We start from the raw sequence: 57,117 nt of genomic DNA on the forward strand, positions 1-57,117 counted from the left end.
GTCCGACGCCCAGGCCAAGGCCAAACCGTCGATGGTGGCGTTCATTGGCCCATTGTCGGAATTCCGCGTGTACTTGAGCGGCCAAGGCAGCGCACTGGTCAAGGCGGTAACCGCGTTGCAACAGGCCATCGACCGTGGCGACCTGGCCCAGGCCCAAGCACTCTACCTACCGGCTCGGGAGGCTTACCAGCGCCTGGCTCCGGCATCGCAACGCCTCGCGCAACTGGACAACGCGATCAACGCTCGTGCCGACTATTTTGAAAAACGCGAACAGGACCCGGCCTTCAGCGGCTTCCACCGCCTGGAATACAGCCTGTTCCAGCAACGCAGCCTTGACGGCCTGGCGCCGGTTGCCCAGCGCCTGCTGACCGACGTCAGCGCCCTCAAACAACAACTGCTGACCCAGTCCCTGCCACCGGAGCAACTGGTCAGCATCGTGGTGCGCAACCTCAACAGCCTTGCCGATGTACGCGCCATCAGCGGTGAAGAAGAACGCTACAGCCATGTCGACCTGAATGGTTTCGCCGCCAACCTGGAAGCCGCCCACAAGGTGGTGGAGCTGATGCGCCCGCTGCTGACCAAGTCCGCCGCCGACCTGTTGCCTGAAATCGACAGCGCCCTCGCCGCCTTCGATGGCGAACTGCAAGGCTTCAAGGTCGACAAGGGCTACGCCACCTACGACACCGTAACCGCCGATCAGCGCAAGCAGATCGCCGACAAGGCCAAGGCTCTGGCCGTTGCACTCGATGGAATCGACCCCGCCCTTGGCCTTTCCGGCCTGCAGTGAAGACGACCGCACACATGAGTGATTCAGAACACACCAACCTTCAGCGTCGCCGTGTCCTGCTGGGCATGGCCGCCACCGGTGCCGCGATTGCCGGCAGCGCCCTGACCTGCCCGGCCATGGCCGCTGCGACGGAGCAAGTCACCACCGCACCGCGCAGTGACAAGACCCAGGACCACCACGACTTCTTCGGCAAACACCAGAGCGGTATCGTCACCCCACGCCCGGCCTGCGGCATGATCGTGGCGTTCGACGTGCTGGCCAGCGACCGTGACGACCTGGAGCGCCTGTTCCGTACCCTGAGCGAACGCATCGCCTTCCTGATGACCGGCGGCACCGTGCCGCAAGTCGATCCGAAACTGCCGCCCACCGACTCCGGCATCCTCGGCCCGGTAGTCACGCCGGATAACCTGACCATCACCGTTTCTGTCGGCGAGTCACTGTTCGATGAGCGCTTCGGGCTCGCCAAAGCCAAACCCAAGCGCCTGACTCGCATGGTCGGTTTCCCCAACGATGCGCTCGAGCCGGCGCAGTGCCATGGCGACCTGAGCCTGCAGTTCAGCTCCAACACCCCGGACACCAATATCCACGCCCTGCGCGACATCGTGAAAAACCTGCCCGACCTGCTGCTGGTGCGCTGGAAACAGGAAGGCAGCGTACCGCCCCAGGCGCCTGCCAAGCCCGGCGAGCCGGCCCAGAGCGCGCGTAACTTCCTCGGTTTCCGTGACGGTTCGGCCAACCCGAACTCCAACGACGACAAGGCGATGAACCAGATTGTGTGGGTACAGCCCGGCAGCGACGAACCGGCATGGGCGGCCAACGGCAGCTATCAGGCCGTGCGCATCATCCGCAACTTCGTCGAGCGCTGGGACCGCACCCCATTGCAGGAGCAGGAAAGCATCATCGGCCGGGTAAAGCCCACCGGTGCGCCGATGGATGGCCACAACGAAACCCAGGTGCCCGACTACAGCAAGGACCCGGAAGGCAAACTGACCAAGCTCGACGCACACATCCGCCTGGCCAACCCGCGCACGCCGCAGACCCAGGCCAACCTGATCCTGCGTCGGCCGTTCAACTACTCCAACGGCGTCAACAAGAACGGTCAGCTGGACATGGGGCTGTTGTTCATCTGCTACCAGGCTGACCTGGAGAAAGGCTTTATCAGCGTGCAAACCCGGCTCAACGGCGAACCCCTGGAGGAATACCTCAAGCCGGTCGGCGGCGGGTACTTCTTCACCTTGCCAGGCGTCACCGGGGCCCAGGATTTCCTCGGGCGCACGCTGCTCGCTGCAACGCACCCTCAAACCACTGCCAATACCTGAAAAACACACTCAGAGCGGATACCGTCCCATGAAAAAGTCGACTATTGCGTTGTCGTTGTTATTGACCCTTTCGCCGCTGGCAGCCTTCGCTGCCGCCGCACCGCTGGACCTGGTAGGGCCGGTGTCGGACTACAAGATCTACGTCACCGAGGAAATCGGTGAGCTGGTCACCCAGACCCAGGCGTTCACCGACGCCATCAACCAGGGCGACCTGGCCACCGCCAAGAAGCTCTATGCGCCGACCCGCGTGCACTATGAGTCCATCGAGCCGATCGCCGAGCTGTTCAGCGACCTCGATGCGTCCATCGACTCCCGCGTCGACGACCACGAAAAAGGCGTGACCGCCGAAGACTTCACCGGCTTCCACCGTATCGAATACGCGCTGTTCTCGCAGAACACCACCAAGGGCCTGGAAGCGCTGACCGCCAAGCTCAACCACGACGTCAACGACCTCAAGACCCGCGTCGACGGCCTGACCTTCCCACCCGAGAAAGTCGTAGGCGGCGCCGCAGCGCTGCTGGAAGAAGTCGCCGCCACCAAGATCTCCGGCGAAGAAGACCGCTACAGCCACACCGACCTGTATGACTTCCAGGGCAACATCGACGGAGCGAAGAAAATCGTCGACCTGTTCCGTGGCCAGATCGAGAAGCAAGACAAGGCCTTCCTGGCCAAAGTCGACAAGAACTTCGCCAGCGTGGACAAGATCCTGGCCAAGTACAAGACCAAGGACGGCGGCTTCGAGACCTATGACAAGGTCAAGGAAAACGACCGCAAGGCCCTGGTCGGCCCGGTCAATACCCTGGCGGAAGACCTGTCCACGTTGCGTGGCAAGTTGGGTTTGAACTGACCCAGGGGCCCGGCGACCGCTCAGCCATCAGCGGCGCAGCGGTCGCTATGCTCAAGCAGCTTGCGATCCGGGCGGTTTGGTAGGGTCTACCTGGCCCATACCGACCAGGAAATAACAGCGCATTTTTTCGTCTACCGTCATCAGGTGAGGCATTGCCTTGCTCAAGCCCGCACTGACAGCGCCCCGGCTGGACAACTTGGACAGGCCTTTGGACGCGGCACTGATCAGGCGCGGATAACCATCCACCGGATTGAAGACCGCGTTCAAGAACAGTGCTGTCTGCTTGGAAAAATCAAATGCGGCGTCGCTGAAGCGCACCTTGGGTTCATTCCAGGACCAGGCAACCTTTGGGGTGCTCGGGGCGACGCGAGCGCTGAATCTGCCGATGGACGGCCGGCTGGTGTTTTTTGCCAGGGTCTTGAGCGAACGGATCAGCGACCGTGCCTGGCCTCCCGCACCGATCATCAAACCTGCGCCGTCCAACGCCAGACTTTGCAGGCCTTTGCCAAAATTACCATCGCGAAAGTCCTGATAGGCACCGACGAAGGGAACCAGCGATAGCAGCAGGTTGACATCCCGCGCATGGGCCTCGCGGCTTTTTTCCACGGGTAACTGGCCCTTTGCCCGTGCAAGCATGTCCTCGGCACTTTCGTAGAAATTGCGTTCGGTGATTTCAACGGCAATGTCCTCGATACGGTCTGACTGATAGGTATCAGGAACAAACGTTTCCCTGGTCACGTTTTCGGGGAGTGGGCGCGGCCCCCTGGTAACACCGACTTTATCGAAAATGACGTCGGAAGAACTGACGCCTTCGCGTGCCGGTGCACCGCTGGCATACGCATCGAAATCCAGGCCGACGTCATGACCGCGACGGATGTATTTGTCTGCAAGCAATTTGTACTTTGCCAGGTAGCTTCTGTCCGAGGCCACCTTATCCAGGGCATTCGTTACCTCAAGGCTGTCGTGCTTGACGATGTTTGCGCTGTAGAGCACTTCGTAATAGGTGACAGTATTGTCGTGAACTACACGCATCAATATCCCCTGCCGCGCGGTCACCGCCGCTCGGTCCTGGTCCGACTCCCACACCTGCTGCTTGCCAGTGGCCTTGCGCAACGTGAACAGTTCCACACTGCCCAGTTCGATGCGCTGGCGATCGACCAACGGCAACCCCGCGAACATCAGTTTGAGCTTGGTGACGAAGCCCATCTTTTGATCGTTGTGGTGACGGGTGACGGCGCTTTCCAGTAGGGGGTCCAAGGCGGGAAGCCGCTCGATGATTTCGTTGAGCTTTTGTCGAGCCGCTGCCGAATTCGTAGAGGACTCATCAATATGCCGATAGGGGGTATTCGAACGTTTGCCAGCGTTGGACATATCGGTGGTCAAGACCCATCTGTCCTTGGTCAGATCGCCGCTCATGTACGCCTCGATCAGCGAGCGCGTACGCGGTTCGGAGCGCCTCAGGTTGCGGCGTTCGTCGGAGTCGGGGAGATGAACCTTCATCGCCTCCAACTGGCTGAGGCTGGTCTGAGGCATGGCCTTGAGCAACTCTTGGGTCGCCATCTGCCTGCGCGACGGCAAGGCGGTGCTCAAACGGTTGAACGAACGAGCCGACAGTGTCCGTTGCCGCGAGAACACACTCGACGTTTTCTTGAGATCCTCCTGAGTATGCCGGCCTTGAGGCTTGTCCGGTATGACACCATTGAGCACTCCCCAGTCAAGCAATATGCCAAGGGCTTGCTCCTGCATGAGGGTGCGTTGACCATCGGACGTAGGCTCCAGGCCCGTCAGTGCGCAGACCTGCTCCTCATCCATCATCCGGGAGGTGCCTGGCAACATGCGTTCAGCCATCGCACAGCCAAGTCGCAATTCCGTCCACGCCGATGTGCCGATCTTGATGCCCTCGGGTAAGTCCCGGACCAGAAACTCGGGGGCTTTCCTCGCCAGCGCCACATGGGCCACCAGGAACGCAAGGCTTGGGTCCATTGCCTTGTTGTCACACAAATACTGCTCCAGAGCCCGGCGGACTTCACCCAGGGTGCGTCCCGCATTGCTGGGGCTGTAAAGCGCGTAACCGCCTATCGAACCGGCAGGCCCTTGCAGCACCGCAGCAAGGATGTTGCCAAACGCTACAGTGTCCGGGCCCTGGCTCAACCTCCCAAGGTGAGCGTCGGGATCGGCACTCAGTGTTGCCGGGGTGTACATCGCGAGCGTAGCCAGCGGTTTGTAGTCCGGATCGCCCGGTTGTAGCGGGACCAACCCAGAATAATCACCCAAGGGCGGGGCCGGTGGCAGGACTGTGCGCAACCACCGAATGACGTTGCGGGTCGCCGCAGCCGTACGAGGTACGCCCAACCCCTTATGCTCAAGCAATTGGGCAACATCGTAGCTGGAGTGGGGCCCCATACCCTTGGCAGAGGCCGGCGATGGCTGGATCTTCAGTGTTGACCAATCGGTAGCACGGCTATCCGCCAGTGGCTGCACCTGCTCTTCAAGCAAATTCGCCAGGAAAGCGCGCTCATCCAGGTCACTGATCACGCCGCGCACATCGTCGAGCGCGGCCAAAAACCGAGGAGCTACCGTCAAGCCATGCGCCGCCACCTGGCCTTTGAGTGCCCGCTTCTGTTCAGTGGATTCACCGGGATCCAGGCCGTAGGCGTTCAGCACGACGTGCAGGGGCATACGAGGCTCATCAAGACTGACGCAAGGCAAGCCCTTATCGTCGGGGTCAAGCACATTGCGCATCGCCCGTAGATGCCGGCTCGCCTCCCCCCAGCCACTGTCGTCAGTACTGCTGAACGCTACGGGAGTGCGTATGCCCCCCGCGGCGGTGAAACCCTCTACGCGATCCTTGCGCAGTGTCAGGGTGTCCATTGCCAGGCCTTTGAGCGAGAACCAGGACTGAGAAGACGGTTGATCAAGCAACTGGCGGTAGAGGGCCAAGGCCGCACCGAGACTGCTGTCATCAGGGATTGCCACACTATTCTGGCCGCTGTCGAGGGCCTGTGCCAGACGCTCAGCCAAGGTGGAGTCTCCGACAGTGCCGGTGGCACTGGGCGACATAGGTAATGTCCAGGTGGGCGCCGCAATTGCGGGCGTACCGGGGCGTTCAGGGACAGTTTCGCAGGGGTTGGATGGGACAAGGGAAATTGAAGGTTGGGACATGGGCGCCAGGTCAGGCGCCGGAGTGGCTGGCGCGCAGATGACCGAACCGCTTTGGGCAAGAATAGATGGCATGTTGCTATCCTCTTTATGGCAAATCCATTGAGGGAAAAGCCGTGCCTCCTTGAACGGTTGGAAGGCACTGTAAGAGGGGAAAAGGCAGCCGTTCTATAAGCCGACGCCTAAAACCAGCGATGAAATCGGGCAGAGACTCTAGAGAATTCGATACAACAATCGCTCGATTCGTACCCGGCTGACCCGGCGCAGGAACTTGCCGACCGCCTCCGGGTAGTCCGGCAACGCCTGCAAGTCCTGGTAACGCTCGATTCGCGTGGTGTGCTGGAAAATCTGCGCCAACTCGGTACGTCTCGGCTCCAGCCACTCGCTCTTGGGATCATCGATCAGCAAGGCGTTTTCCAGGTCGAGGCGAAACGCGCGCGGATTGAGGTTGTTGCCGGTGAGCAAGGTGTAGCGCTGGTCGACCCACATGCCCTTGAGGTGGTAGGTGTTGTCGTCGTGGTGCCACAGGTGCAGGTTCAACTGGCCGTGGTCGATGTCGCGCTGATGGCGCTTGGCGAAACGGCGCAGGCTGATCTCGTACAGGTACGGCAGCGCGGCGATCACCTTGAACGGCTCGCTGGGCGGGATGTAGAAGTCGTTGGCGGTCTTGTCGCCGACGATGATATCGATCTTCACGCCACGCGCCAGGGCGCGGTTGATTTCGCGGGTCACTGGCAGCGGCAGGTTGAAGTATGGCGTGCAGATGGTCAGTTGATGCTGGGCACTGGCAATCAGCTCCAGGATCACTCGGCTCAACGGATTGTTCTTGCCCACGCCCAACAGCGGGCTGACCGACAGATGGCCGTTGGGCAATTGCCCGGCGGTGGTGTCGTATGCCGCGTGCTTGAGACGGCTACGCAGGTCGCCGATGTCGTTGCGCAGGCTGCGCGTAGTGGGCGGGTTGGGCAAGTCCAGGCGATGCACCGCCTTGGACGCCACCAGGCCGTGCTCCACCAGGTGCTGCATGGAGTCTGCGAGCGGTTGGCTGTGGATCAGGTGGTAGCGGTCGTAGCGGTATTTGTCGAACTTGTGCAGGTACACGTTGTTCAGGCTCGCGCCGCTGTAGAGCACCTTGTCGTCGATCACAAAGCCCTTGAGGTGCAGCACGCCGAACAGCTCGCGGGTTTGCACCGGCACGCCATACACCGGCACTTCACTGCTGTGGCTCTGGGTCATGGCCTGGTACCAGGCACTGTTGCCCGGCTGCTTGCCGGCGCCGATCAAGCCACGCTGGGCGCGCAACCAATCGACCACCACCACGATATCCAACTCCGGGCGCGCCGCCTTGGCGGCGTGCAGGGCGTCGTAGATCTCCTGCCCTGCCTCGTCCTGCTGCAAATACAGCGCGACGATGTAGATACGCCGTGTGGCCTGGGAGATTTTCTCCAGCAGGCAGCGACGATAGGCAGCAGCGCCGGACAGCACGTCAATCGCATCAGGAGTCAGGGGGAAACCGCGCAGTTTGGGCAACAGGGAGCGTTTGAAGAACGACGGCATAAGGCTCGCAATGGGTCGAATCCGAAGAGGCCCCGAGCTTACACCATGGGTGGGCCCAGGTCTTGCTGTGACGCATGGAAAAAATTTAATTGACCAAGAAGAACGATCGTTCTACTGTTCACGACATGAACGATATGACCAGTAATGAAACCCGCGACATCATCCTCGACGTCACCGAAAAGTTGATCTATCGCCATGGCATCGCCGCCACCGGCATGGACTTCCTGGTGAAAACCGCTGGAGTCTCGCGAAAAAGCATTTACCGCTACTTCGCCAATAAAGACGATTTGGTGATTGCCGCCCTGCAGCGTCGCGACGAGCGCTGGATGCAGTGGCTGCGCACAGAGGTGGAGTGTAGCGAAGGCACCGGCCAACGCCTGCTGGCGGTGTTCGATGCACTTAAAACCTGGTTTGGCTCCGCCGATTTCCGCGGCTGCGCCTTCATCAACACCAGCGGCGAAACCGGCGACCCGCAGGATCCGGTACGCCAGTTGGCCAAGGCCCACAAACAGAAACTGTTCGAGTACCTGCTCGAACTGTGTCAAGCACATGGCACCCCCGACCCTGAGCGGCAGGCCGCGCACCTGCTGATCCTGATCGATGGCGCCATTACCGTTGCCCTGGTGATGGGCGATTCAACAGCTGCCGATAATGCGCAATGCATGGCGCAAACCTTGTTGGGACTTTGATCGCACGACGGAGCAACTTTCAACACACCCTGATTGTTTGAGGAACTGCCCCATGTCATCGACTGCAGAAACACGTCCGCCCCTGCCGCCATTTACCCGCGCATCGGCCATCGAAAAAGTGCGTTTGGCCGAAGACGGCTGGAACTCCCGCGACCCCCACCGGGTGTCCCTGGCCTACACCCTCGACACGCAGTGGCGTAACCGCGCCGAGTTCGCCCATAACCGCGAAGAAGCAAAAGGCTTCCTGACCCGTAAATGGGCCAAGGAGCTGGATTATCGGCTGATCAAGGAGCTGTGGGCGTTTACCGATAACCGCATCGCCGTGCGTTATGCCTATGAGTGGCACGACGATTCGGGCAACTGGTTCCGTTCCTATGGTAACGAGAATTGGGAATTCGACGAGAACGGCCTGATGGCCAATCGGTTTGCCTGCATCAACGACATGCCGATCAAGGAAAGCGAGCGCAAGTTCCACTGGCCGCTGGGACGGCGCCCGGATGATCACCCGGGGCTGTCTGACCTGGGTCTGTAAACCGTGGCGGCGATGGCGTTGCTGAAATCGCCATCGCCGCCAGGCCGGGCTCCTACAGGTTGTTGTCGGCTTCAGTCCTGATTGAGGCCGACTCGGTATAGCACGCCATCATCCTCATCTGTCAGCACATACAAAAAGCCATCCGGCCCCTGCCGTACATCGCGAACCCGCGCTTTCAAACCGCCCAGCAAACGCTCCTCGTGAATCACCTTGTCACCGTCGAACTGCAAGCGGATCAGTTCCTGGCTGGCCAGCGCGCCGATGAACACATTGTGCTGCCAAGGCTTGAAGCGGTCTGCATCGTAGAATGCCATGCCGCTGATACCCGGTGATTTTTCCCAGACATGATGGGGCGGCACGGTGCCTTCTGCGGTCTTGCCTTTGGCTTCGGGAATCGGTGCCAGAGAGTAGTTGATGCCGTGGGTCGCCAACGGCCAGCCGTAATTCTTGCCACGCTCGATGATATTGATCTCGTCCCCCCCGCGTGGCCCATGTTCATTTTCCCAGATCGTGCCACTCCAGGGATTCAGCGCCAGGCCCTGGGGGTTGCGCTGGCCGTAGGACCAGATCTCCGGGCGCACGCCTGGCTGGCCGACGAAGGGGTTGTCATCCGGCACGCGGCCGTCGGGGTAGATGCGCACCACCTTGCCCTGCAGTTTGTCGAGGTCCTGGGCGGTCGGGCGGTCGTTGTTTTCGCCCAGGGTCACAAACAAATAACCGTCGCGGTCGAAGGCCAGGCGTGAACCGAAGTGATTGCCGGTGGACAGCTTCGGCTCCTGGCGCAGGATCACTTTGAAGTCGGTCAGGCCACTGAGGTCAGCCGCCAGACGTCCACGCCCTACCGCAGTACCGGCTGTTCCGCCCTTGCCGCCCCCTTCGGCGTAGGAAAGGTAGACCATGCGGTCCTGCTTGAAGTCCGGCGACAGCACCACGTCCAGCAAGCCGCCCTGCCCCTTCGCCCACACTTCAGGCACGCCCGTCAGTGGCGCGGACAATTTACCGTCCGGGCTGACAAAACGCAGGTGGCCAGGCCGTTCGGTGACCAGGAAACCTTGCTTGTCCGGCAGAAAAGCCACGGCCCAGGGATGGTCCAGGCCTTTGGCGATCGGTGTGACGGTGATGCTGCCTTGCTCGCTGGGGAACTGCTGGGCATCGGCTGCGAAACTGGCCGTCAACGGCAGTAGAGAGGTTGCGCACAGCGCGGCTAGCAGGGTTTTGCGTAGAAACATAAGACGGAATCCTTACCGGCGATTGCCGTTGGCATCATAAGTGGGGGCTTTGGTTTCGGTGGCCGGACGGCTGGGCGCAGCGTCGCGCTTGGGATAGCTGTTGCCAATGCCGCCGTTTTCCAGGGTCGGTGTGCGCGTGGTCGGCCCGGTCTGAATCCCGCGAATCGCCGGCGCGTTGGGCTGGGTGCCCTGCATGCTGTTGGGGTTGGCCCGGTGGATCGGGCCGTTGTTGGCGTTGTTGCTGCCGGGCAGGTTTTGCGCCTGGGCCACGGGGATCAGGGCCAGACCCAACAGCAGCGCTGCAACGTGACGCATACAAGTGTTCATTGACAAAGCCTCTCGGGAGTGAGGAGTACGTGCTTTCGATAACACGCTACGCCTTGGGTTCGGCTTTCGACACTAAATAGTTTCTCATCAGGTGTAACACGATCTGTCCGCGCATCTGCCAGGGGAAACTTTTCATATCGGCACCGAGTCACCAGAACACCCCCTCTACTCAAGGAGTCGCACCGATGCCACGAGCTATCTGGAAAGGCGCCATCAGCTTTGGCCTGGTGCACATCCCCGTGTCGCTGGTCTCGGCCACCTCATCGCAGGGCGTTGACTTCGACTGGCTGGACAAGCGCAGCATGGACCCGGTGGGCTACAAGCGCATCAACAAGACCACCGGCAAGGAAGTCACCAAAGACAACATCGTCAAGGGTGTGGCCTTCGAGAAAGGCCGCTACGTGGTACTCAGCGAAGAGGAAATCCGCTCGGCCCACCCCAAGTCGACACAGACCATCGAGATCATCGCGTTTGTCGCCAGTGACCAGATCCCGTTGCAGAACATCGACACGCCCTACTTCCTGGCACCGGACAAGCGCGGTGGCAAGGTTTACGCGCTGCTTCGGGAAACGCTGAGGAAGACCAAAAAAGTCGCGCTGGCCAACGTGGTCCTGCACACCAAGCAGCACCTGGCGGCACTCATGCCGCTGGAGTCGGCGCTGGTATTGGTGATGCTGCGCTGGCCCGCCGAAGTGCGCAGCCTGGACGAACTGGAACTGGGCAGCGACGTGACCAAACCCAGCCTGGCCAAGGGTGAACTGGACATGGCCAAGCGCCTGGTCGACGACATGAGCGCCGACTGGCAGCCCGATGAATATCGCGACAGCTTCCAGGAAAAGATCATGGCGCTGGTGGCCAAGAAGGCCAAGGCCGGCAAGATCGAGGATGTGGAAACCAGCCAGGACAGTGAAGAGCGTAAGTCCGCCGATGTGATCGACCTGACGGAGTTACTCAAGCGCAGCCTGGCCGGCAAACCCGCCAAGAAGCCCGCCGCGAAGAAAACCACCAAGGCGTCGTAAGTCATGCCAAAGCCCCTCAGCGAATACAACCGCAAGCGCGACTTCGGCGCCACCGGCGAACCGGCGGGCAGTGCGCCCGCAGGAACACGCAACGCTTCGGCGCTGTCCTTCGTGATCCAGAAACATGACGCGCGCAACCTGCACTATGACTTCCGCCTGGAACTGGATGGCGTACTGCTCAGTTGGGCAGTGCCCAAAGGGCCCAGCCTGGACCCGACGCAGAAGCGCCTGGCCGTGCATGTCGAAGATCACCCTCTCAGCTACGGCAGTTTCGAAGGCAGTATCCCGGCGGGCCAATACGGCGCCGGGGACGTCATCGTGTGGGACCGCGGTGTGTGGCAACCCCATGACGACCCGCGCAAGGCCTACGCCGCCGGCAAGCTCAAGTTCACCCTGGTCGGCGAAAAGCTGTCCGGCGATTGGACACTGGTCCGCACGCGCCTGAAAGGCAGCGGCGATAAGGAACAATGGCTGCTGATCAAGGAAAAAGACGCGCAGGCGCGACCTGCCCAAGACTACGATATTGTCCAGGCCCAGCCCGACAGCGTGCTCAGCGACGCCTCGCTGAGTAAGCCAAAACCACGCGCAAAAGCCCGAAAAACCAGCGTCGCCCTGCCCGAGCACTTCACCCCGCAATTGGCCACCCTGGTGGATCGCGCCCCCGAGGGCGATTGGCAGTACGAAATCAAGTTCGACGGTTACCGCATGCTTGCGCGCATCCGCGACGGCGAGGTGCGGCTGTTCACGCGCAACGGCCACGACTGGACCGACCGCCTGCCGCGCCAGGCCAAGGCCTTGCAAGCCCTCAAGCTCAAGGACAGTTGGCTCGATGGCGAGGTGGTCAGCCTCAACGGCGATGGCCTTCCGGACTTCCAGGCGCTGCAGAACGCCTTTGATATCGGACGCAGCCTGGACATTGTCTACTACCTGTTCGATGCGCCGTTCCTGGATGGCCAGGATCAGCGCCAGGCCCCCGTCGAAGATCGCCGTGCAGCGCTGAAGACTGCGTTGTCCGGCAGCAGGAGCAAGCTATTACGCTTCTCCGAAGCCTTTACTGCCCATCATCGGGACATCTTTGAAAGCGCCTGTGACCTGGCCCTCGAGGGCGTCATCGGCAAGCGCCTGGGCAGCCCATACGTGTCCAGTCGCAACACCGATTGGGTCAAGCTCAAATGCCGCCTGCGCCAGGAATTCGTGATCGTCGGCTACACCCGTCCGCAGGGCTCGCGCAGTGGTTTCGGTGCACTGCTGCTGGCAGTGAATGACACCTCGGGATTGGTGTACGCCGGACGCGTGGGCACCGGGTTTGATCAAGCGTCACTGAAGGCGATCCATGCGCAACTCAGGCCATTGGAGCGTAAGTCATCGCCGCTTGAAAAAGCCCTGACCAGCGCCCAGGCCCGTGACGTGCACTGGGTGGAACCGACACTGGTCGGCGAAGTGCAGTTTGCCGAATGGACCCGTGAGGGGGTGATCCGCCAGGCGGCGTTTGTCGCGATGCGCACCGACAAACCGGCCGCACAGGTCATTCATGAGCAACCGCGCACGGTCAAATCCATGAAACCTGCGAAAAAAACCACTGACACCGTGAAAATCAGCCACCCGGACCGCGTAATCGATAAGCAGAGCGGCATGCAGAAGGAGCAACTGGCGCAGTTCTACAACAGCATCAGCGAGTGGATCCTGCCTTTTCTGCGTCACCGTCCCGTGTCACTGCTGAGGGCACCCGAAGGCATCGACGGCGAACAGTTCTTCCAGAAACATTCGGAGCGCCTGGCCATTCCCAACATCAAGCAGTTGGAACAGGCACTCGATCCCGGCCATGCGCGCCTGATGGAAGTCGACAGTGCCAAGGCGTTGCTCGGGGCGGTGCAAATGGGCACCGTGGAGTTTCATACCTGGGGCGCCACTGTCGACAAGATCGAAACCCCGGACCTGTTTGTACTCGACCTCGACCCCGACCCCGCGCTGCCGTGGAAAAGCATGCTGGAAGCGGCGCAACTCACCCTCTCGGTCCTGGACGAATTGGGCTTGCAAGCCTTCGTCAAAACCAGTGGCGGCAAAGGCCTGCACCTGGTCGTGCCGCTGGCGCGCCGAGATGACTGGGACACTGTCAAGGCATTCGCCAAAGCGATTGCCCAATTCATGACCGAGCAACTGCCCGAACGCTTCACCGCGACGTCAGGGCCAAAAAACCGGGTGGGCAAGATCTTCATCGACTACCTGCGCAACGCAAGGGGCGCCAGTACCGTGGCCGCTTATTCGGTAAGGGCGCGGCCAGGTTTGCCGGTGTCGGTACCGGTCAGTCGCGAGGAATTGAAGGGATTGCGCGGGGCCCAACAATGGACCGTCGCCAATCTGCAGCAGCGCTTGGACGGCTTGAAGAACGATCCCTGGGACGGCTATACCAATCGACAGAAGATCAGCAAAAAGATGTGGGACAAACTGGACGCCCATCCACCGGAGTGAATGGCGCCCGAAGCACTCAGATCAGCAGGAAAATGGCGGCCAACCCTGCAAAGATCGCCCATTTTTCCAGGTAATAACGCGTACGGTTGCGCTTTTTCAGCTCTTTGCCGCGCAAGCGAATCTTGTACAGCCGGGTGAAGGCGCGGTTGAGCCCGCCCGTCTTGTCACCGGCATCGTTGGGCGAGCCCGCAGCCGCCATTACGTTGCGGCTGAACCAGCGATTGAACGCAGCGGCCCAACGGTATTTCATCGGGCGCTCGATATCGCAGAACAGAATGATGCGGTTCTGCTGCGTGGTGTTTTCCGCGTAGTGGATGTAGGTCTCGTCAAACATTACCGGCTCGCCATCACGCCAGTAGTAGTTCTCACCGTCCACGTTGATGTAGCAGCCCGGGTCGTTCGGCGTGTCCAGGCCCAGGTGATAGCGATACGAGCCGGCATACGGGTCGCGATGGCGCACCAGCCTGGACCCCGGCGGCAGTTCGGCGAACATCGCGGCCTTGATCGAACCGATGCCCTGCACCAGCTCGGTGGTACGCGGGCACAGCTTCATCGCCGACGGGTGGCTGTCGCCATACCATTTCAGATAGAAGCGCTTCCAGCCGGACTTGAAGAACGAATTGAAACCTACGTCGTTGTACTGTTCCGAGCGCTTGATTTCGCCGGCGCGCAGCAGGTTCTGGCCTTCCTCGCGAATCTCCTGCCAATGCTCCTGGAGCGGGCTCAGGTCCGGGAAATCGCTGGGCGACAGATAAGGTCGGCTGGGCAGCCTGGAAAAGAGGTAGAGAAAGCAGTTGATCGGCGCGAGGAAGGTCGAATGATCACTGAGTTGGCGCCCCAGCTTGTGCCGCACCCGCCCACGCAGGTGTACATACGCAATCGAGGCAACGTAGAGAATAACAATGATGAGTTTCAAGGGATTTCGTCACAAGTCAGAAGAGAACAGGCTGCTCCTGCGTGCCTACAACGGACGAGGATGGATAGCAGCACCTGAAATCACAATTCACACAATCGGCACGACCGGCTGAGTGACCACCCGGCGCGTGGCCCTTTGCAGTTATTTAGCCACAGGTTGTAACCAAAAGTTAACTAAGAATTGTGAAAAGCTGTCTTCTGACGGATGTTGCGAAGGCGCACAACCACTGGGCATGAACCGCCGTTGTGCGCGATGCTGTTACAGCAAAGGTTCATCGTCCTTGCGCTCTCGGCGGGAAAAACGCCCCTCTTCCAGCGGCGAGTAAGGTGCCGGTTGTCCACGATTCTGCACAACGTAGCGGATCAACGCGATGACCAGCCCCAGCACCAGCCCTGCAGTCAGGCTCAAGGCAACCACCAGCGCTTTCTTCGGCTTTATCGGCGCCAGCGGCTCCTGGGCGCGACGATCAATGGTCACCAGTTTGAGGTTGCTCATATCGATGTTCAAGTTGCGCAACCGCGCGACTTCGGCACGCAGCGGTTCGACATCCTGCAGGAAAATGTCCTCATTGTCGCGCCTGCGCAGTACCTCGACCTTACGGTTCACCTCTAACATTTGCAATTCTTTGCCGATCTCGGCGACGCGGGCGTTGGTGAAATCGTCGCTGGTGCGTCGCTGGAGTGCGTCGCGCTCCGCTTCAAGCGCATTGGAGCCCATGAAATACAGCGGGATTTTCTGGTTGTTGACTTCAGTACGCATGACCTGCCCGCTTCCACCGCGTGATGCATCCGCCATTGCCGACGGCGTCGTCGGGGTTTTGATTCCCAGGGACTTGGCAATGGCGATGGCCTCGGTCAGTTCTGCCAGCCGATCACTGCGCTCCATCTTCATCTGCAGACGCAGCGCACTGAGCTCATCTTGCAACTGGGCACGCTTGAGCCGGTCGCTTTCCAGCAGTGAGGCGATCTTCGACTCTTTCTCGTTCTCATAATTGGCGCGAGCGGCATCAATCTTGCCCTTGAGCTCGTTCAAGCGGTTATTGACGATCACCTTGAGGTCCGCGCCCACTTGCTCGCGCTCGGCGCCAATAGCGTAATCGACAAACCCGTTGAGAATCGCCACACCATCGACATCGGCGGGGTACTGCAACTCCAGGCGGATGTAACTGCTCAACGAGTCAGCCTTTTTGGGGTCAGGCAGAATGAGGTTGACCGCGTTGCGATTGAAGTCTTCGAAAGACTGCTCCAGGCTTTGGCCTGGTTTCTGAAATGCCTTGAACAATTGCTGGTGCGACTTGAAAAATTCCAGCCGTGTTTCGTAAGAGTCCAATTGCGACCCCACCTTTGACAGCGCATCGGCGGGCGGTAGCTTATAAACCTCGGAACGGTTCAACGCGTCCAGCTCATTCAGCGCGGCAGGACGCAATACACTACTGACCTCATAAGTCCGGGGCGCCAAAAGCGCGTAACCGCCCCCCAAAACCCCCGCAATGATCGCACACCCAAGGACCAGTCTTTTTTGCCGCCAGATCGAATGAAAGAGGTCGTACAGGTCAATTTCATCTGATGAAGGAGTCACATGAAGCGGGACGTTTCGATTCAAAATTAGCTCACCTAAAAAAATGACATTAAACGGCCATCACCGCAAATGTTTGGAAAGCCCGTTGAAGGGCCAGGGTCAACGCCCTGCGACACCGATGTACAAGTCTTCGGAGCAATCTGACAACTCAGGGTAATGAAAAATCCCAACCCATTAAACTATGTTCGCCGCGCGTTGCGTAAATATTCCTACAGACATCAACGACTGGAAATATGCTTGTCATAAGAATAGACAACTTCAGTTGAATAATTGCCTTAAAACCGAAATAAACCCGAAAGGACTCTCTATGCCGATTACTCGCGATCCGGATTACCAACTGCTCCAAGGCGTCTGGGAGCAAATCGCCCTTGAAGACAACGGCGTGCCAAACCCCGTTGACGATGCCCATAGCGCGCCCGGTGCACTGACCACCATCAGCGGTGACCAATTTGAAGTGCTGACGGTCAATGGTGAAGTGCTCCTGGCTGGCCAGTTTTTCCTCGACAGCCGCACACTTCCTAAAAGCATCACTTGGATCGATTCCATCGGCGAAGATGCCGGCAAGCGATTGCCCGCAAGCTATCGCCTGGAAGGGGATGAATTCGTTTTTATCGCTGCAGATGAAGGCATGCCCAGGCCAATCATATTCAATACCGGCCCAGGTCAAACCATGCGTACTTTCGTGCGTCGCGCCTGACCAGCGCGTTTTTGCTTTTGGAAAAGCCCTCTCACTCAAGACGCCTGGTGGCGGTCAAGGTAAAGCACATCGGCAATTGTGCGGGCTGGTGCTCGTACTGGTCGTACAGTTCTTCGCGATTGGAATGGGGATATTCCTGCAGGTGGCCGATCTGCAACTGCGCGCCGATCGCGGCACTGACTATGTCGCCTAAGGTATGCACGTACCAATAGGAGGTCGGTCCGGCCACTTCACCCTGGCCTTCATAGACAATCGACTCCTGCAGCACGAACGGCTCGCGCTGAAAGTAGGAACTGGCCGGCAGGAATGGGTTTTGCGCCCGGGGATCGAACACCTCCAGAAACGGGTGGGTTTCATACATCACCAACGTGCCCCCCGGCTTGAGGGTGCGCGCAACATGCTGCATGAACAGCGCTGCATCCGGCATCCAGCCCAACACCCCAATCGTAACCAGGGCAATATCGAAGCGCCCGTGCAACGCTGGCGGCAGATGATGGATGTCACTCTCGATGAACTCAGGGTTGTGCGGCGAGACATCGGCCAACTCCCGGGCCTGCTGGAGGAACGCCGGGGATTGATCCACCCCTACCACCGAACGTGCGCCCAGGCCAAACAGCGACAGGCTTTCGCGGCCATTGTTGCAGCACAGCTGCACCACGTCCTTGCCGGCCACGCCAACGTCCTGCAGCAACCCGGTAATCGTGGGGTCCAGGCAGGAAAAGTCCGCCTGGCCGACGCTGTTGAGCAATGCGTTCCAGGTGTGGGTGGTCTTGTGCAGGCCGGCCGATTGATCCCAGGCGTCTTTGTTGCAGGCAATTGCCTGTTGAGCTGAGGGCATGTCCATTGCGTCTCCAGGTAATCCATAAAAGGGGCTCAGAAAATAAGCCATGTCCCCACGGAATAAAACCCAGCTAATGCACGAAACTTAACGCAAGGCCAACGGGTCACTAACGCAATGCGTGTTCAGTCCTTGAACACCGCTTGCGAAGTGCTCGCCGTGGCCAACCATTCCGACCTGCGTAATACCTTGTCCCTCGACAGCCTGAATTTCTTCCTCGCGGATGTGCGCGACGGCCTCGGTCCCTACCTGGCCATTTACCTGCTGGCCGTGCACAAATGGGACCCGGCCAGCATCGGCGTGGTCATGACCCTGGCAGGCATCGCGGCATTGATCACCCAAGGCCCGGCGGGCGCGTTGATCGACCGCACCCGCAGCAAGCGCGCGGTGATTGCGCTGGCCGCCATTGTGGTGACCGTCAGTTGCCTGATGCTGCCCTTTGTCAGCTCGTTCAGCCTGGTGGCATTGACCCAGGCAGCCAGCGCTGTCGCTGCCTCGGTGTTCGCGCCGGCGATTTCCGCGATTTCCCTGGGAATCACCGGACCGCGCGCGTTCACCCGCCGCACCGGACGCAACGAAACCTTCAACCACGCCGGCAATGCCGTGGCTGCCCTGTTGGCCGGCGGCCTGGCCTACTTGTTTGGTCCGGTGGTGGTGTTTTACCTGATGGCGTTCATGGCGCTCGCCAGCATCATTGCGATCAGCTGTGTGTCCGCCGAGGCCATCGACCATGAAGTGGCCCGCGGCTTCGACCCGGAACATCACACCGACCATGAACAACCATCCGGGATGAAAGTGCTGCTGGCCAATCGTCCGCTGTTGCTGTTTGCCATTTGCTGCGCCCTGTTTCACTTGGCCAACGCCGCCATGCTGCCTCTGGTCAGCCAGAAACTGTCGCAGATCAACCTGCAGATGGCCACGCCGCTGACTTCGGCATGCATCGTCGCCGCGCAGTTGGTGATGGTACCGATGGCCTGGCTGGTCGGACTCAAGGCTGACCTGTGGGGGCGCAAACCGTTGTTGATGATCGGCTTCATGATCCTGCCGCTGCGCGGCGTGCTCTACACCTTGTCCAATGATCCTTACTGGCTGGTGGCCGTGCAAATGCTCGACGGCATTGGCGCGGGGATCTTCGGCGCGCTGTTCCCGGTGATCGTCAAGGACCTGACCCAAGGCACCGGCCGCTTCAACGTCAGCCTGGGCGCCCTCTCCACCGTGTTTGGCCTGGGCGCGGCGTTGAGCAGCAGCCTGGCGGGTTTCGTGGTGCAGCAAGCCGGCTACAACGCTGCCTTCCTGACGCTTGCCGGCGTTGCGGCGCTGGCCTTGGCGTTGTTATGGCTGGCGATGCCGGAGACCTTGGAGAAACCTTCCTTCGCCGGACATACAACTGTCGCCTGACATATGCGACAATGCGCGCCAAATTCCAACACACATCCCCCATTTTCTGCTCAGCGACCGGGTTTCGCGCCTTGATGTCGCTGTTGACGCATGCCTGAAGGCTCTTGCCAACACGCTCGCAACCCATTGATAGGTAAAGTAATTGATCTCCACAGCTAACATCACCATGCAGTTCGGCGCCAAGCCGCTCTTCGAGAATGTCTCGGTCAAGTTCGGCGCTGGCAACCGTTATGGCTTGATCGGTGCCAACGGTTGCGGCAAGTCGACCTTCATGAAAATCCTCGGCGGCGACCTCGACCCGTCCGGCGGCCAGGTCATGCTGGAACCGAACGTACGCCTGGGTAAACTGCGCCAGGACCAGTTCGCGTACGAAGAATTCACCGTGCTCGACACCGTGATCATGGGCCATGAAGAGCTGTGGAAGGTCAAGGCCGAGCGCGACCGCATCTACTCGTTGCCGGAAATGAGCGAAGAAGACGGCATGGCCGTGGCCGAGCTGGAAACCGAGTTCGCCGAGATGGACGGCTACACCGCCGAATCCCGCGCCGGTGAGCTGCTGCTGGGCCTGGGCATTCCCCTGGAACAGCACTTCGGCCCGATGAGCGAAGTGTCTCCAGGCTGGAAACTGCGCGTATTGCTGGCCCAGGCGCTGTTCTCCGATCCTGAAGTGCTGTTGCTCGACGAACCGACCAACCACCTGGACATCAACACCATCCGCTGGCTGGAAAACATCCTGACCCAGCGCTCCAGCCTGATGATCATCATCTCTCACGACCGTCACTTCCTGAACAGCGTGTGCACCCACATGGCTGACCTGGACTACGGCGAGCTGCGCCTGTTCCCGGGCAACTACGACGAGTACATGACCGTGGCGACCCAGTCCCGCGAGCAACTGCTGTCGGACAACGCCAAGAAGAAGGCGCAGATCTCCGAACTGCAATCCTTCGTCAGCCGCTTCTCGGCCAACGCCTCCAAAGCCAAGCAGGCCACCTCCCGTGCCAAGGCGATCGACAAGATCCAGCTGGCCGAAGTCAAGCCGTCGAGCCGGGTCAGCCCGTTCATCCGTTTCGAGCAGAACAAGAAGCTGCACCGCCAGGCAGTCATGGTCGAAAAAATGGCCAAGGGCTTCGACGGCAAGCCGCTGTTCAAGGACTTCAGCTTCCAGGTCGAAGCTGGCGAACGCGTGGCGATCATCGGCCCGAACGGTATCGGCAAGACCACCCTGCTGCGCACCCTGGTCAACGAACTGACCCCGGACGCCGGCAGCATCAAGTGGACCGACGCCGCGGAACTGGGCTACTACGCCCAGGACCATGCGCATGACTTCGAAGACGACGTAACCCTGTTCGACTGGATGGGCCAGTGGACCCAGGGCGAGCAAATGATCCGTGGCACCCTGGGCCGTATGCTGTTCTCCAACGACGAGATCCAGAAGTCGGTCAAGGTGATTTCCGGTGGTGAGCAAGGCCGCATGTTGTTCGGCAAGCTGATCCTGCAAAAGCCGAACGTACTGATCATGGACGAACCGACCAACCACTTGGACATGGAATCCATCGAAGCGCTGAACCTGGCGCTGGAGAACTACCCGGGCACGCTGATCTTCGTCAGCCACGACCGTGAGTTCGTCTCGTCCCTGGCCACCCGTATCATCGAGTTGAGCGCCACCGGCGTGATCGACTTCAGCGGCAGCTATGACGACTACCTGCGTAGCCAGGGTGTGGTGTTCTAAAGCACTCCGCCAAAAAGCCGTGCCAAGCGGGCCCGTTGTGATTGAACGGGCCTGTTGTGGCGAGCGGGCTTGCCCCGCGTTAGGCTGCGAAGCAGCCCCAATAGAAAACACCGAGTTCTGTCAGACAGAGCGCGGTGTTTTTTAGGGCCGCTTCGCGCCCCAACGCGGGGCAAGCCCGCTCGCCACAACAGCATCGTTTACCGCACAAAGCCTATTCATCAGACAAAGTCGTTAGCCAGCTTCCTTTTCCCCCGCGCCCTTGCCATCATGCCCGCACCGCCCGCCCGCGAACGAGTGCCCATGCCTGCCGCCGCCCCCAGCTCGATATCGATCACCCTGCAGATCGTTTCCATTGTCTTCTACACCTTCATCGCATTTATCTGCATCGGCCTGCCGATTGCGGTGATTCCTGGCTATGTACACGAACAACTGGGTTTCAGCGCGGTAGTGGCCGGGATCACCATCGGCTCGCAGTACCTGGCGACGCTGCTCAGCCGCCCCATGGCCGGGCGCATGTCAGACAACGTCGGCACCAAGCGTGCGATCGTGCTGGGCCTGGCCGGGATTCTAGTGAGTGGCGTACTGACGTTCTTCGCCACGCTGGTGGCAAGCCTGCCATCGTTGAGCCTGGGCATCCTGATCGTCGCGCGGCTGCTGCTGGGGGTGGCCCAGGGGCTGATCGGCGTGGGCACCATCAGTTGGTGCATGGGCGCGGTGGGTGCGGAACACACCGCACGGTCGATCTCGTGGAATGGTATTGCCTCCTACGGTGCCATCGCGATTGGGGCACCGCTTGGCGTGGTGATGGTCGCGGAATATGGCTACCACAGCCTCGGCATCGCACTGACGGTATTGTCCGCGCTAGGGCTGGTGCTGATCCGCAATAAACCCTCGGTGCCGGTGGTACGTGGCGAACGGCTGCCGTTCTGGGCGGTATTCGGACGTATCGCGCCGTTTGGCGCCAGCCTGTGCCTGGCTTCGATTGGCTACGGCACCCTCACCACCTTTATCACCCTGTACTACCTCAATCGTGGCTGGGCCGGCGCGGCTTACTGCCTCACGGTATTCGGCGTGTGCTTTATCCTGTCGCGACTGGTGTTTATCTCTGCCATCAGCCGTTTCGGCGGTTTTCGCGCAGCCGTTGCCTGCATGACCATCGAGACCCTCGGCCTGACCCTGCTGTGGCTGGCGCCGTCCACCGGGGTGGCATTGATCGGCGCCGGGCTGACCGGCTTTGGCTTGTCGCTGGTGTACCCGGCGCTGGGTGTGGAAGCCATCAAGCAGGTGCCCAACAGCAGCCGTGGCGCGGGACTGAGTGCGTATGCGGTGTTTTTTGACCTGGCCCTGGCGATTGCCGGGCCGTTGATGGGCGCCGTGGCGCTGAACCTCGGCTACGGCTGGATCTTCTTCTGTGCCGCACTGTTGTCGGTCACGGCCCTGGGCGTGACCCTGCTGCTTATGCGCCGCGCTTACTGATCAGCTGTCTGCAAGCCCGCCCGGGTAGATTGGCCGAGGGTGTGACTGAAGAACCGCCCCGCCTCGGAGATCAGGTCGCGGTGAATGCCTTCGCGATCAACCCCATCGGCATCCGTGCAGATCGCCGGCATTGTTGCCAACTGATCGCTGTCGCACGGCGCCATGAACACGAAGTGCCCTGCCCCGGCCAGTAGCTTGAAGTCCGGCGGCTCCGGCAGTTTGCGCGCCAGCGCGGCGGCGTTCTTGTCCACCGCCACCAACTTGTCACCGTCGCCGCTGTAGAGCAGCACGGGCACATGCACATCGGCCAGGGTGTGACGGCCGAACATCAGGCTCAGCGGTGCCATCAACATCAAGGCATGAATGCGCGGGTCGGATTGCGGTTGCAGGTCATCACGGTCCACCACCAGTTCACCCTTGGTGGTGCAGGCGTCGCGATCTTCCGGACGCTCCTGGCAATACCGGCGCAGGCGGTCGAAATCCGGCTTGGCGCCGGCCAGGATCAACGCGGTCTCACCCCCGGCTGAATAGCCAATGACACCCACCTGGTCCACGTTGACGAACGGCGAGAGCATCGGGTCGCCCAGGGTGGCGGTGATCGCTTCGGAAATCTGGATCGGCCGCCCGTACAAGTTGCTCACCGTGCCCAGGCGACTGTGATCCTTGTAGTTGTCGCCAGGGTGCAGCACCGCTACCACTACAAAGCCCTTGCGCGCCAGGGAGGTGGCCAGGTCATGCAGCGCCAGCGGCGTGCCGGTGTTGCCGTGGGACAGCATCAGCATCGGGAAACGGCCGATGGCGATCTTGGCGTCTTCGGTAGCGGCGACGTGGTAGGCGCCCAGTTGCGTGGTGTGCTCAAGGCCGGTGGACGGGTAGAACGCCACGGCTTTCATCGGCTGCAGGTCCAACGGATCCAGAAACGTCATGCGATGGAAGCCCACACTCCAATGCGGGTGCGGCGCAGGTGCGGCGTGCACTGAAATCAGGCCGCCGAGCAGGGAAAGAACCATAACGGCACAAAGACGCATCATGGGGATGTCCACCTTTGCTGCGTGAGAACCGACATATCGAAAAAAGTCCAGGGTGTTAAACCCATGCTTGCACAACCTGGGCCAAAGTAATGACAACGCACAAACGAAAAAACTCCGTACTCCGTTCGCTTTGAGGCGAGCAGAATACAGAGTTTAGGCGCCCGGCTTCAGAATGAAACCGAGCAAAGGCGGAATTTACACAAGCCTTACGCGGTGGCGAACAATTGTTCGTTGATGACCACGTTGGCGTCGTTCAGGGCTTTGCTGCGCACTTCATCACCGTAGGCCAGGCCTTCGGCGCGTACGATTTCGATATCGGTGATACCCAGGAAGCCAAACAGCAGCTTCAGGTAGCCTTCATGGGCAGCACCCGAGGCCTGGCCGGCGTGCAGGCCGCCCGCGGTGGACACGATGATGACCTTCTTGTTGCCGCACAGGCCTTCAGGGCCGGCTTCGCTGTAGCGAAAAGTCTGGCCGGCGACGGCGATACGGTCGATCCAGGCTTTCAACTGGGTTGGAATGGTGAAGTTGTACATCGGTGCGCCAACTACTACTGCGTCGGCGGCGAGGAATTCAGCCAGCGACGAAGCGCTCAGGTCAGCCTCATGCTTCTGCGCGGCATCACGCAGTTCGGCGGCGGTGCCTAGGGCGCCGAGGGTTGCGCCGGAAAAGTGGTTGATGCCTTCGCTGGCCAGGTCACGGTAGGTCACTTCCACACCCGGTTCAGCCGCTTGCCAGGCCTTGACCACGCCCGCGCTGAGCTGACGGGACGCCGAGTTGTCGCCGAGGATGCTGGAATCGATATGCAACAGTTTCATGCGGAATCTCCAAGTGAGGATCGCCGTGGGGCGTTCGAGTGAGGTTCATCCTACAGATGATCCGAATAAAGGATTAGACCATTGAAACGCGACTGTTTGTCCCGCCAGCAGGACAATGTTCAATGGGACGACACGTAAATCGACGCCGACGCAGGCGCCGGCAACGCATAGGTGCGTTTCATCCACTGGATTTCCGCCTGGGGTGTGCGCCCGAAGAAGCGCTTGAACTCGCGACTGAACTGCGAAGGGCTTTCATAGCCGACCTTGGCACTTGCCGTGGCGGCGCTGATATCGCTGCGCAGCATCAGCAAACGCGCCTGGTGCAGGCGCGTGGACTTGAGGTACTGCATCGGCGAGGTGTCGGTGACCGTGCGGAAATGCGCGTGAAAGCTCGGCACGCTCATCATCGCCTCCCGGGCCAACGCCTCCACGTCCAGGTGCTGGGCATAACACCCATGGATCTTGCGAATCGCCCGCGCCACCTTGCCGAACTGCCCCTGGCGATTCAACGCGGCGCGCATCGAACCGCCCTGCTCGCCCGTGAGGATCCGGTAGTAGATTTCGCGCATCAACGCCGGGCCAAGGATGTGCGCGTCCATCGGCGTGCCCATGGCTTGCAGGAAGCGCAACAGCGACTCGCTGAGCAAGTCATCCATGGGCGATGAATACATGCCCCGCGGTTTGGCGTCGACCAGCGCCGGAAACTCATCCAGCGCCACCATCAGTTCGGCCGCGAGGGTGAAGTCCAGGCGCAGGTACACCGCCAGCATGGGCTCGGCTTCGCTGGCGTCGGTCTCCATGGTGAACGGCACCGGCACTGACACCACCAGGTAATGCCGGGCGTCGTACAGGTAAACCTCCTCCCCCAGGTAACCGCGCTTGCGCCCCTGGCAGACCATCACGATGCCGGGGTCATACAGCACCGGCACCCGCTGCAAGGGGCGGTTGGAGCGCAGGAAGCGCACGTCATCCAGAGCGCTGAGGTTATAGCCCTCGACAGGCGCCAGGGTGTCCATCAGCGCGATGATTCTGTCTGTACGGTCCATGGATCCTGGCCTCTGTGCAAAGTGCCACGGTAGCGCGCAATCCGCATCCAGGCTACGGCCTCATAGGAATAGGCAATCAGCACATTGGAATGGATATTCGCTCAAACACTGTCTCTGCGTAGCCTGGAACCGCACTTTCAGCCCTCGGAGACTCCCCATGCTTATCGTCTACAACCCTGCTACCGGCGAAGAAGTCGGCCGCGTCGCCCAGAACACCACCCACCAGGTCAAGGCCGCCGTCGACCGTGCCTGTGCCGCCTTTCCCGCATGGTCGTCCAGGCTGGCCAAGGAGCGCAGCGACCTCCTGCGCCACTGGCATGACGCGGTCAAGGCCGACAAGGAAGCCTTCGCCGAATTGCTCTGCCGCGAAAACGGCAAATGCCTCAGTGAAGCCCGTGGCGAGATCGACTACGGCCTGGGCTTTATCGAGTGGTATGCCGAAGAGGCCAAGCGCGTGTACGGCGACACGATCCCTACCCATGACCGCAACGCCAATGTGCTGGTGACCAAGGAAGCCATCGGCCCGGTCGCGGCCATCACCCCATGGAACTTCCCGTTCATGATGATCACCCGCAAGGTCGCCACGGCCCTGGCCGCCGGTTGCACCATGGTGATCAAACCCGCCGAGGATACACCGCTGACGGCCTTCAAATTGCTGGAGTACGCACGCAAGGCTGGCATCCCCGAAGGCGTGCTGGAGGTGGTAGCGGGCGACCCCAGGGAGATCGGCCTGATCCTCACGGGCGACCCGCGTATCCGCAAGATCTCGTTTACCGGTTCCACCGGCGTTGGCAAATTGCTTGCCGCACAATGCGCGGCAAGCATCAAGAAGATGACCCTGGAGCTGGGCGGCAACGCGCCGTTTATCGTGTTCCAGGACGCCGATCTGGATGAGGCGGTGAAGGGACTGGTCGGTGCCAAGCTGCGCAACTCAGGCCAGGTATGCATCTCGCCGAACCGGATATTTGTGCAGCACAGCATCCTCGAGGACTTCATCCAGCGCGTGCAGCATGCAGTGGCCGGGATCGAAGTGGACCAGGGCCTGCGTGAAGGTTTTGTGGTCGGCCCGCTGGTCAATCAAGCGGGCTTTGACAAGGTCGTGCGCCTGGTGGAAGCCGCCAAGGCTGCCGGAGCCAGCGTGCTGATGGGCGGCAGGCCCCACGCCAAGGGCGGCCTGTTCTACGAGCCGACGGTGTTGACCGGTTTGCGGGACGACTCCCCCCTGGCGACCGAGGAGATCTTCGGGCCGGTGTTCGCCATCTACTCGTTCAAGGACGAAGAAGAAGTGATCGCCCGCGCCAACCAGACGGAGTTCGGCCTGGTCGCCTATGCCTACACCAGCGCGCTGGGGCGATCGTTGCGCCTGTCGTGCCAGTTGGAGGCCGGGATGGTGATTCTCAACTCAGGCTCGGTCGGCACCGCGTCGGTGCCGTTTGGCGGGATCAAGCAGTCCGGTTATGGCCGCGAAGGCAGCTATTACGGGATCGAAGAGTATGTGCAGGTAAAGTATGTGTTGATGGGCGGTGCGCATTTGTAGTGGATTTGCCCTCGTCAGGCGCGGATAGTTCGTCCCATTGACAGGACAATGGGCTGACCATGCAAGACCTCAACGACCTCTATTATTTCGCCAAAGTCGTCGAAGCCGGCGGTTTCGCCGCCGCCGGCCGGCTGCTGGGAATTCCCAAGTCGCGGCTGTCGCGGCGCATCGCCGAGCTGGAAGAGCGCCTCGGTGCACGCCTGCTGCAACGTACCACCCGCCAGCTTACCCTCACCGCCGTCGGCGAACGCTACCTGCGCCATTGCCAGGCCATGCTGCTGGAGGCGGAAATGGCCGATGAGGCCGTGGCCAGCATGTCCAGCGAGCCCCGTGGGCGACTGCGGGTGAGCTGCCCGGTGGGCATGGCCCAGCACATCCTGCCGGAGCTGGTCGCCGGTTTTCTTGCCGCCCACCCGCAGGTGCAGTTGGAGATGACCCTGGTCAACCGCCGCGTCGACCTGGTGGCCGAAGGCATCGATGTGGCCTTGCGCGTGCGTGAGCTGGGCGATGAGGACCCGCTGTTGGTGACCAAACGCCTGCGCCAGGCCCAGACCGTGCTGGTGGCCAGCCCCGCACTGATGCTCGGGCGTCAGGTCACGACCCTGGACGACCTCAAGCAGCTGCCGATCCTCGGTGCACTGGAGGCGGACCGGCTGGTGCACCAGCGCATTCTCGATCCCCTGGGCAACGCCCACGACCTGGCGATGGAAGCCCGCCTGGGTATCGACGACTTTATCGTGCGCAAAGCCAGCGCCATCATGGGCCTGGGCTTTACCGTACTGCCGATGATGTACTGTGAAGAGGAACTGGCAAACGGCCGGTTGGTGCAACTGTTGCCCGAATGGTCGTTGCCGGGCGGTTGGCTCCAGGCCGTCTACCCGCATCGGCGCGGCGTGCTGCCGGCGATCCGGGCCTGGATCGACTACCTCGAAGAAGGTTTCAAAGGCTGTGGAGACCGCTTGCTATGAAGATGACCGAAGCACAAGTCGCGGCGTTCTGCCTGGCGCTGCCCGGCGCGCGCGAAGACTACAAATGGGGCGGCGTGCGGGTGTTCTCGATTGCCGGCAACAAGATGTTCGCCCTGCAAAACCTGCGTGGTGAATCGCTGGCGTTCAAGGTCGACAAGGAGCTGTTCCTCGGCCATGTGGATCGCCCCGGCATCCACCCGGCGCCGTACCTGGCGCGTGCACAGTGGATCATCATGAACACGCCCTACCCGCTGGGCGCCGAAGAACTGCGCGGCTTGTTGCAGCGTTCCCACCAGTTGGTGGTGAGCAAGTTGCCCAAGCGCACGCAGGTCGGGTTGCGGCTAGAGGACTGAGAGCAAGGTGCCGCCGAGGAACAACTGGTCCAACCAGAACACCTCATGCAACAGCACGATCACCCAGAACAGCACCTGGTACGACACCTTGCGCGTCTTGTGCCGGAACACCTGCTGGGCAATCAACGCTCCCGGCCAGCCACCCGCCAGCTCCACGGCGTGCAGGATGTTTTCCGGGGTGCGCCAGCGGTCGGTCTGCGCTTTGCGCTTGTCGCTCCAGTACAGGAAAAACGCGATCACGCTGACGACACCATAGGCGGCCAGCGGGATCAGCGTCTCGCCGCGATACCAGACCAGCGCGGCCCCTATCAACGGCGGCGCGCACAACAGCGCGAAGATCGCCGCCTTCAAACGCGGATACTGGATGTTCAAGGCTTGACCGCCGTCCAGTCGATCCAGCCGAACTGCCAGGTCGCCAGGATCAGCAGGCCGAATGCGATGCGGTACCAGGCAAATGCCGCGTAGCTGTGGCTGGCGATGAACTTGAGCAAGCCCTTGACCGCAATCATCGCGAAGATGAACGAGGTCACGAAGCCGATGGCGAACACCGGGAAATCCGCTGGCTGGAACAGGTCACGGTACTTGTAGCCCGAGTACAGCGCAGCACCGACCATGGTCGGCATGGCCAGGAAGAACGAGAACTCGGTCGCGGTCTTGCGCGACAGGCCGAACAACAGGCCGCCAATGATGGTCGCACCGGAGCGCGACGTGCCGGGGATCATGGCCAGGCACTGGGCGAAGCCGATCTTGACCGCATCTTTCCAGGTGATCTCGTCGACGGTGTTGGCGTGGCTACGGTGCTGACGCTGCTCGGCCCACAACATGATGATGCCACCTACCACCAAGGCGGTTGCCACGGTGATCGGGTTGAACAGGTAGTGCTTGATAAGGTCGGCGAAGATCACCCCCAACACCACTGCCGGCAACACGGCAATGATCAGGTTGATGGTAAAGCGCTGGGCATTGCGCTGGGTCGGCAAACCGATGACCACGTCGAGAATCTTGCGGCGAAACTCCCAGACCACGGCAAGGATCGCACCCAACTGGATGATGATGTTGAAGGCTTCGAAACGCTCGCCGCCGAAGCCGATCAAGTCGGCGACGATGATCTGGTGGCCGGTGCTGGAAATCGGCAGGAACTCGGTCAGCCCCTCCACAACGCCAAGAATCAATGCCTGTATGGCGGTCCAAAAATCCATGCTTCCCCCAAAGGTCTTGCTCTATGGCAAGCCTTGTTGATCTTTTTAATGGTTCACTGACGACAAGACCCGGGGGTGACTCTCACACCCGGTACGCAAAAATCTTGTGAAAAATCAGACAGTACTCAGGTTTTCCGAATACAGGCCGAAAGCCTATCAGACAAGGCGGAAAAGTCGATGCAGCGCCCACAATTATAAAAAGCACGGAGTGACAGGACGATGAACAGTTTGCGCAATATGTCGATCAGCCGGCGCCTCTGGCTGATCCTGATAGTCGCCGTGCTGATGCTGCTGGCCCTGGGTTTATTGATGCTCAAGCAGATCCACGACGACCTTTACCAGGCCAAGCGCCAACAGACCCAACACGTGGTCCAGACCGCCAGCGGGATCCTGACGTTTTATCACGGCCTGGAAACTACCGGCGTCATGACCCGCGAAGCCGCCCAGAAACAGGCCCTGAGTGCCGTGCGCGGTTTGCGCTATGACCATGACGACTACTTCTGGATCAACGACCTCACGCCGGTGATGATCATGCACCCGGCCAACCCCAAGCTCGACGGCCAGAACCTCTCGGCCATCCGCGACCCCGACGGGTTTGCGGTGTTCAACGAATTCGTGAGCCTGGCCAAGGCCAAGGGCGCCGGCATCGTCAACTATCGCTGGCCGAAACCGGGTGCCGAAGCGCCGGTGGCCAAGACCTCGTATATCCAGTTGTTCGAGCCGTGGGGCTGGATCATCGGCTCCGGCGTGTACGTGGACGATGTGCAGGCCGAGTTCAGCGGCCAGGTGTGGAAAGCCTCGTTTATCGGCCTGGGTATCGCGGTGCTCATGGCATTGCTGGTAGCGCTGATCGCCCGCAGCATCGTGCGGCCGTTGCAGGATGCGGTGAACGCCATGGGCAACATCGCCAGCGGCGAAAGCGACCTGACCCGCAGCCTCGACACCCATGGCCAGGACGAAGTCACCCAACTGGCCCGGCACTTCAACAGCTTCACCGCCAAGCTGCGCCAGGTGGTCAGCCAGTTGCAGGAATGCGCCAACGCCTTGGGCCAGTCGTCCCAGGAACTGGGCACCAATGCGACCCAGGCCCATGATCGCAGCCAGCAGCAGTCCCAGCAGATGGAGCTGGTGGCCACTGCCATCAACGAAGTCACCTACGGCGTGCAGGACGTAGCCAAGAACGCCGAACACGCCGCCAGCGAAATGCGCGACGCCCAGGCCCAGGCGCAACAAGGCCAGGTCAATATCGACGGCAGCCTGCAACAGATCGACCAGCTCTCCGGCACCATCAGCCAGGCGGTGGAGGTGATCCGTACCCTGTCCGCCGAAAGCACCCAGATCGGCAGCGTGCTCGAAGTGATCCGCTCGATCGCCGACCAGACCAACCTGCTGGCCCTCAACGCGGCAATTGAAGCGGCGCGTGCCGGCGAGCAAGGCCGCGGCTTTGCCGTGGTGGCCGATGAAGTGCGGCTGCTGGCCCAGCGCACACAAAAGTCCACCGCCGAGATCCAGGGCATGATCGAGCGCCTGCAGGGCCACTCGGAAGCGGCGGTCAAGGTGATCAGCGACAGCCACAGCGCCTCCCAACTGACCATCGAACAAGCCGGCCAGGCCGGGGCCAGCCTGACCGCCATCGGCCAGGCATTGCGCAACCTCAACGGCCTCAACGCCTCGATTGCCAGCGCGACGCTGCAACAGGCCCATGTGGTGGAAGACATCAACCAGAACGTCACCCAGGCGGCCGGGTTGTCCCACAGCACGGCACTGGCGGCGGAGCAGTCGAGTCTGGCAAGTGCACAGTTGCGTGGCCTGAGCGACCAGCTCGACGGCCTGCTGCGCCAATTCAAGATCTGATGCTGCTTGTGGCGAGCCCGCTTAATGTGGCGAGCGGGCTCGCCCCGCGTTGGGCTGCACAGCAGCCCTAAAACCAGACACCGCATACTGTCAGACAGTACGCGGCGTATTTAGTGGGGCTGCTACGCAGCCCAACGCGGGGCAAGCCCGCTCGCCACAGAGATAATGCCCGCAGCATTCTTCTTTGGTTACAATCCCCGCCCTCTCCCACTCTCCCAAGGAACCACCATGTCCGGGCTTGAACTGTTCGCCGCCGCCCTCGGGGTGATCGCGGTGTGGCTGACCGTCAAGCAAAACCCCTGGTGCTGGCCCATCGGCCTGGTCATGGTGCTGCTGTACACCTGGGTGTTCTTCGATGTGAAGCTCTATTCCGACATGCTCTTGCAGGTGGTCTACGCCGCGCTGCAGGTCTACGGGTGGTGGCAGTGGACCCGCGCCGGCGAGGTCAAGCAAGGGCGCCAGGTCACCAGCCTGGGCGTGCCGGCGATCATGGCCAGCCTGGCCGCGGGCGCAGTGGGCAGCCTGTTGCTCGGCGCCGCCATGGCGCACTGGACCGATGCCGCCCAGCCCTGGCTGGACGCCGCCCTCACCGGCTTCAGCCTGGTGGCGCAGATGTGGATGGCGCAGAAACGCGTGCAGTGCTGGCCACTGTGGATCGCAGTGGATGTGATCTTCGTCGGGCTGTTCCTCTACAAAGGCCTGTACCTTACCGCCGCGCTCTATGCACTGTTTACCGTGATCGCCGTGCAAGGCTGGCGTGAATGGCGCGCCGATCCGGCGTTGCACGCATGAAGGTGGTGGTACTGGCCGGCCCGGAATCCAGCGGCAAAAGCTGGCTGGCCGCAGAGTTGCAGGCGCATTTCGGCGGGTTGATGGTCGGTGAATATGTGCGCCATTTCATCGATCACCATCAGCGCGACACCACCCTGGCCGATATCCCGGCCATTGCCCGTGGTCAACTGGCCTGGGAAGACGCCGCCCGCGCCCAACAGCCTGCGCTGTTGATCCTCGACACGCATTTGCTGACCAACAAGCTCTGGAGCCAGACCCTGTTCGGCGACTACCCGGCCTGGCTCGACAGCGAACTGCTGGCCCGCCATTACGACCTGCACTTGTTATTATCGCCGGAGGATGTGGAATGGACCGCCGACGGGCAGCGCTGCCAGCCGGACCTGGCGGATCGCCGAGCGTTCTTCCGTGGCAGCCTGGAGTGGCTCGAACACCATCAGCAGCCCGCCCTGGTGATTCGTGGTCATTGGGCACAGCGCCGCGCCACCGCGTTGGCCGCGGTTGAACAGCTACTCGCTGGCACGCTCCAGGTTGGCATTCACCCTTAGCAGCAACGCCAGCAAGGTCGCCTCCTCCTCTTCACTGAACCCCTCCAGCGCCTGCGCGCTGCCTTGCAGCATGATCGCGCGGGCGGCGGGCATGCGTTCGCGCGCCGCGTCGGTCAGGGTAATCAAGCGGCTGCGTTTATCAGCCGGGTCAGCCACCCGCTCGATCATGCCGTCACGCTCCATACGGCCCAGCAACTGGGCCATGCTCGACTGCTCGACACGGGCAATGCGCACCAGTTCGGCCTGGGGTAAACCCTCGCTGTGCTTGAGCGCCGCCAGCACCGGAATCTGCGCGACAGCAAAGCCCAGCTCTCTCAGGCGACCTTCGTAGAGGCGGATGAAACCGCGGTTCGCCAGGCCGATCTGTTGCATGGGGTTTGGAGCAGGCGTTTGAGTCTTCATGAGGGCGTTGACTTTCCATAGGATCCTATGAACAAAATGTATAGGATCCTATAAACATCGCCAAGGACAATTTCATGAATACGTCATTGCGCATCGCCATCGTCGGCGCCGGCCCCGGCGGGTTGACCTTGGCGCGAATCCTTTACCGCCATGGCGTCCACGCCAGCGTATTTGAACGTGAACGCAGCCCGCTGGAGCGCCCACAAGGTGGCACGCTGGACCTGCATGCCGAATCCGGCCAACTCGCCTTGCAGCGTGCCGGCCTGGAGGAGGCATTCAAACGCATCGCCCGTTACGAAGACCAAGGCTCGCGCTTGATGGATCAGCACGGTCGCTTGCTGTTCGAAGCCCCCAACCCGGACGCAGGCGACCGCCCTGAAGTCGACCGTACCGCCTTGCGCCAGGCGCTGCTGGACTCACTGCCGCCAGACTGTGTGAGCTGGGGTGTCAGCGTCACCGACGTTCGCCCGACCGGTGATGAACGTTGGACACTGCATCAAGGCGCCCTCACCCACGGCCCCTTCGACCTGGTGGTGGGTGCCGACGGCGCCTGGTCGAAAATACGCTCGCTGCTGTCGACCTATCAGCCGCAATACAGCGGGTTGACCTTCATCGAGTTCGGCATCGACGATGCAGACCGTCAGCACCCGCACCTCGCCGCACTGGTCGGCCGAGGCACCCTGCAGGTTGCCGGCGAAGCCAGGGCGATCATCGTGCAGCGCAACGCCAACGCGCATTTGCGCGGCTATGCGATCTTTCGCGTGCCATCAGACTGGGGCGCCGATCACCTCAGCCTGCCCGCACTGAAAGCCCAGTTCCATGGCTGGCACCCGCAGGTATTGGCATTGTTTGATGCGGCGAACGAGACGGTACTGGCGAGACCGATCCACGCCCTGCCCGTCGGCCATCGCTGGTGCCACCGCCAGGGGTTGACGCTGATCGGCGATGCGGCCCATCTGATGTCGCCGTTTGGCGGCGAAGGGGTGAACGCGGCGATGCTGGATGCGGCCGAACTGGCGCAGCACCTGCTGGAGACACCCGACTGCTCATCAGCAGTGCAGGCCTATGAAAACCACATGTTCGAACGAGTGATACCGGCGGCCCAGGGCAGCGCCGAAGCCGCCGCCATCCAGTTATCCCACGACAGCCTGGCGCTGTCCCTGGCCCACCTGCATCACCACCTCACGCCTCAGTAGCCCAACGACAGCCCCGTATTGCGACGCGGGTCATTCGCCCCATAGAAGCGGTTGTTACCCACCGGCTTGCCATCCAGGGACGGCGCGCCCACTAGGATCGCCGCCAGGTGGTTGGCATCCTGCGGACCGGCAAACTTGTGGCCCCAGCTTTCGAGGATCTTCTGGGTATCCGGACTCACTGCAAACCGCTCGAGGTTGGTGGTTTCCGGCATCCACTGCTGGTGGAAACGCGGTGCGTCCACGGCTTCCTGGATGTTCATCTTGTAGTCGATGACATTCAGGATGGTCAGCAAGGTCGCCGTGATGATGCGACTGCCACCCGGCGTACCGACCACCATCACCGCCTTGCCATCCTTGGTCACGATGGTCGGGCTCATCGACGACAGCGGCGCCTTGCCCGGTGCGATGGCGTTGGCTTCACCCTGGACCAGGCCGTACATGTTCGGCACGCCGACCTTGACGGTGAAGTCGTCCATTTCATCGTTGAGGATCACCCCGGTCTTGCTCGCCATTACCCCCGCACCGAACCAGTCGTTGAGGGTGTAAGTGACCGACACCGCGTTGCCCCACTTGTCGACGATGGAGTAGTGAGTGGTGTTGTTGCCTTCATGGGGCGACACGCCCGGCTTGATCGCCTGGGAATCGCCAGCTTTTTGCGGTTCGATGGCGTCACGCAGTTTGGCCGCGTAGTTTTTGTCCAGCAGGTGCTCGATCGGGTTCTTCACGAAGTCCGGGTCGCCGAGGTAGCTGTTGCGGTCCACGTAGGCGTGGCGCATGGCTTCGATCTGGTAGTGCAGGCCCTGGGCCGAGTGATAGCCCAGGTCGGCCATCGGGTAGCCTTCGAGAATGTTCATGATCTGGCAGATCACTACGCCACCCGAGCTTGGAGGCGGTGCCGAGACCACGTGGTAGCCACGGTAGTCGCACTCGATGGGTGCCAGTTCGCGGGTCTTGTACTTGTCGAGGTCCGCCTGGGTGATGATGCCCTTGCCGGCCTGGCTGGAATCCACCAGCGCCTTGGCCACCCAGCCTTTATAGAAACCATCGCTGCCCTTGGCCGAGATTTCCTTGAGGGTCTTGGCCAGGTCTTTCTGCACCAGCTTCTGGCCGACCTGCATCGGCTGGCCGTTGTGCAGGAAGATTGCGCGCATGTCCTTGTCTTTTTCGAATTCGCCGGTGGCGGTGTGCAGCAGGTCGATATCGCCCTGCTCCAGGGCAAAGCCGTTTTCCGCCAGCTTGATCGCCGGGGCGATGACCTGGGCGCGCTTGAGGGTGCCGTATTTGCTCAGCGCCAGTTCCATGCCCGACACGGTGCCGGGGACGCCGACGGCCAGGTGGCCCTTGGCGCTGAGGCCGTCGATGACGTTGCCGTCCTTGTCCAGGTACATGTCGGCGGTCGCCGCCAACGGGGCTTTTTCGCGGAAGTCGAGGAAGGTCTTGCGCCCGTCCGCCAGTTGCACGGTCATGAAACCGCCGCCGCCCAGGTTACCCGCCGCCGGGTACACCACCGCCAGCGCATAGCCTACGGCGACGGCAGCGTCGACCGCATTACCGCCGGCCTTGAGCACGTCTACCCCCACATGAGTGGCCAAATGCTGGGCCGTTACCACCATGCCGTTTTCACCGGCCACCGGGGCCTGGGAAGCGGCTTGCACACCACTGACGGTCAACACCAGGGCGGTGGCAATCAAGGTACGGCTGAAAGGTTGGTATTTCATCCATGGCTACTCTAGTTATTGAGACGCACCAAAATAGCCCGTTGCGGATTTAATCCCCAGCGCAATGGCGTTTTTATTACAGAACTTGTCGGTCATGGAACGGACGTGAAAAAGCCCATGCTATATTTCGCGCCCTGACTGTCCTGCAAGGCGCTCTGACATGGTGATCAAGAAGACCGGCATTCGCGCCCAACAGGCCGACCAGACCCGCGCGCGCATCCTCCAGGCGGCGGTCAAGGTGTTCACCCGTGACGGTTATTCCGGCGGGCGCGTCGACAGCATTTCCAAGGAAGCCGACTCCAACGACCGCATGCTTTATTACTATTTCGGCAGCAAGGAACACCTGTTCGTCTGCGTGCTGGAACACATCTATGAGCAGTTCAACCAAGCCGAAAGCAAGCTCAAGCTGGACCTGGACGCACCGGAGCAGGCCCTGCGCGACCTGGTGGCGTTTATCTGGAATTACTACGTCAAGCACCCGGAATTCGTGGCGATCCTGAGCATCGAGAACCTGCACCAGGGCAAGCATGCCCAGCAATCCGGCGAGATGCGCAGGTTGTCGGGGGAAGCCGTGGGCGTCTTGAAGCCGATCATCGAAGCCGGCCAGGCCCAGGGCGTGTTTCGCCAGGATGTCGACCTCAAGCACGTGTACTTGATGATCGCCTCGCTCTGCTACTTCTATAACTCCAACCGGCATACCCTCAGCTCATTCCTCGGTGAAGACCTGGCGAACAAAGGGCAGCAGCAGGATTGGCTGGGGTTTATCAGCGACTTAGTGGTACGCGGCGTCACCCCGACCTCCCTGTAAGAACCGAATCCAACTGTGGGAGAGGGCTTGCCCGCGATAGCGGTGGGTCAGCTAAACATAGGCTGGCTGATGCACCGCCATCGGGGGCAAGCCCCCTCCCACATTTTTTACCCCATTGCGTCAATGGGTGCCGGGGTTGGCGCGCAGATGCGCCACCTTCTGCTCCAACCCCTTCCACTGCGGCGCATTCGGCGCAAATTGCCCGCGCAGATACGCCGCCAGATCCGCCACCTGGCTGTTCGACAGACTGTCCTTGAATCCCGGCATATACCCCAGGTCCTTGGTCGCCGGGTGGCTGATGCCTTGCAGAATCACCTTGATCAAGTTATCCGGCTGGTCGCTGTGCACATTGGTATTGGTCGCCAGCGACGGGCTTACCCCAAACAGCTTCGGCCCCAGCCCCTCGGCATGGCAGGCCTTGCATGAACCTTCAAATACGCGTCGGCCATTGGGATTCGGCACGCTGACGGCGGCCGCCACCTGGGCCTCGCCTGCGGCTTCGCCATTGAGCGACGCCAGGTACACCGCCATGGCGCGGATATCCGCCTTGGGCAGCTTGGACAATTCACTCACCACCGGTCCCATCGGACCTGCGGCCACGCCATGGGCGTCGGAATAGCCGGTACTCAGGTAGGTGAACAACTGGTCTTCGGTCCATGGCGTCGGCGCCTTGGACAGGCCGGTCAGTGCCGGTGCTTCCCAGCCATCGACCATGCCCCCGGCCAGGAACACCTTGCCGCCCTTCTCCGCTCCCATCACATTGCGAGGGGAATGACAGGCCGCACAATGCCCCAGGCCATTGACCAGGTAGTTGCCACGATTCCATTGCTCGCCACGCTCCGGCTGCGGAGTGATTTCGCCACGTCGCAGGTTCAGTGCATTCCACCCCGCCATCAACGGCCTGATGTTGAACGGAAAGCCCATGGCATTCGGCGTCGGCGCCTGGCTCACCGGCGCCTGGGACATCAGGTAGGCGTACAGCGCCTGCATGTCCGCATCGTTGATATTACGGAACGCCGTGTAGGGAAACGCCGGGTATAGGTTGCGCCCGTCGCGGCCGATACCGTCGCGCATCGCACGCTCGAACGCCGGGTACGACCAGGCACCGATGCCGGTCTCCACGTCCGGGGTGATATTGCTGCTGTACAGCGTGCCGAAGGGGGTTTGCATCGCCAGCCCACCGGCATTGGTCGCGCCGCCCGGCGCCGTATGGCACACCGCGCAATCGCCGACTGCCGCGAGCAAGCGACCGCGCTCCAGGGTGGCCTTGGACCAGGTGCCGGCGCTGGGCTGCGCAATCGGGGCGATTTCATTGTGGAACGGCCAGGCCGTCGCCAGCACCGCGCCCAGGGTGGCGAACAGCGCGCCGAACCACCATTTGCGCCGTTTCTCCGGCGACTTGGCCGCCTCGCCCAGGGTGCCGGCATTCAGCGCCGCCAACACCCGCTCCGGGGTGATCGGCAACTCGCGAAAACGAATGCCGGTGGCGTCGTAGATCGCATTGGCAATCGCCGCCGCGCTGGGCACCGATGCCGACTCACCGGCGCCCAGGGGCGGCTGGTCCTGGCGCGGCATCATCATCACGTCAATCTGCGGCACTTCAGGGAAGGTCAGGATCGGGTAACCGCCCCACTCCTTGCTCGCCACCGTCGATTCTTCAAAGGTCACGCGCTCTTTCAGCACACGGCTGGTGGACTGGATCACATTGCCGTGGATCTGATGCTGCACCCCGGCCGGGTTGATCATCATCCCCGAGTCATGGCCGATCACCACGCGGGTCACCGACACATCGCCGGTCTGCTTGTCGATGGCCACGTCCGCCACCCACGCCGCCCACGCCGCGCCGAAACCGGGGAACTTGCTGTGGATGTAGCGCGCGTAGGCAAAGCCCCGGCCACGCAGCAGGTGGTCCTCATTGGCGGTCTGCATCGGCGCGGTGCGCGGGGCCCAATTGGCGCGCTCGGCGGTGGATTTGACCAGGTCGATGGCGCGTTCGTCCTTGAGGTAGCGCAGGCGATACTCCACCGGGTCGACACCAGCGGCGAAGGCCAGTTCATCGATATAGGATTCGTGGGCAAAGGTGTTGGGCAACGCCGACACGCCGCGCATCCACGAGGCGCGCACAATGGGCGCCATGTCGTTGATGCTCACGCGCATGTTGTCGATGTCGTAGGGCGGGATCGAGGTGCGGTCGCCCATCTCGAACATCGCCGCCACCGGTTCCACGCGGCCGGTCAGCAACAACGCCAGGGTTGGCGCGCCGTTGGAGGGGTAGCTGGTTTCAAAGTCGTAGGCGGCAATGCTGCCATCGGCGTTCAGGCCGCCATCCACATCCATCAACTGCGCAGTGCCCTTGGGCTCCCACAGGTGTTCCTGTTCACGGCTCAATTGCACGCGTACCGGTTTGCCGACTGCACGGGACAGCAACAAGGCATCGGCACACACATCATCCGCACAATTGCGCCCATAACAGCCGGCGGCTTCCATGCGGATCACATCGATCAACGCCTCATCACACTCCAGCAGCCACGCCAGGTCGGCGCGCAGCAGATGCGGATTCTGGCTGCCCGACCACACCCGGCTGCCGGCCGGCGAGTAATCCGCCACGCCACAGGAGGGGCCGATCGAGCCGTGCATCTGGTATGGCCACAGGTAACTGCGCGGCATGCGCTGGCTGGCACCCGCCAGGGCTTCATCGACATTGCCCTGGTCAAGCACGGTGCGGCGCACGCGAGGGTTGTCGCGGATGGCCTGCTCGACATCACGCATGTCCGGCAAGGCGTTGTTCCAGGGTTTCCAGTGCACCTGCAAGGCGCTGGCGGCCTTGATCGCCTGCTCCTCACGCAACGCGACCACGCCGACAAAATCGCGGATGACCACCACCGCAACAATGCCGGGAATATGGGCGATGGACGACTCATCCACGCTCAACAGGCTGTTGCCGACAAAATCGCCGCAATCCAGCCCCGCATACGGTGGGCGGATCACCCGGCCATGGAGCATGCCCGGTACGCGCATGTCGTGCACGTAAGTCAGCTCACCGGTGGCCTTACCGGGGATATCCACCCGTGCGGCGCCCTTGCCCACCAAGCGATAGTCCTCAGTGGCCTTTAGCGGCGCGTCGCCGCTGATGCGCAGTTGGTCGTGCTGGCCGCTGACCAGTTCGCTATAGGTGGTGGTGCGCCCATCCGGCGCTTGAATAACGCCAGCATCCACTTTCAGGCTGGCTGTACTCACACCCCAGCGCCCCGCTGCCCGCGCCAACAGAAAACGCCGGGCTTCGGCGGCCGCGTTGCGCAGGGGGATTGCTGATATCTGCAACGTAGCGCTGGCAATCGTCGCGCCCTGGTTGGGCACGCGCTCGGTATCCCCAAGCACCATCTGCACCTGGTCCATCGCCAGGTCCAGTTCCTCGGCCACGATCTGCGCCAGCGACGTACGGATGCCGGTGCCCAGGTCCACATGGCCGTTGAACGCATACACCAGGCCGTCATCGTTGACCGCAATAAACAGCCCAAGCTCCTTGGGCTTGACCGTGGGCGTGCCACCCTTGGCCACCGGCCCCGAGGGCGGCAGCACATCATCGACGATCAACAGGACACCGGCCTTGGCCAGCCATTGGTCACGGGAAAGCGGAATGTTCGGCATGGTCATCACTCCACGGTCATCAGGCGGGCCGCACGCAGCACGGCGCGCAGGATTTCGATATGGGTGCCGCAGCGGCAGAGGTTGCCCGACAGCTCGTTGCGCACCTGGGCTTCGCTGGGGTTGGGGTTACGGTCGAGCAAGGCCTTGGCGGTCATGATCATGCCGTTGAGGCAGTAGCCACATTGCGCGGCCTGCTCGTCGATAAAGGCTTGTTGCACCGGGTGCGGCGCCTGGCGCGTGCCCAGGCCTTCGAGGGTGACAATCTCGCGGCCCACGGTCCCCGACAACGGAAACACGCAGGCGCGCGCCGCCACCCCATCGATGATCACGGTGCAGGCACCGCACTCCCCCAGGCCACAGCCATATTTGGGACCATTGAGTTCCAGGTCATTGCGCAGCACCAGCAACAGCGGCGTGTCCGCCATGGCGCTGACTTCGTGTGTTTGCCCGTTGACCTCAAGCGCTACTGTGATGTGCTGGCTGATCATGTGCTTCGCCCGTAACAGTTGATGAAGTACCCACTACATGAAACAGTCAAAAAAAAGCGTCGCGGACCTGGGGCCTCGCGACACACTTGACTGGTGAAGTGATTACTACACGAACTTAGAGCAAGATCGGTGCCAGAGGATGTTGTGGTGAGGGGGGGGGCGCGCCCACCCCAATCAGTCCTGGGGATCGTCAATCATCTTGCGCAGCAGGAACAGCACCGCCACCCGTTCGGCGGGGTTGAGATTGCTCATGGTCAATTCACTGATCTGCGCGGCACGGGGCGTGGTCTGGGCGACCAGTTCGGCGCCTGCCGGGGACAGGTCCACCACCACCTTGCGCTTGTCCTGCGGGTCCGGTTCCAGGCTGATCAGTGCCTTGGCCTTGAGCCGCTCGACGATCCCACGGATGGTCGCCTGGTCCACCGCAGTCGCCTTGACCAACTCGGTCAGCGAACTTGCACCGTGATCGCGCAGTGCGCACAGGGTCACGAACTGCACGGCGGTGAGCTGGGAGTCGCCGACATTCTGCTGAAAGATCGCCAGGTGGCGCTGGTAGGCCTTGCGCAGCAGGTGGCCAACTTGTTCAGAAAAGACGTAGGAATCAGGCACGGCTTGGCTCGGTGGATGGCTGGCGATGGGGAAGCATGATGGCTTCGTTGTTGGATGCACTCAAGTTTCTCATGCTCGAATGTAGTCTACATGTGGGAGGGGGCTTGCCCCCGATGGCGGTGTATCAGCGAGCTAATTTCCAGCTGCTCCTCCGCCATCGGGGGCAAGCCCCCTCCCACACGGGTTAATCAGCGGGCCAGGGAGCCTGCTGGCGCAACCACATCCCCTGCAATCACGACGGCCTCATCATCCAGGTACACATCGCAATTGCGCAGCGGAATGTCCATATGGCACGGCGTCTTGCGTGTCCCGCCGACTTCGGTGTTCGGCCCGGTGGAGAACAGGAAATTGCCATAGAACGCCCGCGCATCCATGCACATGCCGTCGTTCTTGTCGTGCAGGCCCATGGCGGTCCACTGCGCCCGTGGCTGCAGGCCCCAGCCGATATGGGAGATGCCGTACACCTCGGGGTCGTTGAAGTACTTCATGTAGTCACGCAGGTACTCGGCCTCGAACCCCCCGTGGATCTTCGTGATGAAGCCCTTCTCGATCTCCAGGGTGATCTTCTCGCGGGTGTAGGTCTTGAAGGGCAGCAGGATGTCGCCGATGTCCAGCACCAGCACGCCCTCGGCGGTTTCTTCGTTGGGCCAGGAAAACAGGAAACCGCTGGGCCAGTGGTCCCAGCGCCCCGGTTCATCGGCAAAGCCGTATTCGGTCACGCAGGGGTATTGCCCCAGGGCGGCACGGAAGTCACTGCCGGCGCGGGATTTGACATGGATCGAACGCGCCTTCTTCAACAACTGCTCGGCCGCCAGCACACGCACCTTGTCCTCTTCGGTGGGCAGCATGCGCGCCAGCACTTCCGGAGGTTCCACGGCCAGCAGGATGCGCGTGCCGGTCTTGAGGATCTGCTCCTGCTCCGGCGAGTGCAGCAGCATCATGGTGTCGACGATCAGATCCGCCGCCTCCAGGGCGCGCTGGGCGGCGATATTACCGGTGAGCGCGGTGTCGCCGCAGTAGGCGGTCATGTCGTTGCCCATGGCCTTGGGATGGTTGAACGATGGCAACTCCACCGCATACACCTTGGCCCCCAGGCGCTGCGCGGCGTCCATCGCGGCGCGCACGGTGCGCGGGTCGGAATAATGGCTCTTGAGCACGGCGACGCTCTGGGTCGGGTCGACCCTGGACAGCTTCAACACGTGCTCGAACATCTGGGTCAATTCGCAATCGCTTACCGGCATTTTCCTGTCTCCTGTGGGCCCGCACCAAGTTCAGGCACTGCGCTTCACTCTAGTGCACTTTTATAGCGTATACGCCATTTAATAACGATAAGACCCGAATTACGAACAGACTGCAAGCGGCGCGCCACAACGTTACCTATCGGAACAACTCCAATGTTAATTGGCTACATGTCGTTACACAGGAGCCGTACGGCCAGAAAATAAATTTTCAGAGACAGGCTTCCCATTTCAAAAAATGAGCGTATACACTTTAAAAACCTTGCGGACAGACGCCGCCGAAAATCACAAAGACAGAGGAATACGCCCCATGGGAAGCACGCAAAAAATCGCCATCGTCGGCGCAGGCCTGGGCGGTGCCGCCGCTGCCACCCTGTTGCAGCAAGCCGGCTTCGACGTGGATGTATATGAGCAGGCGTCGGAGTTTTCCCGATTGGGCGCGGGGATCCACATGGGCCCCAATATCATGAAAATCTTTCGCCGCATGGGCATCGAAAAGCAGTTGGACCTGATGGGCTCGCACCCCGAGCACTGGTTCAGCCGCTGCGGCGAAACCGGCGACTACCTCTCGCGCATCCCGCTCACCGGCTACGGCGCGTCCTACATCACGGTGCACCGTGGCGACCTGCATGCGCTGCAAATGTCCACCCTCAAGCCCGGCACCCTGCACTTCAACAAGCGCCTGGAAAGCCTCGAGGAAACCGACACCCAGGTGCGCCTGACCTTCGCCGACGGCCAAGTGACCTACGCCGACATCGTGATCGGCGCCGACGGCATCAATTCCAAGATCCGCGAAGAACTGCTGGGCGTGGAAAAACCGCTGTACAGCGGCTGGGTCGCACACCGCGCACTGATCCGTGGCGACCAACTCGCCAAGTACGACTTGAAGTTCGAAGACTGCATCAAGTGGTGGACCGAGGACCGCCACATGATGGTCTACTACACCACCGGCAAACGCGACGAGTACTACTACGTGACCGGCGTACCCCACGCCGAATGGGACTTCCAGGGCGCGTTCGTCGACAGCAGCCGCGAAGAGATGTTCGACGCCTTCAAGGGCTACCACCCCACTGTGCAAGCCTTGATCGAATCCACCGACAGCGTGACCAAATGGCCGCTGCGCAACCGCAACCCACTGCCGCTGTGGAGCCGTGGTCGCCTGGTATTGCTCGGCGACGCCTGTCACCCGATGAAACCGCATATGGCCCAGGGCGCCGGCATGGCCATCGAAGACGCCGCCATGCTCACCCGCTGCCTGCAGGAAACCGGCATCAGCGACTACCGCACCGCCTTCGAGCTGTACGAAGCCAACCGCAAGGAACGTGCCTCCCGGGTGCAGGCAGTGTCCAACGCCAACACCTGGCTGCGCACCCAGGAAGACCCGGCCTGGGTCTACGGCTATGACCTGTACGCCCAGGAACTGAAATCGGGGGTGGCCGCGTGAGCACCTTCCTCTACGGTGGCAACGTGCAGGCCAACGGCATTCGCCAGCATTACTTGCGTTACGGCGGCAAAGGCCCGGCGTTGATCCTGATCCCGGGCATCACCAGCCCGGCGATCACCTGGGGGTTCGTCGCGGAGCGCCTGGGCGCACAGTTCGACACCTATGTGCTGGACGTGCGCGGTCGCGGGCTGTCCTCCACCGGCCCCGAACTCGACTACAGCGCGGACACCTGCGCCGACGACATCGGTGCCTTTGCCGATGCGCTGAACCTGGACAGCTACCACCTGATGGGCCATTCCATGGGCGCCCGTTTTGCCTTGCGCAGTGCGGTCAAACATCCGCAGGGCGTGAAGCGCGTGGTGCTGATCGACCCGCCGGTGTCTGGCCCGGGTCGGCGTGAGTACCCGAGCAAACTGCCGTGGTACGTGGATTCGATCCGCCAATCCCTGGTCGGCATGGATGTCGAGGCGATGCGCGCCTTCTGTGCCACCTGGACCGACGAACAACTGCAACTGCGTGCCGAATGGCTGCACACCTGTTTTGAGCCCGCCATCGTGCGCGCCTTCAATGATTTCCACACCGTGGATTTCCACCAGGACCTGCCCCACCTCAAGGCCCCTGCCCTGTTGATGGTGGCCGGTCGCGGCGGGGTGATCCTCGATGAGGACATTGCCGAAATCCAGGGCCTGCAACCGCGCATCCAGGTCGCCCGCGTACCCAACGCCGGGCACATGATTCCGTGGGATGACTTCGACGGTTTCTTCCACGCCCTCGGCGACTTCCTCACACAATAAAAACGGAGACCACCATGCAGAAGCCTTACCGCATCGGCCAGATCGTGCCGAGTTCCAACACCACCATGGAAACCGAAATCCCGGCGATGCTCACCGCGCGCCAGGCGATCCGTCCCGAGCGTTTTACCTTTCACTCCAGCCGCATGCGCATGAAGCAGGTGCGCAAGGAAGAACTGGCGGCCATGGACGGTGAGTCCGACCGTTGCGCCGTCGAGTTGTCCGACGCCAAGGTAGACGTGCTGGGTTATGCGTGCCTGGTGGCGATCATGGCCATGGGGCTGGGGTATCACCGCAACTCCGAACAACGCCTGCGCAAGGCCACTGCCGACAACGATGCCAACGCCCCGGTCATCACCAGCGCCGGCGCCTTGATCGAAGGCCTGAAAGTCATGGGCGCCAAGCGCATCGCGATTGTTGCACCGTACATGAAGCCGTTGACCGAACTGGTGGTGAACTACATCCGCGAAGAAGGCTTTGATGTGGTGGACTGGCGCGCCCTGGAGATCCCCGACAACCTCGAAGTGGCCCGCCACGACCCGGCCAACCTGCCGGCCATCGTCGCCGGCATGAACCTGGAAGGTGTCGACGTGATCGTGCTGTCCGCCTGCGTGCAGATGCAGTCGCTGCCGGTGGTGGCCAAGGTCGAGGCGCAAACCGGCAAGCCGGTGCTCACCGCCGCTATCGCCACCACCTACGCCATGCTCAAGGCCCTGGACCTGGAGCCCATCGTACCCGGCGCGGGAGCCCTGCTCTCCGGCGCCTATTAATGTGTGGCGAGCGGGCTTCTGTGGCAAGCGGGCAAGTTGTGGCGAGCGGGCTTGCCCCGCGTTGGGCTGCGAAGCGGCCCAAAAAAAAGCGGGAGCGCTACGCACTCCAACGCGGGACAAGCCCGCTCGCCACAAGGTAAGTGCACTGTCCAGAATGAGGGGGTTAAACGATGAGCGAACAATCCGCCGACGCCAATTACCAGGGCGTATGGGGCAACCGCATCGGCTTTGGCAAAAAGGCCGCGCTGTTGATGATCGATTTCATGCAAGGCTATACCACCGAAGGCGCGCCGCTGTTCGCGCCGGGTGTGGTCACAGCCGTGGCTGAAAGCGTGGAGCTGCTGGCCAGCGCGCGCCAGCACGGGATTGCAGTCGTCCACACCAATATCCGCTACCATCCCGGCCATTTCCTGGATGGAGGCATATGGGTCAAGAAGGCCCCGGTGATGAAAGACATGGTCGAAGGCAACCCACTGGCCGCGTTCTGCGCCGAGGTACTGCCCCAGGCCGATGAAGTGGTGATCACCAAACAGTACGCCAGTGCGTTTTTCGGCAGCAGCCTGGCGCCGATGCTGCATGCACAGGGCATCGACACCGTGGTACTGGCCGGGTGTTCCACCAGCGGCTGCATCCGCGCCACGGCGGTGGATGCAGTGCAACACGGGTTTCGCACCATCGTCGTGCGCGAATGCGTCGGCGACCGGCACCCAGCCCCCCATGAAGCCAATCTGTTCGATATCGACAGCAAGTATGGCGACGTGGTGAGCAAGCAGGAGGCAATGCGCAAATTCAGGGAGCAATAAACGGTACCGAGAATCGCGCCATAGAGTGCGGTCTCGCCTAAAACTGGGGTACACGCCCCAGTCTTCTGACACTGCCTTTGGACGTCGCTTCTACAGCACTCCGAAGTGCTGGAACAAAAGCGGCTGTATAAAAACCATAAGTCACCGCCAGGAGACACCCCATGCCCATTGCGAATGCAGCGCCGGCGACCACGGTCGCCGATCCCGTCAACACGCTTTACCACAAGATCACCTGGAAACTGATTCCGTTCCTGTGCTTCTGTTATCTGGCCGCCTATCTGGACCGGATCAATATCGGTTTCGCCAAATTGCAGATGCTCGACCAGTTGCAGTTCAGCGAAACCGCGTTCGGCCTCGGTGCCGGCCTGTTCTTTGTCGGCTACATCATCTTTGAAGTGCCAAGCAACCTGGTGCTGGAACGGGTCGGCGCGAAGATCTGGATCGCGCGCATCATGATCACCTGGGGCCTGCTCTCGGCCTGCACCATGCTGGTCACCTCCACCACCCAGTTCTACATCCTGCGCTTTCTGCTCGGCGCGGCCGAAGCGGGCTTTCTGCCGGGCGTGCTGTACTACCTGACCACCTGGTTCCCCACCCACCGACGTGGGCGCATCATCGCGCTGTTCATGATTGGCCTGCCGCTGTCCAGCGTGATCGGCGGCCCGCTGTCCGGCTGGATCATGGGTCACTTCGACCACATCGGCGGTCTGCGCGGCTGGCAGTGGCTGTTCCTGATCGAGGCGGTGCCCAGCGTATTGCTCGGCGTGCTGACCTTCTGGGCGCTGCCCAACACCTACCAGCAAGCCAAATGGCTGTCGGACGAGGAAAAGGCCCTGCTGGAAACCGAACTGCACAAGGACGACGCCGATGGCACCGCCAGCAAGCACAGTTTCCGCGACGGGTTCTTCAACCTCAAGGTGTGGATGCTCGGCGGTATCGACTTCTCGATCCTGCTCAGCGCCTACGCCATGGGTTTCTGGATGCCGACGTTCATCCGCAACGCCGGGGTCACCGACACCTTCCATATCGGTGTGCTCACCGCCTTGCCGAGCGTCGCCGCCCTGCTCGGCATGCTGTTGATCGGCGCCAGTTCCGACAAACACCGCGAACGCCGCTGGCACATCATCGTGCCGTTCTTCATCGGCGCGGCGGCGATGGCCACCAGCACCTTCTTCACCCATAACGTAGCGGCCACCGTGGCGCTGTTCGCGATTGCCTCGGCGGCGATCATCGGCGCGGTGCCGGTGTTTTTCAGCCTGCCGGCGACGTTCCTCAAAGGCACCGCGGCGGCCACCGGCTTTGCCCTGGCCTGTTCGGTGGCGAATATTGCCGGTCTGGTGAGCAACTCGTTGATGGGCGTTGCGATTGACGTCACAGGCAGCAGCGCGGGTGCCTTGTGGTTTTTCGCCGGCTGCCTGATTCTCAGCAGCTTCCTGGTCATCGCCTTGCCGGCGAAACTGGTGAACCGCTGATAACCCCAATTATTCCGGATGAACCACCATGCAAGGCTTCTTGATAGGCACGCAGAAGGCCAAGGTGGTGTTCGGTGTCGACCAGAAGAAATTCCGGGATGGCTACGTCAACCTCGTGACCCTGCCGACGCCGGTCAAGCACTGACCGGCCGGGCGCTCTCACCTTGCGTGGGAGCGCATTCTTTTTCAGTTGCTCAGCGTTGAGTACATATCCGTTATTGGTCAACGGTTATGCACTTATCAATCACCTCACGCAAAACCACTACAATCCCCACCGCATCCGACATAGAAGCCACATTGGTAAACCCCATCAACACCCCCTGCCCCCGCCCAGTCTCAAGCGTCCAGGAAGACAGTGCCTGCACCGCCAACCCCGCTCTACCAGCGGCCTCAGCCACGACAAGGTCCGGCACATCCACCACCAACCGCGCCAGCAAATTAATCCCCCCCGCCTGCTCATCCACCCGCAGATACCCCGCACAATGCACGCGCAACGCCTCCACCAGATACGCCCTGCGCTGCGCATACAACAGGCGCATCTTCTTCAAATGCCGGGTGAAATGCCCCTGCTCGAGAAAATCCGCCGCAGTCAATTGCAACAACTGCGCCCCACGCTGCTGCAACGCCTCGGCCGCACGCTCAAACGCCGACACCAACGACACAGGCACCACCAGATACCCCAAGCGCAACCCCGGGAACAGCATCTTGCTGAAACTTCCGGCATAGATCACTCGGTCATCCGTATCCTGGCTCTTGAGCGCCGCCAACGGCTGCCCGCGATAGCGAAATTCACTGTCATAGTCATCCTCTACCACCCAACTGCCCTGCTCTCGCGCCCATTCCAGCAAGGCCTGCCGCCGCAGCGGGCTCAACGCCACACCCAAGGGGCTCTGATGCGCCGGGGTGACTATCGCCAGTCGCGCCCCACGCCCCCGTGCAATGCCCTGCGCGACATCCAGCCCATCGCGATCCACCGGCACCGGCACCAGTTCCACACCGCGATGCCTCAACAACTGCCGCGCATGCAAGTACCCGGGGTCTTCGAACCAGCAGCGCTGCCCCGCCATCGCCAGCGTTTCGCAGACCAGGGTGAGGCCGCCCGCATACCCGGCACACACAAACACCTGCTGGGGCGTGCACTCCACGCCGCGATACAACGCCAGGTAGCTGGCAATCGCCACACGCAGCGCCTGGGTGCCGCGCACGTCGCCCATCGCCAGGCTGTCCGCATCGGTGCGGCGCACTTGCTGGGTCACCAGGCGTGCCCACAATTTGCGGGGGAACGCATCCAGGGCGGGCAGGCCCATTTGCAACGGCCGAGGGCCTGAAGTCACCGGCAGCGCAACCGGCATGGGTTTCACCGACACCTGCGGCAGCGCCTCGGCAATCACGGTCCCCGCTTGCCCGCGCGCCTCGAAGAAACCTTCGCTGACCAGCAGTTGATACGCCGCCTCCACCGTGCCCCGGGCCACCTTGAGCTCCTGGGCCAGCGCCCGCACCGAGGGCACGCGCTCGCCGGCGCGCAATTGGCCCTGGTCGATGGCCTGGCGAAAACGCCGGTAGATTTCCTGGTATTTGGGCAGTGACGACATCGCAAGTGGCTCGGCGGGAAGACAGGCCGAAGTCTGATCATGTCCCAACCCACTTGTCCAATCATGTCCCTGTCAGGCCACCTGGCCAGCCACGAAAATGGCGCATCTCTTCACCGCAATAAGGATCGCCCATGAAACACCGTCTCGACTACGCCCTGGCCGCCCCCGCCGGTTATAAAGCCCTGGGCTCGGTGCACAGCTATATCCACGGCTGCGGCCTGGAAAAAGAACTGATCGACCTGGTGTACCTGCGGGTCTCGCAACTCAACGGCTGCGCCTATTGCCTGGACAGCCATTCCCGCGACCTGCTCAAGCTGGGCGTAAGCCTGGAAAAAATCATGCTGCTGGCCGCCTGGCGCGAGGGTCTGCCGCTGTACACCCCGCGTGAGCAGGCCGCCCTGGCCTGGGCCGAAGTGGTGACGCCGGTCGCGCAAACCCAGGTGCCGGATGCGGATTACGCACAGGTCGCGGCGGTGTTCAGCGACAAGGAACTCGCCGACCTGACCCTGGCCATCGGCTTGATGAACGCCCTCAATCGTGTCGCCATCAGCTTTCGCAAAGTGCCGGCGGCAATCAAGGCTCACCTGGAGAACCACGGCCATGAATGAACACGTCGAGTTCGTCCAGATGGAAACCGAGGCCGATTGCGTCGCCAGCTTTGCAGTGATGCAGCAGCTGCGCCCGCACCTCACCGACGCCAAGGCGTTCGCCGAGCAAGTCCAGCGCCAACGGCAAAACGGCTATCGCCTGCTCGCCGCGCGGGAACACGGCCAGGTGATCGGCCTGGCCGGCTACCGGTTGACCGAAAACACCCTGTATGGCCGCTTTATCTACATCGATGACCTGGTGGTAGACGCCACGTTGCAGCGGCGCCGCCTCGGTGAACGACTGCTTGACCACGTGCGTGACGCAACCCGCGCCCACGGCTATCGCTGGCTGGTGCTGGACACCGGCATGCACATGGCCCTGGCCCAACGTTTCTATTTCCGCCAGGGTCTGTTGCCCCTGGGCATGCACTTTTCCCAGGACCTCAGCCAATGACTCGCGCCCTGCTCCTCGGTTTCAGCCCCCACGGTAAAGCCGCGCAGACCTTCAAACTGGCCCGTGCCCTGCTGCGCGACCTGGTGCCGGACGCCGAGGTGACCGAGCGTGACTATGGCGGCCAGACGCTGCCGCCGCTGACCCGTGAATATGCCAACGCACTCACCACAGCGGGGGGCTTGAGCGGCAAGGCGACGGCACTCTCGGAACAGTTGATCGTGGAACTGGAAGCCTGCGACCTGCTGATCCTGTGCACCCCGGTGCACAATTTCACCGTGCCGGCGGCGCTCAAGGCCTGGATCGACCACGTGGTGCGCATCCAGCGCAGCTTTACGGTGAATGCGCAATTGGCCAAGGTCGGCTTGCTGGAGGACCGGCGCACCTTTGTGCTGGTCAGCTCGGGTAACGCCCGCAAAGGCCATGAACCGGACTTCCTTACCCCGTACATGACCGCGATCCTGGCGACGGTGGGTATTGAGTCGGTAGATTTTGTGTACCTGCCGGCCATGGTGCGCGGTGAAGAAGCGGTCAATCGCGCGCTGGAACAAGCGCACCGGCAACTGTCGCTCGCAATCAGCTCTGGCCTATAAAAATAATGGCGCTAGAATCAGCGCCATTCCTGCGCCTGACGCCCTGATACGAGCCCCCCATGAGCTTTGATTTCGACACGATCCACCCCCGCCTCGGTACCGGCAGCACCAAGTGGAACCGCTACCCGCAAGACGTTTTGCCGATGTGGATCGCCGACATGGACATCGCCGCCCCACCCGCCGTGCTGAAGGCCCTGCACGCACGCCTCGACCAACAGGTGCTGGGCTACAGCGTCGCGGGGCCGGAAGTGCGCGAGGCGATCATTGCCGACCTGTGGAACAAGTACGCCTGGCGCGTGCAGCCGGATGAGCTGCTGTTTTTGCCGGGTGTGGAGCCGGGTTTCAATATGGCGCTGCATGCATTTGTAGAGCCCGGCCAGCCGGTGGTGCTGCAAACCCCCAACTACCGGCCGATCCGCCTGGCGCCGGGGCACTGGAACCTGCCGCGCATCGAAGTGCCGTTCGAGTTGGTCAACGGCGAATACCTCACGCCACTGCCAGCAATGCGCCAGGCACTGACCGGCGCCGGCGCGCTGTTGTTGAGCAACCCGCACAACCCCATGGGCAAAGTCTTCCCTCGCGATGAACTGCTGGCCGTGGCCAATGCCTGCCTGGAACAGGGTGCGCTGATCATCTCCGACGAAATCCACGCCGAGTTGTGCTTCGACGGTCGCCGCCATATCCCCACCGCCAGCCTCAGCCCCGAGATCGCCCAGCGCACCATCACGCTGATGTCGGCGAGCAAGGCCTATAACGTCGCCGGCCTGAAGACCTGCTTTGCCGTGGTGCAGAACGCCGAGATCCGCGAGCATTTCAACCAGGCCCGGTGCGGCATGGTCGACAGCGTCAGCCCCCTGGGCCTGGAAGCCACCCGCGCCGCCTACAGCGAATGCGCCGACTGGCTCGATGCCTTGGTGCAGTACCTGCAAGCCAACCGCGACTACCTGCTCGACGCCGTGCAGACCCGCCTGCCCGGCGTGGTCATGCATGCGCCGCAAGGCACCTTCCTGGCCTGGCTGGATTGCAGCGCGTTGGGCCTGGATGACCCGCAGCAGTTCTTCCTGGAACAGGCCAAGGTTGGCTTGAGCGCAGGGATCGAATTCGGTGACGACAGCCAGCAATTCGTGCGCCTTAACTTCGGCTGCCCACGGGCGATGCTGGAGGAAGGCTTGCAGCGCATGGAGCGCGCCCTGCGTCACCGCCAGGCCTAATTCACAATTTTTCGCAACGCGTGCCGAACGCCTGCTGTTACTGTTTTTGCCGATACGCCCCACCGGTAACAGCAGGAGTTTCATGGCATGACGACCCAGCCCCTCGATCGCTCGTCCGACCCCAAAGTCCTCCCCCGCACGCCGCCCAAGTACGGCGCGCAGTTCCATGCGTTGCTCAAGCAAAGCGCCAACAACAAGAAGGTCGAGGTCCAGGACAAGACACCATCGGGGCTGGAGGCCAGTAAAAAAGACGGCTATGAGCTGGCCGCCAAGGAAGCTACGCCGCCAGAGACGTTGGCCGACTACAAGGCCATCGGCCCGCCCGATGAAGTCGGCCCCGGCTTGATCCGTTATGAAACCCAGGACGGCAAGAAAGTCATCGTCAGCGAACAGGACAGCCCCGAGCTGTTCAAGCAGGTCAGCCAGGATTTCAAGGCACTGACCGGTGTGGTCGCCAGCCAGAATGCCGGCTACCAGAGCCTCGGCGCCGACGGCACTGCGCCGGGCAAACTCGCCGATTACAAATCCCTCGGCCCACCGGATGAAACCGGACCGGGTGTGATCCGCTACGAGACCCAGGACGGCACCAAGGTCGTCATCAGCCAGCGTGACAACCCCGAAGCCTTCCAGAAAGCCAAGGACGCCTATGCCAGCTTTACCGGCCTGTCCAGCAGTGAAGACGCCGGGTACAAGCGCGCCAGCGACAATGAAGTGTGGCCGCCCTACGCGGGCACCACGGTGGGCCCTGTGGATGAAGTCGGCCCGGGCCTGATCCGCTTTGAAAGCAACGGCCAGAAAATGGTGGTGGCCCGCGACGACAACCCCAAGCTGTTCGACTACCTGGCAGGCCTGCACGCGGTCTACACCGACCCCGGCAAGAAAGCCGTGGTGGAAGGCGAACTGAACAACGGCGCGGTACTGGCCGATGCCAACACCCCGTTGCCGGGCCTGAACGACTACAAGAACTTCAGTTGGAACAACGACCAGAAAGACCACATCCTCACCTACGAGCTGCATGACGGCACCAAGGTGGTGGTGTCGTCCGACGTCAGCCCCGAGCTGTTCAAGAGCGTCGCCACCGCCAATGACACCTGGGCCAAGATCCACACCAGCGAGGGCGAAGGCTACAAGCTGGCCGGGCCGAATGACTTCCTGAAAAACACCGATATCACCTTCGGCTCCCCGGATGAACTGGGCGACGGCCTGATCCGCTATGAAACCAGCGAAGGCAAGGTGATCGTCTCCAAGGAGCTCAGCCCGCAGCTCTACGACGACGTGGCGGCCAAGTGGGAAGCCTGGAGCGCCAGCTCGGTGGACGACACCCGCGCCAAGCACAACCTGCCCAAGGCCGACGACCTGGATGTGCTGAACCTGGACACCGGCGTGCACGCCGATGAAAAGGACGATAAATCGCCGACCCTCAGCGTCAGCGAGCTGGCCACCACGCAACTGATCGACACCTACCGCGAAGGCGTGAAGAACGGCTCGATCCCCAAGGACGACCCGCGTGCGAAGCTGGTCCGGGCCCTCGAAGCGCAAGCCGCGTACCAGAACGGCCATGGCATCACCGGCTACGAAGAAGCCAAGCGCCCATTCGGCACGACCTGGCGCGAGTTCGATGACAAGCAGACCGAGCTGACCTCGGCCGACATGCACGACATCATCGACGGCAAGGCCGTGCAGAAGCAGATCGGCGAACTGTTCAACGACCCCACCGTGCAGGCCGACTATAAGTCGAAGATGGACGAGGCGATCAACAAGCTGCCGAACAAGGACGAGATCAAGCAGAAGCTGCTCGACCTCACCTCCAACCCGGACTACGTGCTGTACCTCAAGGACCTGCAAAGCCAGGGCAAGACCTACGAGGCGCAGAAAGACCTCAGCGACACCCTGACGTCGCTGTCGCTGTTCGACCCGGCGGCCGCCAGCAAAGCCGCGCAGAACATCCAGGCGGACGGCTTGACCACCGACCTGAATGCCATTCTGTCGGACCCGAGCAAAATCTCTGACGAGAACAAGGAACTGGCGACCAAGGACCTGTTCGGCCTGCTCAAAGGCGTGCTCAAGGGCAACGTGCTGGACTTGCCGCGCCGCACCCAGGAAACCCTGGAGAAATTCCTCAACGAAGGCCTGCAAGGCAAGGAAAAATCCGCCGCCGTCACCAAGGCCCTGGAAGAGCTGGGCGCCGTGTACCAGAAAAACGGCGTGATCAGCGAAGCCGACCTGAAAACCGCCCTGAGCAAACCCTACATTCCGGTGGCTGATCGCGGCATGCTCGGCGAGGTGTTCAACACCCTCAACAGCAAAGGCATCCTCGGTTCACTGGGCGCCGGTGTGAGCCTGTTTTCCGGGATTTACCAACTGGTGGGCAAAGGCGGCAAGCTCGGCGAAACCCCAGCGCAACGCATGACCATCGCCAAGGACTTCCTGAGTTTTGCCGGCGGCTCCAGCCACTTTGTGCGCCTGGGCGACAAGATCGGCGAGAGCCTGGGCAAAGGCGGCCTGGTGGATTTCCTCGGGCTGGACAAGACTCTGCCGGAGATCTGGGGCAAGACCGGCATGCAGGAGCCGAACTTCGAATTCCGCGTCAGCGAACTGCCCTCGGATGTCAAAGCCAAGATCGCCACGGCCCTCGATGCGGTGCCGGACAGCCAGTACGACGGCATCGCCAAGATGTTCGGCGAAGGCGACAAGGCCGTCACCGAAGCCACCGAAGGCCTGGCCACCCACCTGGACGACGGCCTGGCCGCTGCGGGCGCGGCCAAGCTCGGCGCGTCCAAATCGGCGAAGATCGCCGGTTCCGTGATCAAGGTGCTGGGCCCGGCCACGGACATTGCCGGCGGTTTTGCCGACATCGTACTGGGCGCACTGGCGATCAAGAGCGGCGTGAAGGACAAAGACCCCTTGGCCCAGGCGGCCGGCGGCCTGCAAGTGGCCGGCGGTGCGTTCGGTGCATCGGCCGGGGTACTGGGGGCTGCGGCGCTGTTTGGCGCGGGCACGGCGGCGGCGTTGACCGGGCCGTTGTTCCTGGTGGGTGTGGTGCTGGCGGTGGTCGGCGGGATCATCGGCTACTTTGTCGACCACAACAAAAAGCAGAAGGCCACCGAGAAGGAAAACGACTGGTACCGCGACCTGGCGGGCGACGGTCTGTTGCAGGACAACTGGGCCGACAAGGTCGAATACGCCCACTACGAAATCCACCATTACGGTGGCCGTGACGCGCCGACCGACGACAGCATCTTCCGCTTCCAGCAATCGGAGTGGGAACACTTCGACCAGACGCCACAAAAAGGCGGCTCGTCGAGCAACCGCCTGGATGGCGGCTTGCACAAGGGCTACAAGGACCCGAACGAGAAACCCAAGAGCCTGCCGACGGATGCGCCGCCGGAGAGACCGCAGCCGCATCCACCGGGTGGCAGTGGACCGAAGATCGCTTGAGTCATGCCAGCCCCCGCCTGAGTGCGGGGGCTGTCATTTACAACTTGGCGATGGACACTTCGGTGGACTTCACAAAGGCAATCACTTCACTGCCTACTTTCAATTCCAGGTCACGCACCGAACGGGTGGTGATCACCGATGTGACGATGCCGGACGCGGTCTGCACGTCGATTTCCGACACCACTTCCCCTTGCAGGATTTCCTTGATCACGCCCTTGAACTGGTTGCGCACATTGATGGCTTTAATGGTCATGTCGGCTTTCCTTCAGGCTGTTGGGTCAATCCGCACGAATGCGCAGGCCCTCAAAATGCGCCATCGACGAACATATTAAAAGGAATATATATCTCTTTATTTATTCTTTATTGATATATAAAAGCTGTTGCACCATAAACAGCTGATCAACAGTTTGCCCTCTCCCACCACAGCCCTTCCCCCTCGAAGCCCCCGTGATTACGCGTCCGAAGCCAATGGCACAGAGACTGCATATTCTTTAAAAGCATGATGGAGCATGCGGTTTTATTTTTCTGAATATAAGAAAAGCCTTCTCTCAACGCCTTGCCGGAGCTGTTCCATGAACCCCCTCACCCAACGTCTATTGGGCGCCTGCGCCCTTGCCCTGTGCCTGCAACCGCTGGCCCACGCCACCGAAACCGATCCAGTCGAAGTCAACCTGGACTACGCCTACTACTCGCCTGTCAGCCTGGTGCTCAAGCATTTCGGCTGGCTCGAACAAGCCTTGCCGGACTCCAAAGTGGGCTGGGTATTGAGCCAGGGCAGTAACCGGTCCCTGGAATACCTCAACAGTGGCGGCGTGGATTTCGCTTCTTCGGCCAGCCTGTCCGCGGTACTGAGCCGCGCCAACGGCAGCCCGATCAAGTCGGTGTACGTCTACAGCCGCGCCGAATGGACCGCCCTGGTGGTGCGCAAGGATTCACCGCTCAACAGCGTCAGCGACCTCAAGGGCAAGAAAATCGCCGCCACCAAAGGCACCGACCCGTACCTGTTCACCTTGCGCAGCCTGCAAAAGGCCGGGCTGAAAAAGGACGACGTGGAGCTGGTGCACCTGCAACACCCGGACGGCCGCACCGCCTTGGAAAAAGGTGACGTGGATGCCTGGGCCGGTCTCGACCCGCACATGGCCGCCAGTC

General features: G+C 61.7%; 50 protein-coding genes and 1 pseudogene (2 of these 51 only partly in view). 31 read left to right on the forward strand and 20 right to left on the reverse strand.

What is annotated here, in order from left to right:
* The 3 genes in view from efeO (AC3WP7_RS13030) to efeO (AC3WP7_RS13040) are tightly spaced (at most 28 nt apart) and all read left to right on the forward strand, a layout consistent with a single transcriptional unit that may run on beyond the window.
* Positions 1–787 carry the 3' portion of an iron uptake system protein EfeO gene (efeO, locus tag AC3WP7_RS13030; protein ID WP_102592371.1) on the forward strand. It extends 416 nt beyond the left edge of the window, so 787 of the gene's 1,203 nt are visible here — the last part of the coding sequence; its start codon lies off the left edge, out of view; the stop codon is at positions 785–787.
* A 14-nt stretch (positions 788–801) separates the two neighbouring features.
* Positions 802–2,106, forward strand: coding sequence for an iron uptake transporter deferrochelatase/peroxidase subunit (gene efeB, locus AC3WP7_RS13035; protein WP_092250280.1), 1,305 nt, complete (start codon positions 802–804; stop codon positions 2,104–2,106).
* A gap of 28 nt (positions 2,107–2,134) precedes the next feature.
* Positions 2,135–2,953, forward strand: coding sequence for an iron uptake system protein EfeO (gene efeO / locus AC3WP7_RS13040; protein ID WP_102592372.1), 819 nt, complete (start codon positions 2,135–2,137; stop codon positions 2,951–2,953).
* Positions 2,954–3,004: 51 nt separating this feature from the next.
* Here the strand turns inward: efeO (AC3WP7_RS13040) and AC3WP7_RS13045 are convergent, their stop codons facing one another.
* Both AC3WP7_RS13045 and pssA read right to left on the reverse strand, forming a co-directional pair.
* Positions 3,005–5,974 carry a hypothetical protein gene (locus tag AC3WP7_RS13045; RefSeq protein WP_146012695.1) on the reverse strand — a complete coding sequence of 990 codons (2,970 nt, stop codon included), beginning with the start codon at positions 5,972–5,974 and terminating at the stop codon, positions 3,005–3,007.
* Between the two features lie 351 nt (positions 5,975–6,325).
* Positions 6,326–7,669, reverse strand: coding sequence for a CDP-diacylglycerol--serine O-phosphatidyltransferase (pssA, locus tag AC3WP7_RS13050; protein ID WP_093513202.1), 1,344 nt, complete (start codon positions 7,667–7,669; stop codon positions 6,326–6,328).
* A 125-nt stretch (positions 7,670–7,794) separates the two neighbouring features.
* Between pssA and AC3WP7_RS13055 the strand changes: the two genes are divergently transcribed.
* Together AC3WP7_RS13055 and AC3WP7_RS13060 are read left to right on the forward strand one after the other, a co-directional pair.
* Positions 7,795–8,358, forward strand: a complete 564-nt coding sequence (locus AC3WP7_RS13055) for a TetR/AcrR family transcriptional regulator (protein WP_093120943.1) — start codon at positions 7,795–7,797, stop codon at positions 8,356–8,358.
* Between the two features lie 52 nt (positions 8,359–8,410).
* The gene (locus AC3WP7_RS13060) at positions 8,411–8,890 is read left to right on the forward strand and encodes a nuclear transport factor 2 family protein (RefSeq protein ID WP_071495778.1); all 480 of its coding nucleotides are present in this window, start codon (positions 8,411–8,413) and stop codon (positions 8,888–8,890) included.
* A 71-nt stretch (positions 8,891–8,961) separates the two neighbouring features.
* On the opposite strand, the gene AC3WP7_RS13065 is transcribed toward AC3WP7_RS13060, so the two are convergent.
* Together AC3WP7_RS13065 and AC3WP7_RS13070 are read right to left on the reverse strand one after the other, a co-directional pair.
* Entirely contained in the window at positions 8,962–10,119 is a 1,158-nt protein-coding gene (locus AC3WP7_RS13065; protein ID WP_102592374.1) for a PQQ-dependent sugar dehydrogenase, read from the reverse strand.
* Between the two features lie 12 nt (positions 10,120–10,131).
* Entirely contained in the window at positions 10,132–10,446 is a 315-nt protein-coding gene (locus AC3WP7_RS13070) for a hypothetical protein (protein WP_092250165.1), read from the reverse strand.
* Between the two features lie 185 nt (positions 10,447–10,631).
* On the opposite strand from AC3WP7_RS13070, the gene ku reads away from it, so the two are divergent.
* A complete protein-coding gene (gene ku / locus AC3WP7_RS13075) occupies positions 10,632–11,465 on the forward strand; it encodes a non-homologous end joining protein Ku (RefSeq protein WP_092250168.1) in 834 nt (277 codons plus the stop codon).
* A gap of 3 nt (positions 11,466–11,468) precedes the next feature.
* The gene (gene ligD, locus AC3WP7_RS13080) at positions 11,469–13,934 is read left to right on the forward strand and encodes a DNA ligase D (RefSeq protein WP_102592375.1); all 2,466 of its coding nucleotides are present in this window, start codon (positions 11,469–11,471) and stop codon (positions 13,932–13,934) included.
* Between the two features lie 16 nt (positions 13,935–13,950).
* On the opposite strand, the gene lpxO is transcribed toward ligD, so the two are convergent.
* Positions 13,951–14,850, reverse strand: coding sequence for a lipid A hydroxylase LpxO (lpxO, locus tag AC3WP7_RS13085; protein ID WP_092250175.1), 900 nt, complete (start codon positions 14,848–14,850; stop codon positions 13,951–13,953).
* A 258-nt stretch (positions 14,851–15,108) separates the two neighbouring features.
* On the reverse strand, positions 15,109–16,452 hold the full coding sequence (locus AC3WP7_RS13090) for an LPS O-antigen chain length determinant protein WzzB (RefSeq protein WP_071488432.1): 1,344 nt from the start codon (positions 16,450–16,452) through the stop codon (positions 15,109–15,111).
* Positions 16,453–16,735: 283 nt separating this feature from the next.
* Between AC3WP7_RS13090 and AC3WP7_RS13095 the strand changes: the two genes are divergently transcribed.
* Positions 16,736–17,125 carry a TIGR03067 domain-containing protein gene (locus AC3WP7_RS13095; protein WP_071488433.1) on the forward strand — a complete coding sequence of 130 codons (390 nt, stop codon included), beginning with the start codon at positions 16,736–16,738 and terminating at the stop codon, positions 17,123–17,125.
* Between the two features lie 31 nt (positions 17,126–17,156).
* Here the strand turns inward: AC3WP7_RS13095 and AC3WP7_RS13100 are convergent, their stop codons facing one another.
* Entirely contained in the window at positions 17,157–17,969 is an 813-nt protein-coding gene (locus AC3WP7_RS13100) for a class I SAM-dependent methyltransferase (protein ID WP_102592376.1), read from the reverse strand.
* 153 nt (positions 17,970–18,122) lie between these two features.
* Between AC3WP7_RS13100 and AC3WP7_RS13105 the strand changes: the two genes are divergently transcribed.
* From AC3WP7_RS13105 to AC3WP7_RS13115, 3 genes are all read left to right on the forward strand, one after another.
* Positions 18,123–19,361 (forward strand): MFS transporter, encoded by a 1,239-nt coding sequence (locus AC3WP7_RS13105; protein WP_092250282.1) that lies wholly within the window; start codon positions 18,123–18,125, stop codon positions 19,359–19,361.
* A gap of 142 nt (positions 19,362–19,503) precedes the next feature.
* A complete protein-coding gene (locus tag AC3WP7_RS13110) occupies positions 19,504–21,090 on the forward strand; it encodes an ABC-F family ATPase (RefSeq protein ID WP_083351449.1) in 1,587 nt (528 codons plus the stop codon).
* Positions 21,091–21,390: 300 nt separating this feature from the next.
* Positions 21,391–22,566, forward strand: a complete 1,176-nt coding sequence (locus tag AC3WP7_RS13115) for an MFS transporter (RefSeq protein ID WP_093120939.1) — start codon at positions 21,391–21,393, stop codon at positions 22,564–22,566.
* On the opposite strand, the gene AC3WP7_RS13120 is transcribed toward AC3WP7_RS13115, so the two are convergent.
* The 3 genes from AC3WP7_RS13120 to AC3WP7_RS13130 all read right to left on the reverse strand — a co-directional run bounded on the left by AC3WP7_RS13120 (position 22,560) and on the right by AC3WP7_RS13130 (position 25,461).
* Positions 22,560–23,597 (reverse strand): alpha/beta hydrolase family protein, encoded by a 1,038-nt coding sequence (locus AC3WP7_RS13120; RefSeq protein ID WP_071488437.1) that lies wholly within the window; start codon positions 23,595–23,597, stop codon positions 22,560–22,562. The genes AC3WP7_RS13115 and AC3WP7_RS13120 overlap by 7 nt on opposite strands.
* Before the next feature lie 206 nt (positions 23,598–23,803).
* Positions 23,804–24,415 carry an FMN-dependent NADH-azoreductase gene (locus AC3WP7_RS13125; protein WP_093513197.1) on the reverse strand — a complete coding sequence of 204 codons (612 nt, stop codon included), beginning with the start codon at positions 24,413–24,415 and terminating at the stop codon, positions 23,804–23,806.
* Positions 24,416–24,534: 119 nt separating this feature from the next.
* Complete coding sequence (locus AC3WP7_RS13130; RefSeq protein ID WP_102592377.1) at positions 24,535–25,461, reverse strand: AraC family transcriptional regulator; 927 nt, start codon at positions 25,459–25,461, stop codon at positions 24,535–24,537.
* Positions 25,462–25,618: 157 nt separating this feature from the next.
* Between AC3WP7_RS13130 and AC3WP7_RS13135 the strand changes: the two genes are divergently transcribed.
* Genes AC3WP7_RS13135 through AC3WP7_RS13145 form a run of 3 tightly spaced genes read left to right on the forward strand, consistent with a single transcriptional unit; the run spans position 25,619 to position 28,319 of the window.
* Positions 25,619–26,998, forward strand: a complete 1,380-nt coding sequence (locus tag AC3WP7_RS13135) for an NAD-dependent succinate-semialdehyde dehydrogenase (RefSeq protein WP_092250192.1) — start codon at positions 25,619–25,621, stop codon at positions 26,996–26,998.
* Positions 26,999–27,057: 59 nt separating this feature from the next.
* Positions 27,058–27,966: a LysR substrate-binding domain-containing protein gene (locus tag AC3WP7_RS13140; RefSeq protein ID WP_092250195.1), complete on the forward strand. Its 909-nt coding sequence runs from the start codon at positions 27,058–27,060 to the stop codon at positions 27,964–27,966.
* Positions 27,963–28,319, forward strand: coding sequence for an MmcQ/YjbR family DNA-binding protein (locus tag AC3WP7_RS13145; protein ID WP_092250198.1), 357 nt, complete (start codon positions 27,963–27,965; stop codon positions 28,317–28,319). The genes AC3WP7_RS13140 and AC3WP7_RS13145 overlap by 4 nt, the downstream gene beginning before the upstream one ends.
* Here the strand turns inward: AC3WP7_RS13145 and AC3WP7_RS13150 are convergent.
* Positions 28,308–28,691 carry a DUF1294 domain-containing protein gene (locus AC3WP7_RS13150; protein WP_092250201.1) on the reverse strand — a complete coding sequence of 128 codons (384 nt, stop codon included), beginning with the start codon at positions 28,689–28,691 and terminating at the stop codon, positions 28,308–28,310. The genes AC3WP7_RS13145 and AC3WP7_RS13150 overlap by 12 nt on opposite strands.
* Positions 28,688–29,518 (reverse strand): undecaprenyl-diphosphate phosphatase, encoded by an 831-nt coding sequence (locus tag AC3WP7_RS13155; protein WP_071488443.1) that lies wholly within the window; start codon positions 29,516–29,518, stop codon positions 28,688–28,690. The genes AC3WP7_RS13150 and AC3WP7_RS13155 overlap by 4 nt, the downstream gene beginning before the upstream one ends.
* A 219-nt stretch (positions 29,519–29,737) precedes the next feature.
* Here AC3WP7_RS13155 and AC3WP7_RS13160 point away from each other — a divergent pair, with 219 nt between their 5' ends.
* From AC3WP7_RS13160 to AC3WP7_RS13170, 3 genes are all read left to right on the forward strand, one after another.
* Positions 29,738–31,372, forward strand: coding sequence for a methyl-accepting chemotaxis protein (locus AC3WP7_RS13160; RefSeq protein ID WP_071488444.1), 1,635 nt, complete (start codon positions 29,738–29,740; stop codon positions 31,370–31,372).
* 228 nt (positions 31,373–31,600) lie between these two features.
* Entirely contained in the window at positions 31,601–32,164 is a 564-nt protein-coding gene (gene pnuC / locus AC3WP7_RS13165; protein WP_093513194.1) for a nicotinamide riboside transporter PnuC, read from the forward strand.
* Entirely contained in the window at positions 32,161–32,709 is a 549-nt protein-coding gene (locus AC3WP7_RS13170; RefSeq protein WP_092250208.1) for an AAA family ATPase, read from the forward strand. The genes pnuC and AC3WP7_RS13170 overlap by 4 nt, the downstream gene beginning before the upstream one ends.
* Here AC3WP7_RS13170 and AC3WP7_RS13175 read toward each other — a convergent pair.
* Positions 32,671–33,111 carry a MarR family winged helix-turn-helix transcriptional regulator gene (locus AC3WP7_RS13175; RefSeq protein WP_092250211.1) on the reverse strand — a complete coding sequence of 147 codons (441 nt, stop codon included), beginning with the start codon at positions 33,109–33,111 and terminating at the stop codon, positions 32,671–32,673. The two genes, AC3WP7_RS13170 and AC3WP7_RS13175, sit on opposite strands and share 39 nt — an antisense overlap.
* A gap of 74 nt (positions 33,112–33,185) precedes the next feature.
* Here AC3WP7_RS13175 and AC3WP7_RS13180 point away from each other — a divergent pair, with 74 nt between their 5' ends.
* Complete coding sequence (locus AC3WP7_RS13180) at positions 33,186–34,307, forward strand: FAD-dependent oxidoreductase (RefSeq protein ID WP_102592378.1); 1,122 nt, start codon at positions 33,186–33,188, stop codon at positions 34,305–34,307.
* Here AC3WP7_RS13180 and ggt read toward each other — a convergent pair.
* Positions 34,301–36,025 carry a gamma-glutamyltransferase gene (ggt, locus tag AC3WP7_RS13185; RefSeq protein WP_071488448.1) on the reverse strand — a complete coding sequence of 575 codons (1,725 nt, stop codon included), beginning with the start codon at positions 36,023–36,025 and terminating at the stop codon, positions 34,301–34,303. The genes AC3WP7_RS13180 and ggt overlap by 7 nt on opposite strands.
* 160 nt (positions 36,026–36,185) lie before the next feature.
* On the opposite strand from ggt, the gene AC3WP7_RS13190 reads away from it, so the two are divergent.
* Positions 36,186–36,833, forward strand: coding sequence for a TetR/AcrR family transcriptional regulator (locus tag AC3WP7_RS13190; protein ID WP_092250217.1), 648 nt, complete (start codon positions 36,186–36,188; stop codon positions 36,831–36,833).
* 120 nt (positions 36,834–36,953) lie between these two features.
* On the opposite strand, the gene AC3WP7_RS13195 is transcribed toward AC3WP7_RS13190, so the two are convergent.
* The 4 genes from AC3WP7_RS13195 to AC3WP7_RS13210 all read right to left on the reverse strand — a co-directional run bounded on the left by AC3WP7_RS13195 (position 36,954) and on the right by AC3WP7_RS13210 (position 42,819).
* A complete protein-coding gene (locus tag AC3WP7_RS13195) occupies positions 36,954–40,487 on the reverse strand; it encodes a molybdopterin cofactor-binding domain-containing protein (RefSeq protein ID WP_102592379.1) in 3,534 nt (1,177 codons plus the stop codon).
* Complete coding sequence (locus AC3WP7_RS13200) at positions 40,487–40,969, reverse strand: (2Fe-2S)-binding protein (RefSeq protein ID WP_071488450.1); 483 nt, start codon at positions 40,967–40,969, stop codon at positions 40,487–40,489. The genes AC3WP7_RS13195 and AC3WP7_RS13200 overlap by 1 nt, the downstream gene beginning before the upstream one ends.
* Before the next feature lie 174 nt (positions 40,970–41,143).
* Positions 41,144–41,578: a MarR family winged helix-turn-helix transcriptional regulator gene (locus AC3WP7_RS13205; protein WP_092250227.1), complete on the reverse strand. Its 435-nt coding sequence runs from the start codon at positions 41,576–41,578 to the stop codon at positions 41,144–41,146.
* A gap of 188 nt (positions 41,579–41,766) precedes the next feature.
* Positions 41,767–42,819, reverse strand: coding sequence for a 2,5-dihydroxypyridine 5,6-dioxygenase (locus AC3WP7_RS13210; RefSeq protein WP_093120930.1), 1,053 nt, complete (start codon positions 42,817–42,819; stop codon positions 41,767–41,769).
* A gap of 307 nt (positions 42,820–43,126) precedes the next feature.
* Between AC3WP7_RS13210 and AC3WP7_RS13215 the strand changes: the two genes are divergently transcribed.
* The 6 genes and pseudogenes from AC3WP7_RS13215 to AC3WP7_RS13240 form a co-directional block, all read left to right on the forward strand.
* Positions 43,127–44,260 (forward strand): FAD-dependent monooxygenase, encoded by a 1,134-nt coding sequence (locus AC3WP7_RS13215; RefSeq protein WP_092250233.1) that lies wholly within the window; start codon positions 43,127–43,129, stop codon positions 44,258–44,260.
* A complete protein-coding gene (locus AC3WP7_RS13220; RefSeq protein WP_102592380.1) occupies positions 44,257–45,054 on the forward strand; it encodes an alpha/beta fold hydrolase in 798 nt (265 codons plus the stop codon). Before AC3WP7_RS13215 ends, AC3WP7_RS13220 begins: the two co-directional genes overlap by 4 nt.
* Before the next feature lie 14 nt (positions 45,055–45,068).
* Positions 45,069–45,821 carry a maleate cis-trans isomerase family protein gene (locus tag AC3WP7_RS13225; protein ID WP_016977977.1) on the forward strand — a complete coding sequence of 251 codons (753 nt, stop codon included), beginning with the start codon at positions 45,069–45,071 and terminating at the stop codon, positions 45,819–45,821.
* A gap of 170 nt (positions 45,822–45,991) precedes the next feature.
* Positions 45,992–46,624, forward strand: a complete 633-nt coding sequence (locus tag AC3WP7_RS13230) for an N-carbamoylsarcosine amidohydrolase (RefSeq protein WP_058426134.1) — start codon at positions 45,992–45,994, stop codon at positions 46,622–46,624.
* Between the two features lie 161 nt (positions 46,625–46,785).
* Entirely contained in the window at positions 46,786–48,096 is a 1,311-nt protein-coding gene (locus tag AC3WP7_RS13235) for an MFS transporter (protein ID WP_071489532.1), read from the forward strand.
* Positions 48,097–48,127: 31 nt separating this feature from the next.
* Positions 48,128–48,241 (forward strand): annotated as a pseudogene (locus AC3WP7_RS13240) (nucleoside hydrolase); the annotation flags it as partial.
* A gap of 70 nt (positions 48,242–48,311) precedes the next feature.
* Here AC3WP7_RS13240 and pdxR read toward each other — a convergent pair.
* The gene (gene pdxR / locus AC3WP7_RS13245) at positions 48,312–49,688 is read right to left on the reverse strand and encodes a MocR-like pyridoxine biosynthesis transcription factor PdxR (protein WP_102592381.1); all 1,377 of its coding nucleotides are present in this window, start codon (positions 49,686–49,688) and stop codon (positions 48,312–48,314) included.
* A 131-nt stretch (positions 49,689–49,819) separates the two neighbouring features.
* Between pdxR and AC3WP7_RS13250 the strand changes: the two genes are divergently transcribed.
* The 5 genes from AC3WP7_RS13250 (at position 49,820) to AC3WP7_RS13270 (ending at position 55,968) form a co-directional block, all read left to right on the forward strand.
* On the forward strand, positions 49,820–50,296 hold the full coding sequence (locus AC3WP7_RS13250; protein ID WP_093120927.1) for a carboxymuconolactone decarboxylase family protein: 477 nt from the start codon (positions 49,820–49,822) through the stop codon (positions 50,294–50,296).
* Positions 50,289–50,729: a GNAT family N-acetyltransferase gene (locus AC3WP7_RS13255; protein ID WP_093513185.1), complete on the forward strand. Its 441-nt coding sequence runs from the start codon at positions 50,289–50,291 to the stop codon at positions 50,727–50,729. Before AC3WP7_RS13250 ends, AC3WP7_RS13255 begins: the two co-directional genes overlap by 8 nt.
* Positions 50,726–51,319, forward strand: coding sequence for an FMN-dependent NADH-azoreductase (locus AC3WP7_RS13260; protein WP_102592382.1), 594 nt, complete (start codon positions 50,726–50,728; stop codon positions 51,317–51,319). Before AC3WP7_RS13255 ends, AC3WP7_RS13260 begins: the two co-directional genes overlap by 4 nt.
* A gap of 59 nt (positions 51,320–51,378) precedes the next feature.
* Positions 51,379–52,530, forward strand: coding sequence for a MalY/PatB family protein (locus AC3WP7_RS13265; protein WP_102592383.1), 1,152 nt, complete (start codon positions 51,379–51,381; stop codon positions 52,528–52,530).
* A gap of 87 nt (positions 52,531–52,617) precedes the next feature.
* On the forward strand, positions 52,618–55,968 hold the full coding sequence (locus AC3WP7_RS13270; protein ID WP_102592384.1) for a hypothetical protein: 3,351 nt from the start codon (positions 52,618–52,620) through the stop codon (positions 55,966–55,968).
* A gap of 37 nt (positions 55,969–56,005) precedes the next feature.
* On the opposite strand, the gene AC3WP7_RS13275 is transcribed toward AC3WP7_RS13270, so the two are convergent.
* The gene (locus AC3WP7_RS13275; protein ID WP_060752785.1) at positions 56,006–56,221 is read right to left on the reverse strand and encodes a TOBE domain-containing protein; all 216 of its coding nucleotides are present in this window, start codon (positions 56,219–56,221) and stop codon (positions 56,006–56,008) included.
* A 319-nt stretch (positions 56,222–56,540) separates the two neighbouring features.
* On the opposite strand from AC3WP7_RS13275, the gene AC3WP7_RS13280 reads away from it, so the two are divergent.
* A protein-coding gene (locus AC3WP7_RS13280; RefSeq protein WP_102593275.1) for an aliphatic sulfonate ABC transporter substrate-binding protein crosses the window boundary here: on the forward strand, positions 56,541–57,117 show its 5' portion. 380 nt of this gene lie beyond the right edge of the window; only the first 577 of its 957 coding nucleotides appear in the window; it begins with the start codon at positions 56,541–56,543; the stop codon falls past the right edge of the window.

Source organism: Pseudomonas sp. FW305-3-2-15-C-LB1 (assembly GCF_058787615.1).

Coding starts and splice junctions, on each gene's coding strand:
- efeB (WP_092250280.1), top strand. CDS start 802: ATGAGTGATTCAGAACACACCAACCTTCAGCGTCGCCGTGTCCTGCTG.
- efeO (WP_102592372.1), top strand. CDS start 2,135: ATGAAAAAGTCGACTATTGCGTTGTCGTTGTTATTGACCCTTTCGCCG.
- pssA (WP_093513202.1), bottom strand. CDS start 7,669: ATGCCGTCGTTCTTCAAACGCTCCCTGTTGCCCAAACTGCGCGGTTTC.
- AC3WP7_RS13055 (WP_093120943.1), top strand. CDS start 7,795: ATGAACGATATGACCAGTAATGAAACCCGCGACATCATCCTCGACGTC.
- AC3WP7_RS13060 (WP_071495778.1), top strand. CDS start 8,411: ATGTCATCGACTGCAGAAACACGTCCGCCCCTGCCGCCATTTACCCGC.
- AC3WP7_RS13065 (WP_102592374.1), bottom strand. CDS start 10,119: ATGTTTCTACGCAAAACCCTGCTAGCCGCGCTGTGCGCAACCTCTCTA.
- AC3WP7_RS13070 (WP_092250165.1), bottom strand. CDS start 10,446: ATGAACACTTGTATGCGTCACGTTGCAGCGCTGCTGTTGGGTCTGGCC.
- ku (WP_092250168.1), top strand. CDS start 10,632: ATGCCACGAGCTATCTGGAAAGGCGCCATCAGCTTTGGCCTGGTGCAC.
- ligD (WP_102592375.1), top strand. CDS start 11,469: ATGCCAAAGCCCCTCAGCGAATACAACCGCAAGCGCGACTTCGGCGCC.
- AC3WP7_RS13095 (WP_071488433.1), top strand. CDS start 16,736: ATGCCGATTACTCGCGATCCGGATTACCAACTGCTCCAAGGCGTCTGG.
- AC3WP7_RS13100 (WP_102592376.1), bottom strand. CDS start 17,969: ATGGACATGCCCTCAGCTCAACAGGCAATTGCCTGCAACAAAGACGCC.
- AC3WP7_RS13115 (WP_093120939.1), top strand. CDS start 21,391: ATGCCTGCCGCCGCCCCCAGCTCGATATCGATCACCCTGCAGATCGTT.
- AC3WP7_RS13120 (WP_071488437.1), bottom strand. CDS start 23,597: ATGATGCGTCTTTGTGCCGTTATGGTTCTTTCCCTGCTCGGCGGCCTG.
- AC3WP7_RS13125 (WP_093513197.1), bottom strand. CDS start 24,415: ATGAAACTGTTGCATATCGATTCCAGCATCCTCGGCGACAACTCGGCG.
- AC3WP7_RS13130 (WP_102592377.1), bottom strand. CDS start 25,461: ATGGACCGTACAGACAGAATCATCGCGCTGATGGACACCCTGGCGCCT.
- AC3WP7_RS13135 (WP_092250192.1), top strand. CDS start 25,619: ATGCTTATCGTCTACAACCCTGCTACCGGCGAAGAAGTCGGCCGCGTC.
- AC3WP7_RS13140 (WP_092250195.1), top strand. CDS start 27,058: ATGCAAGACCTCAACGACCTCTATTATTTCGCCAAAGTCGTCGAAGCC.
- AC3WP7_RS13145 (WP_092250198.1), top strand. CDS start 27,963: ATGAAGATGACCGAAGCACAAGTCGCGGCGTTCTGCCTGGCGCTGCCC.
- AC3WP7_RS13155 (WP_071488443.1), bottom strand. CDS start 29,518: ATGGATTTTTGGACCGCCATACAGGCATTGATTCTTGGCGTTGTGGAG.
- AC3WP7_RS13160 (WP_071488444.1), top strand. CDS start 29,738: ATGAACAGTTTGCGCAATATGTCGATCAGCCGGCGCCTCTGGCTGATC.
- pnuC (WP_093513194.1), top strand. CDS start 31,601: ATGTCCGGGCTTGAACTGTTCGCCGCCGCCCTCGGGGTGATCGCGGTG.
- AC3WP7_RS13170 (WP_092250208.1), top strand. CDS start 32,161: ATGAAGGTGGTGGTACTGGCCGGCCCGGAATCCAGCGGCAAAAGCTGG.
- AC3WP7_RS13175 (WP_092250211.1), bottom strand. CDS start 33,111: ATGAAGACTCAAACGCCTGCTCCAAACCCCATGCAACAGATCGGCCTG.
- AC3WP7_RS13180 (WP_102592378.1), top strand. CDS start 33,186: ATGAATACGTCATTGCGCATCGCCATCGTCGGCGCCGGCCCCGGCGGG.
- ggt (WP_071488448.1), bottom strand. CDS start 36,025: ATGAAATACCAACCTTTCAGCCGTACCTTGATTGCCACCGCCCTGGTG.
- AC3WP7_RS13190 (WP_092250217.1), top strand. CDS start 36,186: ATGGTGATCAAGAAGACCGGCATTCGCGCCCAACAGGCCGACCAGACC.
- AC3WP7_RS13195 (WP_102592379.1), bottom strand. CDS start 40,487: ATGACCATGCCGAACATTCCGCTTTCCCGTGACCAATGGCTGGCCAAG.
- AC3WP7_RS13200 (WP_071488450.1), bottom strand. CDS start 40,969: ATGATCAGCCAGCACATCACAGTAGCGCTTGAGGTCAACGGGCAAACA.
- AC3WP7_RS13210 (WP_093120930.1), bottom strand. CDS start 42,819: ATGCCGGTAAGCGATTGCGAATTGACCCAGATGTTCGAGCACGTGTTG.
- AC3WP7_RS13215 (WP_092250233.1), top strand. CDS start 43,127: ATGGGAAGCACGCAAAAAATCGCCATCGTCGGCGCAGGCCTGGGCGGT.
- AC3WP7_RS13225 (WP_016977977.1), top strand. CDS start 45,069: ATGCAGAAGCCTTACCGCATCGGCCAGATCGTGCCGAGTTCCAACACC.
- AC3WP7_RS13230 (WP_058426134.1), top strand. CDS start 45,992: ATGAGCGAACAATCCGCCGACGCCAATTACCAGGGCGTATGGGGCAAC.
- AC3WP7_RS13235 (WP_071489532.1), top strand. CDS start 46,786: ATGCCCATTGCGAATGCAGCGCCGGCGACCACGGTCGCCGATCCCGTC.
- pdxR (WP_102592381.1), bottom strand. CDS start 49,688: ATGTCGTCACTGCCCAAATACCAGGAAATCTACCGGCGTTTTCGCCAG.
- AC3WP7_RS13250 (WP_093120927.1), top strand. CDS start 49,820: ATGAAACACCGTCTCGACTACGCCCTGGCCGCCCCCGCCGGTTATAAA.
- AC3WP7_RS13255 (WP_093513185.1), top strand. CDS start 50,289: ATGAATGAACACGTCGAGTTCGTCCAGATGGAAACCGAGGCCGATTGC.
- AC3WP7_RS13260 (WP_102592382.1), top strand. CDS start 50,726: ATGACTCGCGCCCTGCTCCTCGGTTTCAGCCCCCACGGTAAAGCCGCG.
- AC3WP7_RS13265 (WP_102592383.1), top strand. CDS start 51,379: ATGAGCTTTGATTTCGACACGATCCACCCCCGCCTCGGTACCGGCAGC.
- AC3WP7_RS13270 (WP_102592384.1), top strand. CDS start 52,618: ATGACGACCCAGCCCCTCGATCGCTCGTCCGACCCCAAAGTCCTCCCC.
- AC3WP7_RS13275 (WP_060752785.1), bottom strand. CDS start 56,221: ATGACCATTAAAGCCATCAATGTGCGCAACCAGTTCAAGGGCGTGATC.